The 51,925-nt window shown below is 62.9% G+C and carries 69 protein-coding genes (2 of these 69 cut by a window edge); 18 read left to right on the forward strand and 51 right to left on the reverse strand.

Features of this window, described 5'->3' with window-relative positions; translation table 11 throughout:
* The 7 genes from shn_RS13825 to shn_RS13850 form a co-directional block, all read right to left on the reverse strand.
* Positions 1-278 carry the start of a Mu transposase C-terminal domain-containing protein gene (locus shn_RS13825; protein ID WP_064330926.1) on the reverse strand. The gene continues 1,993 nt to the left of window position 1, outside the view, so the window shows 278 of its 2,271 coding nt (coding positions 1-278); the start codon lies at positions 276-278; the stop codon falls past the left edge of the window.
* Entirely contained in the window at positions 275-742 is a 468-nt protein-coding gene (locus tag shn_RS13830; protein WP_064330927.1) for a hypothetical protein, read from the reverse strand. Before shn_RS13830 ends, shn_RS13825 begins: the two co-directional genes overlap by 4 nt.
* A gap of 2 nt (positions 743-744) precedes the next feature.
* On the reverse strand, positions 745-1,728 hold the full coding sequence (locus tag shn_RS13835) for a ParB N-terminal domain-containing protein (RefSeq protein ID WP_064330928.1): 984 nt from the start codon (positions 1,726-1,728) through the stop codon (positions 745-747).
* A 125-nt stretch (positions 1,729-1,853) separates the two neighbouring features.
* A complete protein-coding gene (locus shn_RS13840) occupies positions 1,854-2,480 on the reverse strand; it encodes a hypothetical protein (RefSeq protein WP_064330929.1) in 627 nt (208 codons plus the stop codon).
* Positions 2,477-2,629 carry a hypothetical protein gene (locus shn_RS36420; RefSeq protein ID WP_168168910.1) on the reverse strand — a complete coding sequence of 51 codons (153 nt, stop codon included), beginning with the start codon at positions 2,627-2,629 and terminating at the stop codon, positions 2,477-2,479. Before shn_RS36420 ends, shn_RS13840 begins: the two co-directional genes overlap by 4 nt.
* The gene (locus tag shn_RS13845) at positions 2,626-2,934 is read right to left on the reverse strand and encodes a hypothetical protein (RefSeq protein WP_064330930.1); all 309 of its coding nucleotides are present in this window, start codon (positions 2,932-2,934) and stop codon (positions 2,626-2,628) included. Before shn_RS13845 ends, shn_RS36420 begins: the two co-directional genes overlap by 4 nt.
* Entirely contained in the window at positions 2,931-3,233 is a 303-nt protein-coding gene (locus shn_RS13850; RefSeq protein ID WP_064330931.1) for a helix-turn-helix domain-containing protein, read from the reverse strand. The genes shn_RS13845 and shn_RS13850 overlap by 4 nt, the downstream gene beginning before the upstream one ends.
* Positions 3,234-3,386: 153 nt before the next feature.
* Between shn_RS13850 and shn_RS13855 the strand changes: the two genes are divergently transcribed.
* Both shn_RS13855 and shn_RS13860 read left to right on the forward strand, forming a co-directional pair.
* Positions 3,387-3,914, forward strand: a complete 528-nt coding sequence (locus tag shn_RS13855) for a helix-turn-helix transcriptional regulator (protein WP_145925930.1) — start codon at positions 3,387-3,389, stop codon at positions 3,912-3,914.
* A gap of 128 nt (positions 3,915-4,042) precedes the next feature.
* The gene (locus tag shn_RS13860) at positions 4,043-4,390 is read left to right on the forward strand and encodes a hypothetical protein (RefSeq protein ID WP_064330932.1); all 348 of its coding nucleotides are present in this window, start codon (positions 4,043-4,045) and stop codon (positions 4,388-4,390) included.
* 1,209 nt (positions 4,391-5,599) lie between these two features.
* Here the strand turns inward: shn_RS13860 and shn_RS13870 are convergent.
* The 10 genes from shn_RS13870 to shn_RS13905 form a co-directional block, all read right to left on the reverse strand.
* Positions 5,600-5,827, reverse strand: coding sequence for a hypothetical protein (locus tag shn_RS13870; RefSeq protein ID WP_064330934.1), 228 nt, complete (start codon positions 5,825-5,827; stop codon positions 5,600-5,602).
* A 235-nt stretch (positions 5,828-6,062) separates the two neighbouring features.
* A complete protein-coding gene (locus shn_RS35030) occupies positions 6,063-6,308 on the reverse strand; it encodes a GcrA family cell cycle regulator (protein ID WP_084438006.1) in 246 nt (81 codons plus the stop codon).
* Positions 6,263-6,400, reverse strand: coding sequence for a hypothetical protein (locus shn_RS36425; RefSeq protein WP_168168911.1), 138 nt, complete (start codon positions 6,398-6,400; stop codon positions 6,263-6,265). The genes shn_RS35030 and shn_RS36425 overlap by 46 nt, the downstream gene beginning before the upstream one ends.
* Entirely contained in the window at positions 6,397-6,690 is a 294-nt protein-coding gene (locus shn_RS13875) for a hypothetical protein (protein ID WP_064330935.1), read from the reverse strand. Before shn_RS13875 ends, shn_RS36425 begins: the two co-directional genes overlap by 4 nt.
* Complete coding sequence (locus shn_RS13880; RefSeq protein WP_064330936.1) at positions 6,687-6,968, reverse strand: hypothetical protein; 282 nt, start codon at positions 6,966-6,968, stop codon at positions 6,687-6,689. Before shn_RS13880 ends, shn_RS13875 begins: the two co-directional genes overlap by 4 nt.
* Positions 6,965-7,696, reverse strand: a complete 732-nt coding sequence (locus tag shn_RS13885; RefSeq protein WP_064330937.1) for a hypothetical protein — start codon at positions 7,694-7,696, stop codon at positions 6,965-6,967. The genes shn_RS13880 and shn_RS13885 overlap by 4 nt, the downstream gene beginning before the upstream one ends.
* Before the next feature lie 34 nt (positions 7,697-7,730).
* On the reverse strand, positions 7,731-7,997 hold the full coding sequence (locus shn_RS13890) for a hypothetical protein (RefSeq protein ID WP_064330938.1): 267 nt from the start codon (positions 7,995-7,997) through the stop codon (positions 7,731-7,733).
* On the reverse strand, positions 7,998-8,363 hold the full coding sequence (locus shn_RS13895; RefSeq protein ID WP_064330939.1) for a hypothetical protein: 366 nt from the start codon (positions 8,361-8,363) through the stop codon (positions 7,998-8,000). It lies immediately after the preceding gene.
* Complete coding sequence (locus tag shn_RS13900) at positions 8,360-8,707, reverse strand: hypothetical protein (RefSeq protein WP_064330940.1); 348 nt, start codon at positions 8,705-8,707, stop codon at positions 8,360-8,362. The genes shn_RS13895 and shn_RS13900 overlap by 4 nt, the downstream gene beginning before the upstream one ends.
* Positions 8,707-9,006: a hypothetical protein gene (locus shn_RS13905; RefSeq protein ID WP_064330941.1), complete on the reverse strand. Its 300-nt coding sequence runs from the start codon at positions 9,004-9,006 to the stop codon at positions 8,707-8,709. Before shn_RS13905 ends, shn_RS13900 begins: the two co-directional genes overlap by 1 nt.
* Positions 9,007-9,786: 780 nt before the next feature.
* Between shn_RS13905 and shn_RS13915 the strand changes: the two genes are divergently transcribed.
* On the forward strand, positions 9,787-10,389 hold the full coding sequence (locus shn_RS13915) for a hypothetical protein (protein WP_145925931.1): 603 nt from the start codon (positions 9,787-9,789) through the stop codon (positions 10,387-10,389).
* An 88-nt stretch (positions 10,390-10,477) separates the two neighbouring features.
* Here shn_RS13915 and shn_RS13920 read toward each other — a convergent pair whose 3' ends face one another.
* The 15 genes from shn_RS13920 to shn_RS37600 all read right to left on the reverse strand — a co-directional run bounded on the left by shn_RS13920 (position 10,478) and on the right by shn_RS37600 (position 20,313).
* Positions 10,478-10,921, reverse strand: coding sequence for a hypothetical protein (locus shn_RS13920; protein WP_064330944.1), 444 nt, complete (start codon positions 10,919-10,921; stop codon positions 10,478-10,480).
* A gap of 48 nt (positions 10,922-10,969) precedes the next feature.
* Entirely contained in the window at positions 10,970-11,344 is a 375-nt protein-coding gene (locus shn_RS13925; protein WP_064330945.1) for a hypothetical protein, read from the reverse strand.
* A gap of 203 nt (positions 11,345-11,547) precedes the next feature.
* Positions 11,548-12,507 carry a hypothetical protein gene (locus shn_RS13930; protein ID WP_245337293.1) on the reverse strand — a complete coding sequence of 320 codons (960 nt, stop codon included), beginning with the start codon at positions 12,505-12,507 and terminating at the stop codon, positions 11,548-11,550.
* The gene (locus shn_RS13935) at positions 12,504-13,082 is read right to left on the reverse strand and encodes a hypothetical protein (protein WP_245337294.1); all 579 of its coding nucleotides are present in this window, start codon (positions 13,080-13,082) and stop codon (positions 12,504-12,506) included. Before shn_RS13935 ends, shn_RS13930 begins: the two co-directional genes overlap by 4 nt.
* A gap of 97 nt (positions 13,083-13,179) precedes the next feature.
* On the reverse strand, positions 13,180-13,524 hold the full coding sequence (locus tag shn_RS13940; protein WP_064330946.1) for a hypothetical protein: 345 nt from the start codon (positions 13,522-13,524) through the stop codon (positions 13,180-13,182).
* A 108-nt stretch (positions 13,525-13,632) separates the two neighbouring features.
* Positions 13,633-16,131, reverse strand: coding sequence for a hypothetical protein (locus tag shn_RS13945; protein ID WP_084438008.1), 2,499 nt, complete (start codon positions 16,129-16,131; stop codon positions 13,633-13,635).
* Between the two features lie 33 nt (positions 16,132-16,164).
* On the reverse strand, positions 16,165-16,479 hold the full coding sequence (locus tag shn_RS13950) for a hypothetical protein (RefSeq protein WP_145925932.1): 315 nt from the start codon (positions 16,477-16,479) through the stop codon (positions 16,165-16,167).
* A complete protein-coding gene (locus shn_RS13955; protein ID WP_064330948.1) occupies positions 16,476-16,727 on the reverse strand; it encodes a hypothetical protein in 252 nt (83 codons plus the stop codon). The genes shn_RS13950 and shn_RS13955 overlap by 4 nt, the downstream gene beginning before the upstream one ends.
* A 103-nt stretch (positions 16,728-16,830) precedes the next feature.
* The gene (locus tag shn_RS13960) at positions 16,831-17,115 is read right to left on the reverse strand and encodes a hypothetical protein (RefSeq protein ID WP_064330949.1); all 285 of its coding nucleotides are present in this window, start codon (positions 17,113-17,115) and stop codon (positions 16,831-16,833) included.
* Positions 17,108-18,160 (reverse strand): winged helix-turn-helix domain-containing protein, encoded by a 1,053-nt coding sequence (locus shn_RS13965; protein WP_064330950.1) that lies wholly within the window; start codon positions 18,158-18,160, stop codon positions 17,108-17,110. Before shn_RS13965 ends, shn_RS13960 begins: the two co-directional genes overlap by 8 nt.
* Positions 18,161-18,248: 88 nt before the next feature.
* Positions 18,249-18,431: a hypothetical protein gene (locus shn_RS13970; RefSeq protein WP_064330951.1), complete on the reverse strand. Its 183-nt coding sequence runs from the start codon at positions 18,429-18,431 to the stop codon at positions 18,249-18,251.
* Positions 18,421-18,867, reverse strand: a complete 447-nt coding sequence (locus shn_RS13975) for a hypothetical protein (RefSeq protein ID WP_064330952.1) — start codon at positions 18,865-18,867, stop codon at positions 18,421-18,423. The genes shn_RS13970 and shn_RS13975 overlap by 11 nt, the downstream gene beginning before the upstream one ends.
* A complete protein-coding gene (locus shn_RS13980) occupies positions 18,864-19,268 on the reverse strand; it encodes a hypothetical protein (RefSeq protein WP_064330953.1) in 405 nt (134 codons plus the stop codon). Before shn_RS13980 ends, shn_RS13975 begins: the two co-directional genes overlap by 4 nt.
* Before the next feature lie 248 nt (positions 19,269-19,516).
* Positions 19,517-19,792, reverse strand: a complete 276-nt coding sequence (locus tag shn_RS35835) for a hypothetical protein (RefSeq protein WP_145925933.1) — start codon at positions 19,790-19,792, stop codon at positions 19,517-19,519.
* A gap of 47 nt (positions 19,793-19,839) precedes the next feature.
* Positions 19,840-20,313 (reverse strand): recombinase family protein, encoded by a 474-nt coding sequence (locus tag shn_RS37600; RefSeq protein WP_084438010.1) that lies wholly within the window; start codon positions 20,311-20,313, stop codon positions 19,840-19,842.
* Between the two features lie 431 nt (positions 20,314-20,744).
* Between shn_RS37600 and shn_RS13990 the strand changes: the two genes are divergently transcribed.
* Complete coding sequence (locus tag shn_RS13990) at positions 20,745-21,062, forward strand: helix-turn-helix domain-containing protein (protein ID WP_245337295.1); 318 nt, start codon at positions 20,745-20,747, stop codon at positions 21,060-21,062.
* Between the two features lie 100 nt (positions 21,063-21,162).
* On the opposite strand, the gene shn_RS13995 is transcribed toward shn_RS13990, so the two are convergent.
* The 3 genes from shn_RS13995 to shn_RS14010 all read right to left on the reverse strand — a co-directional run bounded on the left by shn_RS13995 (position 21,163) and on the right by shn_RS14010 (position 23,045).
* Entirely contained in the window at positions 21,163-21,489 is a 327-nt protein-coding gene (locus tag shn_RS13995; protein ID WP_064330955.1) for a hypothetical protein, read from the reverse strand.
* A 142-nt stretch (positions 21,490-21,631) separates the two neighbouring features.
* A protein-coding gene (locus shn_RS14000) for an IS3 family transposase (RefSeq protein WP_145925934.1) occupies positions 21,632-22,800 on the reverse strand; the annotation gives its coding sequence in 2 pieces (ribosomal slippage) (positions 21,632-22,530 and positions 22,530-22,800; 1,170 coding nt in all).
* 50 nt (positions 22,801-22,850) lie between these two features.
* A complete protein-coding gene (locus shn_RS14010) occupies positions 22,851-23,045 on the reverse strand; it encodes a hypothetical protein (RefSeq protein ID WP_064330958.1) in 195 nt (64 codons plus the stop codon).
* Positions 23,046-23,667: 622 nt separating this feature from the next.
* Here shn_RS14010 and istA point away from each other — a divergent pair.
* Positions 23,668-25,200 carry an IS21 family transposase gene (istA, locus tag shn_RS14015; RefSeq protein ID WP_145925847.1) on the forward strand — a complete coding sequence of 511 codons (1,533 nt, stop codon included), beginning with the start codon at positions 23,668-23,670 and terminating at the stop codon, positions 25,198-25,200.
* Positions 25,190-25,984, forward strand: a complete 795-nt coding sequence (istB, locus tag shn_RS14020) for an IS21-like element helper ATPase IstB (protein WP_064328778.1) — start codon at positions 25,190-25,192, stop codon at positions 25,982-25,984. The genes istA and istB overlap by 11 nt, the downstream gene beginning before the upstream one ends.
* Here the strand turns inward: istB and shn_RS14025 are convergent, their stop codons facing one another.
* The 3 genes from shn_RS14025 to shn_RS14040 form a co-directional block, all read right to left on the reverse strand.
* Positions 25,985-26,473 (reverse strand): helix-turn-helix domain-containing protein, encoded by a 489-nt coding sequence (locus shn_RS14025; protein ID WP_145925935.1) that lies wholly within the window; start codon positions 26,471-26,473, stop codon positions 25,985-25,987. It abuts the gene before it with no gap.
* 677 nt (positions 26,474-27,150) lie between these two features.
* Positions 27,151-28,689, reverse strand: a complete 1,539-nt coding sequence (locus shn_RS35035; RefSeq protein ID WP_168168913.1) for an AAA family ATPase — start codon at positions 28,687-28,689, stop codon at positions 27,151-27,153.
* A gap of 165 nt (positions 28,690-28,854) precedes the next feature.
* Positions 28,855-29,154 (reverse strand): DUF6634 family protein, encoded by a 300-nt coding sequence (locus shn_RS14040; protein ID WP_145925936.1) that lies wholly within the window; start codon positions 29,152-29,154, stop codon positions 28,855-28,857.
* Between the two features lie 1,493 nt (positions 29,155-30,647).
* Here shn_RS14040 and shn_RS14050 point away from each other — a divergent pair.
* From shn_RS14050 to shn_RS14060, 3 genes are read left to right on the forward strand one after another with little or no spacing between them, the layout of a single operon-like run.
* The gene (locus shn_RS14050) at positions 30,648-33,338 is read left to right on the forward strand and encodes an ABC transporter transmembrane domain-containing protein (RefSeq protein ID WP_064332605.1); all 2,691 of its coding nucleotides are present in this window, start codon (positions 30,648-30,650) and stop codon (positions 33,336-33,338) included.
* Positions 33,339-33,384: 46 nt separating this feature from the next.
* Positions 33,385-33,852 carry a cyclic nucleotide-binding domain-containing protein gene (locus tag shn_RS14055; protein ID WP_064330963.1) on the forward strand — a complete coding sequence of 156 codons (468 nt, stop codon included), beginning with the start codon at positions 33,385-33,387 and terminating at the stop codon, positions 33,850-33,852.
* Between the two features lie 43 nt (positions 33,853-33,895).
* A complete protein-coding gene (locus shn_RS14060) occupies positions 33,896-35,203 on the forward strand; it encodes an adenylate/guanylate cyclase domain-containing protein (RefSeq protein ID WP_084438014.1) in 1,308 nt (435 codons plus the stop codon).
* Between the two features lie 256 nt (positions 35,204-35,459).
* Here shn_RS14060 and shn_RS14065 read toward each other — a convergent pair whose 3' ends face one another.
* Positions 35,460-36,338: a glycosyltransferase family 4 protein gene (locus shn_RS14065; RefSeq protein ID WP_145925937.1), complete on the reverse strand. Its 879-nt coding sequence runs from the start codon at positions 36,336-36,338 to the stop codon at positions 35,460-35,462.
* Between the two features lie 554 nt (positions 36,339-36,892).
* Here shn_RS14065 and shn_RS14070 point away from each other — a divergent pair.
* Positions 36,893-37,909, forward strand: coding sequence for a LacI family DNA-binding transcriptional regulator (locus shn_RS14070; RefSeq protein ID WP_064330966.1), 1,017 nt, complete (start codon positions 36,893-36,895; stop codon positions 37,907-37,909).
* A gap of 2 nt (positions 37,910-37,911) precedes the next feature.
* On the opposite strand, the gene shn_RS14075 is transcribed toward shn_RS14070, so the two are convergent.
* The 4 genes from shn_RS14075 to shn_RS14090 form a co-directional block, all read right to left on the reverse strand.
* Positions 37,912-38,955: a Gfo/Idh/MocA family protein gene (locus tag shn_RS14075; protein ID WP_064330967.1), complete on the reverse strand. Its 1,044-nt coding sequence runs from the start codon at positions 38,953-38,955 to the stop codon at positions 37,912-37,914.
* Positions 38,956-38,962: 7 nt separating this feature from the next.
* Positions 38,963-39,748 carry a ThuA domain-containing protein gene (locus tag shn_RS14080; protein ID WP_064330968.1) on the reverse strand — a complete coding sequence of 262 codons (786 nt, stop codon included), beginning with the start codon at positions 39,746-39,748 and terminating at the stop codon, positions 38,963-38,965.
* A gap of 108 nt (positions 39,749-39,856) precedes the next feature.
* A complete protein-coding gene (locus tag shn_RS14085; protein WP_064330969.1) occupies positions 39,857-40,198 on the reverse strand; it encodes an SMR family transporter in 342 nt (113 codons plus the stop codon).
* 41 nt (positions 40,199-40,239) lie between these two features.
* Positions 40,240-40,800, reverse strand: coding sequence for a TetR/AcrR family transcriptional regulator (locus shn_RS14090; RefSeq protein WP_064330970.1), 561 nt, complete (start codon positions 40,798-40,800; stop codon positions 40,240-40,242).
* A gap of 137 nt (positions 40,801-40,937) precedes the next feature.
* On the opposite strand from shn_RS14090, the gene shn_RS14095 reads away from it, so the two are divergent.
* Both shn_RS14095 and shn_RS14100 read left to right on the forward strand, forming a co-directional pair.
* Positions 40,938-41,354, forward strand: coding sequence for a group II truncated hemoglobin (locus shn_RS14095; RefSeq protein WP_064330971.1), 417 nt, complete (start codon positions 40,938-40,940; stop codon positions 41,352-41,354).
* A gap of 4 nt (positions 41,355-41,358) precedes the next feature.
* Positions 41,359-41,724 carry a DUF423 domain-containing protein gene (locus tag shn_RS14100; protein WP_064330972.1) on the forward strand — a complete coding sequence of 122 codons (366 nt, stop codon included), beginning with the start codon at positions 41,359-41,361 and terminating at the stop codon, positions 41,722-41,724.
* Between the two features lie 2 nt (positions 41,725-41,726).
* On the opposite strand, the gene shn_RS14105 is transcribed toward shn_RS14100, so the two are convergent.
* From shn_RS14105 to shn_RS14130, 6 genes are all read right to left on the reverse strand, one after another.
* Positions 41,727-42,101: a VOC family protein gene (locus shn_RS14105; protein ID WP_064330973.1), complete on the reverse strand. Its 375-nt coding sequence runs from the start codon at positions 42,099-42,101 to the stop codon at positions 41,727-41,729.
* Complete coding sequence (locus shn_RS14110; RefSeq protein WP_064330974.1) at positions 42,098-42,412, reverse strand: antibiotic biosynthesis monooxygenase; 315 nt, start codon at positions 42,410-42,412, stop codon at positions 42,098-42,100. Before shn_RS14110 ends, shn_RS14105 begins: the two co-directional genes overlap by 4 nt.
* A 15-nt stretch (positions 42,413-42,427) precedes the next feature.
* On the reverse strand, positions 42,428-42,697 hold the full coding sequence (locus shn_RS14115) for a hypothetical protein (RefSeq protein WP_064330975.1): 270 nt from the start codon (positions 42,695-42,697) through the stop codon (positions 42,428-42,430).
* A complete protein-coding gene (locus shn_RS14120; protein WP_064332606.1) occupies positions 42,694-43,089 on the reverse strand; it encodes a DUF2325 domain-containing protein in 396 nt (131 codons plus the stop codon). Before shn_RS14120 ends, shn_RS14115 begins: the two co-directional genes overlap by 4 nt.
* Before the next feature lie 407 nt (positions 43,090-43,496).
* On the reverse strand, positions 43,497-44,393 hold the full coding sequence (locus shn_RS14125; RefSeq protein ID WP_064332607.1) for an energy transducer TonB: 897 nt from the start codon (positions 44,391-44,393) through the stop codon (positions 43,497-43,499).
* Positions 44,394-44,453: 60 nt separating this feature from the next.
* A complete protein-coding gene (locus shn_RS14130) occupies positions 44,454-44,885 on the reverse strand; it encodes a hypothetical protein (RefSeq protein ID WP_064330976.1) in 432 nt (143 codons plus the stop codon).
* Between the two features lie 231 nt (positions 44,886-45,116).
* Here shn_RS14130 and shn_RS14135 point away from each other — a divergent pair, with 231 nt between their 5' ends.
* The 6 genes from shn_RS14135 (at position 45,117) to shn_RS14160 (ending at position 50,102) form a co-directional block, all read left to right on the forward strand.
* Positions 45,117-46,163 (forward strand): hemin-degrading factor, encoded by a 1,047-nt coding sequence (locus shn_RS14135; RefSeq protein WP_064330977.1) that lies wholly within the window; start codon positions 45,117-45,119, stop codon positions 46,161-46,163.
* Positions 46,164-46,237: 74 nt separating this feature from the next.
* On the forward strand, positions 46,238-47,179 hold the full coding sequence (locus shn_RS14140) for a hemin ABC transporter substrate-binding protein (protein WP_064330978.1): 942 nt from the start codon (positions 46,238-46,240) through the stop codon (positions 47,177-47,179).
* Complete coding sequence (locus shn_RS14145) at positions 47,166-48,287, forward strand: iron ABC transporter permease (protein ID WP_064330979.1); 1,122 nt, start codon at positions 47,166-47,168, stop codon at positions 48,285-48,287. The genes shn_RS14140 and shn_RS14145 overlap by 14 nt, the downstream gene beginning before the upstream one ends.
* 7 nt (positions 48,288-48,294) lie before the next feature.
* Entirely contained in the window at positions 48,295-49,083 is a 789-nt protein-coding gene (locus tag shn_RS14150; protein ID WP_064330980.1) for a heme ABC transporter ATP-binding protein, read from the forward strand.
* Positions 49,084-49,209: 126 nt separating this feature from the next.
* Positions 49,210-49,608, forward strand: coding sequence for a DUF883 family protein (locus shn_RS14155; RefSeq protein WP_064330981.1), 399 nt, complete (start codon positions 49,210-49,212; stop codon positions 49,606-49,608).
* Positions 49,609-49,670: 62 nt separating this feature from the next.
* Positions 49,671-50,102, forward strand: a complete 432-nt coding sequence (locus shn_RS14160) for a hypothetical protein (protein WP_064330982.1) — start codon at positions 49,671-49,673, stop codon at positions 50,100-50,102.
* Between the two features lie 31 nt (positions 50,103-50,133).
* Here shn_RS14160 and shn_RS14165 read toward each other — a convergent pair whose 3' ends face one another.
* Together shn_RS14165 and shn_RS14170 are read right to left on the reverse strand one after the other, a co-directional pair.
* A complete protein-coding gene (locus shn_RS14165; protein ID WP_064330983.1) occupies positions 50,134-51,639 on the reverse strand; it encodes a sensor histidine kinase in 1,506 nt (501 codons plus the stop codon).
* Positions 51,640-51,762: 123 nt separating this feature from the next.
* Positions 51,763-51,925, reverse strand: partial view of an RNA polymerase sigma factor gene (locus shn_RS14170; protein WP_024270843.1) — the 3' end only. The gene runs 392 nt beyond the window's last position; only the last 163 of its 555 coding nucleotides appear in the window; the start codon falls outside the window, past its right edge; it ends in the stop codon at positions 51,763-51,765.

Here is a 51,925-nt window from a genome sequence, read left to right on the forward strand (position 1 = left end):
TCGACTTCTTCGCGCATCTCCTGCGCGACGAGCTGCAAGGCCTTCGTCTGCCGCCCATGGATGACGTCCTGCATGACATCAGGAAGAAGAGATACGTGAAATTCTTTCCCTCCGCCGACGGCCGAGCGCTCCCGGCAAAGATTGCCGGGTAGTGACGCCCACCCCTTTTCTGAAGCGAGAGCATTGACCCCACGCTTGCTTGAGGGAAATCCTTTAACGCCGCGATCCTGTGCGATGGCGGCGAGCTCTCGGGCGCTGAACCACTCGTTAGAAATCATCGTTTTGCCTTCCTGCGCGCGGCAAGCACCTGCTTGCGCGCCTGCATTTCTTCGATGTGATCTTCCAGGAGGCGCTCTTCGATCAGCTCGGCATATTCGTCTTCGATGACCGTCAGGCCGAACTCACCCGGCACAAAGCCAAGCAGGTCTTTCGCACCCGTCGCATGGACAAGGGCGATGAATGCATCGAGCGGGATACGGTGCCCCTCCGATCCTTCGGAGGTCCACTTGTAGAGCGTTGTCGCCTCGACCTTGCGACCAAGGAAATCACTGATCTGTTGCGCCACGTCCTCGCGGCTGAGACCCTTGTCCTCGCGGGCATCCCGCAGGGCATGGGAAATGAGCCGCGCAATCTTGCTATCCAACCGCCCACGCCCGATCACGTCGGCGCTGTAGCCGATCGCCACCTTCGGGGGCTCCCAGCTGAACAGGTCTTTCGTGAGGGGATCGCGGCGGCGGGACATGGTCAGATACGTCCCCGACGCTTGAGGGAGGCGATGACGCGCTCTTCATGCTGCTGAATGACGGTATCCAGTTCATCGTCCTTCAGATCGCCGAAGAACTTGGAGAGCGTGGCAATACCCTTCTGAAGCTCGGCAAGCCGGGCGGCGTCGGACTGCGCGCTGGCGATCGACGACGCGACGGGCTGGGGCAGAGCTTCCAGCGCCTTCCGGGCGACCTCGGCCTTCCGTTCAACCGCCGTTTTCGCGATGCCGGTCTTCAGCATCTCCACGGCATCGGCCACCGTCGATGCAACCGGCGGCTCGGCCAGCACCATATCCAGCACCTTCACCTGATCGGCGGGCGACTGCTCGGACAGCTCTTTCAGGCCGGACTGATGATTGGCAAGCCGGGTTCCGGAAGCGCGTTCGCGGCTCTCGGGCGTTAGGTCCATCCAGATTTTAACGGCATCTGCGATTCTCGTGCGCGACAGGCCAATCTTCTGCGCGGCCACTTCCACGAAGCCGAAGACCTCGGATGCGCCCGGATCAGAATCCCAATTTGGGATTCTGATTTTCTCCGACTTGCGGTCGCCGCCATTCCGAGCCTCAGGATAGAGGCGCTCATGAACCTGCTTCAGTTCATAGAGGTGCTGGCAACGATCAAGTTTGTTCAACTCGACACGGCCGAGGTTCTCCATAACCTCTTCCAGTCTCGCCCCATCATCGGTCGAGGCCGTCGAAATGGTCGATGGGATGGCCTCCCATTGCAGCATGCGGAAGGCTTCAAGGCGCTTGCGGCCGGCGATCAGGCGGAAACGGTTGCCGACGACGCGAACACGGATCGGGTGCTGAAGGCCGGTGGCGGCGATGATAGAGGCGAGCGCCCTAGCCTCATCCTCATCATAGGAACGGGCTCGATCGTCGGGAATGTCGATCTCCGCGAGCGGGATATCGCGCACACCATTGGTGCGGAGATCGGGAGCGTTAGAAAATTCGGGATTGAACATGGTGTCCTGTGCGTATGTGTCTGCTGGACTGCTGCGGAGCCGCCGCGTCGGGGGCATTGAGACGGCGGCTCCGCGAGACCGCGACGGACGCAAGACCGGATCGACGCGGCAAGGGGGAACCGCGTTCAGGCGGCGTTGGAAGGATCGAGGGACGCCGCCATCTGCCGGAGCCGCGCCGCCACATTCGCGGTCGCCTGGGCGCGCACGTTCACGTTGATCCGCGCAACCTCCTCCTCGACCATCTGGCGCGTCACCAGCGCAAGAGCCGGGTCGGGCCGTTCGTCGTCAGGCTCCGGCGGCGCGATGCCAGCCTCTATAAGGCTGGAGAAGACAGTGCCGCCGAAGGTTGCGGGCGTCAGCTTTTCAAACGCAGTCTCCGCGATGGGTGACGGTCGCGCATCTTCCGACACTGGACGGGAAACTTCTTCGTCGGCTGGCTGGCGCGGCGCCCGGCCCCGTCTCGGCTTGACCGGGGCGACTTCCGCCTGAGGATCATCGGCTGGCGCTGCCGTATCCAGCGGCTCCGGGCGTTCGATCAAGCCGGCCTGAACACCGGCAAGCCAGCGCTTCACCACCGCGCGAGGGGGCGCGGAAATGCCCGCAAAAGTCAGGTCCTGCACGAAGTCACTGTAAGCCTGCACGCCATTATAGGCAGGATCGTGGGATGCATCCCAAAGTCGGGTCGCAGCCTTGACCGCCTTCGGCGGGAGCGTGGAGAAGAACGGGATATTCTCGCGATGCGTCATGGTCATTGCGCGGCTCTCCAGATGAGAATGAGGACGGTGGCGGTGCCGGCGAAATAGATGACGCCGAGCACGAAGGCCGTGATGGCCCAGAAGGCGAAGAAATCGCGGATGGAGAAGGCGACGAGGGCGCGATAGACGGCGGCAAGCGCGGTCATGTCGCACCGGCCGAAGGCAACTGCCCGGTCTCGCGGGCCATCGACAGATAGCCCGCCTTGTAAGCCCGCCAGAGCGAGAAGCCATCCAGGCCGAGGCGAGACACCTCGTCGACCTTGCCCCACCATGCATCAAACGAGCGCTCCGCCTCGGCGATCACCTCGGCCTCCGTGCGATATCCCTCGACGAGATTGCGAATGTCCGCGTCGGTGGCCCCATCTAACCAGTGCGCGACGGATCGGCCGGGCCGCTTGTAGGTGGCGCGGATGTCAAGCGATCGGAGTTTTTCGGACAGCGCGGACGTCATGCCGCCACCCGCATGTCAGACGGGGCACCCGATTTTTGACTTTCTAACGCCTCGGATTTTGCGGTATGGAAGATGCGGTTAGGTTGTATGGGGTAACGGTCGGGCCAGACGACTTCGACAGCATCACCCAGGAAGTCAGCGATCAGCAGTTCGTTCTGACGGTTCCAACGGGTCCAGATGCCGCGAAAGGTGTTGGGGTTACGGCCGTTCTCAACGGCGAAGTCGCTGAATTTGACGCCTCGGCGGCGAAACTCGGCGAGGATCGAGTGGCGGTCCCACTTGGGCTTGGCCTTTGCCATATGACTAACTCCTACAGGAAGCGGGTGGTAGCGCACCCGCTTTTTGCTCAGGGATTTGCAACATTTGCGGTTCGCCGAAGCGGGCCGCACAAATAGGGATAGACCACATTCGCGTATTAAGCAATACGCGAATGTGGTCTATCGAGTGTTCGCTTGGGAAAGCCTGAAAATGAGCCCAAAACGGCGCTTGGTGCGCGGCTGAGATTGGTGAGGCGGCAGTTCGGCGACCCTGATCGGGAGGAATTCGCAGGCACCCTACGAATCAGTAAGAACACGCTGGCTTATTATGAGCGCGGAGAGCGGACGCCGGATGCCAATGTTCTAGCAAGCTACCGAGACAGATTCGGTGTAAACATGAACTGGTTGATCACCGGTGAGGGTGACATTTTCGCCGACCTGTCAAAAGCTCCACAGATGGAAACTAAGCCGCTCGACGAGATGCTGATGCGCACGCTGGCGCAGATCGCCATCCGCGCCCATCAGCAGGCGCAACTGATCCTGCGCCACGAGGATATCGCGGTTGAAGCGGCGAGCCTCTACAATGAGCTGACGGAAAAGGCCGACGATATCGCCGATGCCGAGGAAGTCGGGCAGCTATTGCCCTGGCTGGAGGGCCGGCTGGTCAAACGCCTCGCCAAACTCAAGGCAGATCCGGCGAACACGACGAGCAAACGCGCCTGATTTGGGTAGTCAGGGGTCTGATCCTGCCATTCATTTGCGCATTACGGTCATCACCCATGGCGTGCAATGTAGCGCTCAGCTATATTTGCGGTTAAGGTAACCTCGCATGGTAAACGCTTGAGGGACCTATGGAAAAGTTACACAAGGTATTTAAGGTTTGCGGCTTCTGCACGGTGTTGATCACCGCCGGTTCCGGCACAGCTCACGCCCTGGAAGTTACGCTTGGCAAAGGGGGCGACACGGTCTTCGTTTGGCGCGATGGCGACGCAATGAGCGAAGGCTTTAAGTTGATCCAGGCTGGCGTGCATAAGTCCAACCCTATGATGGTTATCGAGTTGCTCTCTTGCGCAGTTGAGGCCGGCACGAAGGCAATCATCACAGACAGCGGCTTTGCCACCCAGACCATCCTCGTGATCGACGGCGACAACGCGGGTTGCAGAGGGGACGTGGTCACGGAGGACATAAATCGAAAGTGACGCGCGAGCTTTCAGCGTTGGATCGAGTGCTTTCCAGCAGGTTTCTAACGTTGAACCTCCACCAATCCCTTCCCACTTCAGGTTTGATGTCTCGTAGCCTACGCCGAGCCAGAAGCCCCGAGAACAAGGGCATTCAATCAAGTGAGAACAGATTGGCTGAAGTGGGCAACGATTTCCCACTTCAGCCATCATACGTTTTCTGGTCGATCACTGATATAGCGGACGATACCAGCAAAATCAGTCGAGTGACGCCGTTCCCGCGCCTCAGCAATTTCGGTCCTCCACCCGCAAACCCCACATATATGAGGCTTTCCAGCGCGTTCATGTCCTTCTGCAGCGATATGGATAGGTTTTGCTGGAATAACGCACCGTTCTGCATATGGAATGCAGCGTTTCGCCCCGATTTCCAGGGGTCTTGTGCAGGCTGTCCAGCCGCCCGCCGGAACCTCAAGAGGCGCTTTCCCCTTTAATTACGGTATCTTACCTGCACTCTAACCGGTCGCCCCTGATGTCCAGAAGGTAGTACCCCCCTACACGGCTTCCGAGAACCCCCTCCTGGGGCTGATGTCGACAACGCCCCCTCGCGCGCACGCGCGTACTGGTCCCGAAACTCATATCCCCCTCCAGATATCTATACCCCCTGACAAAACCGACATAACCGACAAAACTATTCAAGCCATTGATATTGCTTTCATAATCAGGATTTTCCGTTCTTGACAAAACCCTGACGAAACCTGACAAAACCCCCTTTCGGCCTGCCGTAGCGGGTCCGCGCCTTGAGGTTTTGCCTCAAACTGAGCCGAAACTTCCCGCCTCGCGCGCACGCGCACGCGCGTACTGGTCCGAAAACCCTCTTCCTCTCGCGTAGTGACCTCACCTAAATCGGTGCGCCTATCTACCGGGATATCGGCAGTTTCCCCGCAGGCAGGCTGTCCCGCCCGGCAGCGGCGCATTCCAATTAGGGGAAATCCCGCGCGCGTGGTGATGTACGGAAAATTGGACGCCTCGCGCGTGCGCGTACCTCTCCGAGGAACATCGGACATCGAAGCGGTGCCAGCCCCTGCACCTCCCGCGCCCGCGTGACGATGTACAGAAAATCGGTCCGGGGTGTTTTCGCGCCCGCATGTGACTGGCAGAAAATCGGGCTGGCGCTCCCTCGCGCGTGCGCGCGTACTGGTCGCAAAACTACCTCAGCCATTGGCGGAAGTGTCAGCGGGTGAGCCTGACGCGGTTGCCGCCCGTATACTCCACGTGCCTGTCATAGATGAGGCTGTCGAGCGCGTTGACAATCTGCTGTTCGGTGAAGCCGGCCGCCACCAGGGGCGGGCCGACGAGGTAAAGGTCGACCGGATTGTCTGGGGCGCAGCCTACGGCGATCAGTTCGGCCAGGACGGCTTGCTTGCAATTCTGGTGGGGTGTCTTCGGCTGGTCGGGCATTGGCATCCCTCGAAATGTGGCTGTGGGCCATATTTAGGGCAGCCTGTGCGAGTCCCCAAAAGGTGGGGCGCGGAAACCCGTCCGCAACTGAAGCTTTCTGAAGTCCAGCCCGTCGAGAAAAAATGCCTGAGCCTCAACATTTCTCAACATCGGGCTCCACTTCGGATTCAGGCGCCAAACCCCGTGGTTTCCAGCGGATGCACCGTCATAATCGTAGCAAAAACCCGAAGTGGATTCAGGTGGGGGAAGCCGGCCGAACGCGGTAGGCGAGCCGGCAATGCCTGGTGCAGTACGGCTTGGCCGTCGCCGTCCTCTCTCCGCAGAACAGATGCAGCTCGGAAGGGTTGGCATCGTTCACCGGCCATCGGCAGGCGTGGCGCTCCAGATCGGCCAGGCGGCGCGGCACCGGGGCGGCCGGCATAGCATGGACCGCACTCATGTGCGCCTCCGGGTCTTCGGGTCGATCTGGTCGACGATCCATAATCCGGCGTCGGCCACAAGCTCGCCAGCCCCGGCAATGACTTTGGCGGCTTTCAGGAGGCCGATTGCAATGAGGAGGGCAGCGAGCTTCATCGGCCTGCACCTCCCCGAAAATCGTATATCAGCGGCGGCCGCGGTGTGTCGGCGTATTCGTCGGCCCGCCTCGATGCTGCCGGCGAGGCTTCAATCAGGCGCAGCGCCTTTGCCACGCCGTCGCCCGACCATTGGCGCGTTGGCAACTCCTCCTCGTAGCCGGACCAGTCGGCATCGCCGTTTTCCTCAAGGTCGCAATCACCGTCCATCAAGTCGAGAAGACCAATCATCTCCTCGATGTGGCGCTCCAGCTCTGCGCGGCGGAAATGTTCGATGGCGAGACTTCTCATTGGCTCGATCTCCGCATTTCCTTGGCTTCCCGCTCGTTGCGCAAGGCAACGTAAAAGGCCTCACGCACCTTGTCGCTCATCGACGTGACCATGCTGGCGAGGAAGAAGAGGCGATCGGCATCTTCCGCATTGATGACAAAGCCGTCGCTCGGCGCCACGTTCTCGAAATGGTGACGGATGGAATTCGTCAACACGTCAGTCATGCTAACGGCATCGCAGATCAAACCCTCCAGGTCGTGAAACCCTGTGTCCGGTTCGATGGGGCTAAGGGTCGTCATACCGAGTCCTCCCCGCCCTCAAGGTCGCTCCACATGGATTTTGCGAGCCATAGGCTGGCGTCTAGGCGCTCTTCATTGCCGAGAGCAGCATATGCGCCAGTGACCCTGACCTTTATGGCGAGACCGGCCGGGGTTCTTGCGCGCGTCTCCGAGAGGCTGCGGGCAATCCGCCGCAACGTCCATTCCGAGGCATGGTAACTAGACAGCGCTGCCGCTAACCCGCTTGATTGAAGCGCAGTCTCCGTCGCGGCCTCAAAGCCCTTGGCGATCCGGTGCAGGCTTTTGATATGTGCGGGCATCTTCCCGTCTCTGAAATTGCGCTCCAGCTCATAGGACGTGATGACGAGATACCGGCCGCCATCCGGTGCCCTCATGTCCTCGTATCGCGGCGAGGCTGGATCACGGTAGATTTCGCCGTACCTCGGGCCGGCCAGCCGGTCATATTGCGTCTGGCTGATTTCAGGCGGCAAGACCGGTGCGATGGCTCGGAATACCGCCTGCAGTTCAGAAACGCGCTCAGCGGCTTCCGCGAAATCGGCGTGCGCGGCATCGAACTGTTTCCCAAGCGCCAGGACGTCCGGGTTCTCCTCGGGACCGTTTGCCGCGACAGCAGGTGCGGCGGCAAGAGCGGACGCCGCAGCGGCGCCGCCGACGCGGGACAGGAAGAAGCGGCGGGAAGGGTTTGCGGGCATAGCTTCGCCGGCAACCGGAACGGTTTCGTTCGGCATGGTGGTTTCTCCGATTTTCTGATGAGGTTGGCGCTTATGCGTCCGGGCGCGGATCGCCGATGGTGAGCACGAACTGGTGCTTGTCGTCGATCACGCTACGCCAAGACCGATCGGGGTGAATTTCGGCCATAGCCTCCTTGAGCGCGTCCGCATGATATCGGGCCCGCTCTGCCGCCGTGGCGACGGCGAGGAACTGGTCAACGGAAGGAGTTTCCGGTTCTGCGGCAGCTACCGCCATGGCGGCCGGCGGAATGGATACTGCAGCAATACCGCCAAGGAAGGTGCGACGGGTCGTGGTCATCTATGCGGCCTCCTGATTGCTGGCGAGCGCCAGGGCTTCGATTTCGGGGATGATGGCGGCAGGGTTGCCGCTGAACTGGTGAGCGCGGGCCTTGATGAGCAGGTCGGCGAAACAGGTGGGGCGCATCGGCGCGATGGCCTGCGCCAGATCCTCCAGCTTCTCGTAAAGCGCATTGACGTGGTGGACGGTGCGGCCGGTGACGGCGAACCGATGCGCGGACCAGGCCGAAGAGCCGTAGACCAAGCCGGCATCGGCCGCGGTGCGGTCGGCCTCATGCTGGAGCGCAGCAAGCTGAGACTGCGCGGCGCGATAGTCGACCATGAGGGCGGCGAAGGTGGCGCCGAGGCGTGCGAGTGCTTCCGTCATGCGGATGCCCTTCCTGCCGTGTCCTGCCACCGAACAACATCGGCAAGAGACGACAAGAGGCCGGCCGTTACCTCGGCGTCGAGGGTGCCGTGGTTCTCGTCTGCGAGAGCGGCAAGGAAGCTGGCCTTGGTTTTCGCTTCGTACCTCCATTTCGGCACAAACGCGGCAATCGCCACCTCCGCATCGCGAACACGCTCCCCAGCTTCGATCTGGGCCGCGAACGCGGCGGCGTGTTCCGCCGTCTCGCGCTCGGTCGCATCTGTGCGCGTCATGGCCTCGGTGAGTTCGTCCATGCGCTGCCAATAGGTGGCGAGCAGGAGATAAATCGACGTGGGCTTTTCCATTACGCTACCTCCAGTTTTGCGAGTTCCGCCGACAAGGCGGCGCGCTCGGCACCGATGCGCATGCCGAAGGGCTTGCAGTCGAGGGTGAGGATTTCGGCCTTCAGGGCGTCGATGCGGGCAACCACGGCGGCATCCAGCTTCGCCTTGGCGACCTGGGCCTTGGCATGCTTCCATTCCGCCTTGAGGCAATCACCGAAGCGGACGAGCGTGCCGCGCAGGTAGGGATTGCTGGCGACGTAGGCCACGGCGCGGCGATAATGCGCCCAGGCGGCTTTCATGATCTGCGAGAGGTTAAACATCGTTCCGTCCTTGGCTTCCTAGCGTTGAGCACTAGTTAACTATGTTCGCTAACCTAGTTATGAAAACTAGGCTTGTCAATAGCGATCTAGGTACGCTACCTAGTTAGGTATCGACAGAACGGAGAAACGCTATGCTTACAACGGGAAATCAGCTTAAGGCGGCCCGCGCCTTAGCTAGCATTGAACAGAAGGATTTGGCCGAGTTGGTCGGCGTCAATGTCAACACGATCAGGAATATGGAGAGCGCCGGGAGCGGTCCTATCGCCGGACGATCCTCAAATGTGCAGAGCGTGCAGAGGGCAATGGAAGGGCTCGGGATCGAATTCCTCAATCACGGGAACCCCGGCGTGCGCTTGGTGCGGAGTGATGGTGCGAGCGAAAAAACGTAAAAGCCCCAGGAGAGGCACCGACACCCCCCAAAATAGCCGAGACGCAACTCCGAATTGGCAGAATGCAATCGCGCATTGGTCTCGACTCTTCCGTCCAAGCAATGCAAGCTGGTATTCCGAAGCCCGGGGGAGGACAGCATGAATTGGTCGAATGACAACTGCCCGATTTGCGATGACGCCGCACGGGAAGCGGTGCCTAGAATGGACGATACGCCTGAGATTATTTGCGACCGATGCGGCCGCTATCGGATTACTGGCACAGCCATGGCGACGATCCGCGGAAAGGACGCCGGGCACCGCGCGTCTATCCTTGAAAGGGCCCGCGCCATAGCTGCCGAGGACGGAAGCGGTATCCCAACAATCACCTCTTCGATGTAGGGGGCTTAACCACATGGCGCCATTACCTCCAGCCTTGATCCGCAGAATCCAAAAGTATCGCCTCGAGATGGACGTGGAGGATCTACAAAGCGCCTACCGGGCGTCTCTTGCAGGGCTGAAGCATAGCGAAGCGGAAATCGAGGCAAGGGTACGAGACGAACTCGGCCTAGGGCCGGATGACGAATGGCCGCACGGAGACGACGCGGATCCTGAAGATCCGGTTGGGAGTGTCTACGAACGCGCGGGAGAGCTTGACGCCCAAGCAAAGCGCGGTGCGCCGATGGTAAGGACGGCGTTCTTGATTGCTCTGTTTCATGCGTGGGAACGTCACTGTAACACGACAATGAAGACCATGACGTACGTGACGACGGACGTGAATTCCGTCCTTCAGCGCGACGGGCATGGCTCATCCTGCGATGATGTAGAGTACCTGCAACTTGCGGCGAACTGCGCCAAGCATGGCCCTGGGAAATCCTGCCGCGCGCTATTCAGAAAGCGCCCTGACCTTTTCCCAACGGCAACATCGGAAACCAACGCTAGCCATTCGACACTTTCGATTGAGGATGCAACATTAACGGACTTCTTCGAGACCATTCTATCCATAACGAGGCCTTAGGGGCGCTTCGCCCGCAACTCCATCGCCGACTGAATGGCTGCTGCTACACCAACATTTACCAACAGGCGGGGGCCGACCGGACCCGGTTCTATCGCCCTTCCGGCTTGGCCTCGAAGATATTCTGAAAGACGACAGGCGCGCCATCCGGCCCGGCATGCGTCAGGTCGATCTTGTCGCCGTACTTCTTCGGCCGGAGCTTCGCGGCCATCCACTTGCGAGCATCGATGCGAAGCTGCGACCGGCGGATTGCTTCGCCGTTCTCCATCCAGCCGATGGTTTCGCCCTCGGCGTTCTTCTTCTCCATCCAGTCGTTCGTCCCATCGTCGGCGATGGTCAGGATGTCATCGAATATCGCGTCGGCCTGGACTTCCCGGGCTCGGGCATACTGGTCGCGGAAATCCTCGTTTCCGCTGAGCCAGCGAAACACCGCGGACCTGGAGGGCATACCCTTGTCATCGCAAATCGACCGTAGGCTTTCCCCATCGGCAATGCGCTCGCAAATCGTGTTCGCAATCTCGTCGGTGTAGGTCATTGCCTGTCCTTCACTGCTCCGGAGTGAATGTGCGCGAGACGGCGGGCATCACGACGCAAGGGCGTAAATGGCATACGCGGGCGCCGCGATTAGCAGGACGCCGAAATAGATGCGCGGCGCCCGCCCGGGCAACTGGCCCGACCTAAGCGCATGTAAAACCCCCACCAAACAAACTGCCATGAAGTTACCAAAGAGGATCTGCCCTATCAGCCAGACTGACGGAAGCGCCTCGCGAAGCCAGTCGTCTAGATAGTAAAGTGCGAACATGGCGCCGCTCGTGGACAGGATCAGGATACAAAGCGGCCACCCGCCATCAATCCCGAGGCGCTTGTCTCGCTGAGTTGCCCGATATCCGGCCCAGACGCCCGCGAATGTGATCAGGGCGGCAAGCAAGGCGGCGGTGTAGTAGTGGTAACTGGCCATTCCAGAAGCCTACACGCATTCGGACGAGGGCGGAAGAAACCTTGAATGCCTGGACAGCACTTGACGGTAGGGCGGAAGCTCGACGTTTGGCGTCGGGGTTTTCGGCCCGCGGCAAGGATGCGACGAACGACTTGTCCACTGCATCCGCCTCGCGCGCGGGCGCGTATCTCTCCCGGATGGCCAGATAGCTTCCGGCAATGTGGTTACAGGGGATCTGCTTCCGTCGCGCGGGGCTCAAGGTTTTCAAGCAAGACCTGCTCCCGCAAGAGCTTGCCGTTGCGCAATGTCCGCGTGTAGCGCAGAAACGCCTTCACCGGCTTCAAAAGCAATTGCTCCTTGAATGCCTGATCCGCCACGTATTTGGTCACAAGGTCGTCGGTTGCGGCTCCCTTGAGGACGCCCTCTCCATCAACCTCAAGCTCAAAATCATGCGAGTCTGGAAGCACGCCGAGCAAAACGCCATCCCGGACGACGTTATCCTCTTGGACCTCCACCGCCGTAAAGCGGTCGGAGAGGCGATTGACCTCTTCCAGCCCGAGCGCAAGCCTTTGCTCCGACCCAACGATTTTTGCCGTCGCGCCGGCATCCTTCAGAACCTTGGCAAACTTCTGAACGGCGCTGACGAGGCGAGGCTCCGCCGCATCGATTGCCGAATTGAAGTCGTCGTCAGACGCGGTGTTCAGGCTGGCCAGAAATTCAGTGGCCCGCTCGACGGCGACTTTGAGCGGTGTGTTGAACATGTCGTTCTGGGGCGGTGACAGCTCTTCAAGGATGAATCCCATGGAGCCGCGAACGATATCCCGAATATACAGCTTCGAGCGCTCTGCACCCTTTATTTTCCCCTTGGCCGCGATGTGGTGCTCACCGAGGGCCGCCATAGAGGCGGCAATGATTTTCTGATAGGTGGCCAGAGCATCGGTGGAGAAATCCAGCCGAATGTCACCCTGGCCAACAACGGGCAGACCGTCGAATATCAGCGCTACGCTCGCGCTCGTCGCGGCGCTCACCCGCAAATCTTCAATCTGGCGAGTGATTTCCGCAAGGCGCTGCTCCCACATGAGCCTTGCCGTTCCCCACGGGTTGTCAGGCAGCGTGTCGAGTTGTCGCTGCGTGTACATTCTGTCGGCCTCAAGCGCCTCTATGGACAAAAGGTTCGGCATCATTGCGCCCCTAACCAGGCGAGAGCTTCGGCATCTTGCGCGGGGTCTAGCACAACAGCGACAAACCCCTTCCATGCAAATGTGTCGCGCTGATGGGAAAACAAACTATACCAGTACATCACGCCTTTTAGGAGATCGAGGAGCGGGACCTCCTGCACCAACGTTGCGTAGGTATCCAGTTGGAAGCGCTCTTTATTTCGAGGCGTGTTCTGGATTTCCTCTGCCCAGAACTGAATTCCTCCGTTTCGCCAAGAAGCGGGGTCCTGCAGATATCGTGTCGGGATATCGAGAAGCGAGAACACATCGATATCCCGCGGTTCTCGCCGGCTGTGCGCTTCCACATTTTCCACAAAGCTGCCGTCCAGAAACTGAAGCCCAGCGGTGTAACCGCCAGCCGATATCACACCTCGATAGGCAATGAGATTATTCAGGAGCCGCCTTCTATGCGGCGTCGTGCCGAACCTTTGAACAAGTTCCATCATGGTAATGGTGTAGGGCGAGCGATCCGCATCGGCCCCATTTTCGCTTGCAAGCGGCGGCAACATGCCGTTCGAATTAAAAGGCGGTAACGGCATCATCCCCCCGGAGCCCGTGCAAACACCAGCATGACGCTCCCGGGTAAATTTTCCACTTACACAAGGTTGTATCGCAAGCGCTGGCTGGTTTGAGGGGGAATCAGTTCAGCCGACCGGGTGCAGCGCCCTCCGCTGGGCCTTCCAGCAGCTTCCCGATGAAATCCGTTCCCTTGCTGAGGTAGATCACGCCCTGGGCTAAGACCTCGACGCTCGGGGCTTCGCCGTTGACGACATCAGCAAGCGCCGAATGCCAAAGACGCCGCGCCAGGGCAATGTAGGCGTAGGCGTCGACCGGGCTTCGGCAGTCCTTCCCGTCGAGAATATTGAAGAATGCCTTGATCCTCTCGGCGGTCTCCTCGTCCCTGTGCTCGTCGTCGGCGGCAATGAATATCCGCTCGATAACGGCGGCGGCGGAGAGGTGGTTTGCTTCGGTCTGTGCCGACATGGGCGGTGCCTTTCGTTCGATGCGGAAGCGGGCCGATAGATTTCCTTTGATTGTTTTCAAAGCTGGCCCGCTCGCGCGTATGATGTGGAATAAATCGGTGATCGGCCTTCACCGCCCGATTGATGTTGCTCCGCTGAGGAGGAGCGCGCGCGCCACCTGCTCCACGCCCGGCGAGAACCGCGGCCCGGCCTGCCGATCGATAAGGGCCTGGACGACGGCCTGTCGGTTGCTGGCGAGGATATCGGCAAGGTCAGCGTTCTTCACCGCCCTACGCGTCTCGGCCGCTTTCCCGAACACCTTGTCGATGCCTTTCAGGGCCGCACCGCGAATACCGCCGAGCGTGCCGCCCGACTGCCAGGCCTCTCGGATCCCGAATGACGGATCGCCGCCGCCGCCAAGCTCTCGCATGCTTTCCGTTCGTCCAGCGGTGAAGCTGTTGCCGGTGGCGAATTCGCGTGTCTGCGCATATTTCAGTTCGCCGTCCAGAACCCGGAAAAGCTGATCAGCCTTATCCTCCCCGAACATGGTGGCCAGCCTCTCGCGGTTCCAACTGCCTTCGCCTTTGAGAAGCTGATTGAGCTTGGCAACATTGTTGGAATTGTTGCCGAGGATGCGGGCAATATCGGCTCGGGTGCCTTGCCGCATCCGTGCCGTGCCGCCAGACGGCCCGATAAACGTTCCCTGGGGGATGACACCCTCCGCCACCTCATCGGCCACCTGCGACGGCCAAGGTGCGGTCCTGCCGGTATCGAGGACAGTTTGACCGCGCTGCAAAGCTTCGCGCTGCCTGGCAAGCTCTCGGTACGCTCCGTCGATTTCCTTGATCCCTGGCACCGCGTCGGCCAACAGGTCATCGACCTGCTTGCGGACTTCGGACAGAGCTGCAATCGCCTTGGAGTTCGTTTCCGTCTCCATCATGCCGTCGATGGCCTGCCGCGTCTGGAAGAGCGTCCCAGGGTTCGGATCGAGCGCGTCGGTCCCGGTGATGTTGAGCATCGACCGGACCTTCTTCATGGCCGTCTGCGCATCGCCGCGAAGATTGACAGCGTGGCTCTCCAAGCCATCCGCGATGCGGCGGGTGTCGACAGCACGGGCACCACGGAAAGCGTCACGGTAACGCTCACCAATGACCCTCTGCCCCTGCACAATGGCGTCGTCGATGGAAGACGGGGCTACGGCCCTGCCGAGCGTGTCGTCAATCGTGGAGGCCAGGCGGCTGTTTGCCCCGGCGTGACGAGCGTCGAGCGCGCGGCGGACGGTGGCGTTCCCCTCGCCCGGAAGGTTAGCCAGAGCGGCCATTCTGCCCTGAAGGTTCGGGCCAAGGTCGCCGATCATGGCATCCGGCCCCAGATCATCCAGCATGGATCGCATCGCCGCCGGATCGATCCCGTCGCGCGTAGCGGCCTGCTGAAGCATTTCGAGCGCATAGGGCGTCGTCCCTGCTGCCTTCGCCGCCGCGCGCCTGCGAAGGGCGTCTGCGACGGACTGGACGCCCTTGCCGAGCATGTCGCCCACAAAAGGCCCTGCGGCACCCGCACCCCCACCCCAGAGCGCGGCCCACTTCATCGCATCGCCATCCCAGTCGGTGCGTACACCACTATCGGCCGCCGAAAGACCAGCGCCCGAGACGCCGCTGAGAAGTGTCCTTACGCCGAAACCGGCAGAGCCACCCCCGAAAGCCGCAGGGAACGCCGCTACGGCCGGCAGGGTGCCGCCAATGGCCCCGGCGATGTTCCCGGCCGTCGTCACATACGGATGCTCTTCCTGGGCCATCCTCGTCAGATCCTGAGCCTGGCTCAGGTTATCCTCGTAGGACCGGCCATTGATGAGCGAGGAGAGACCGGCAGCGGCCCGCTCGGTGCCGGCCTTGATGTACGGGCCAGCGACGGGGATACCGTCGATGGTGCTCGCCAGTGCCGCGCCAACGGTCCCGCTGGCGCCCTGCATGCGTTCCCGCTGGTCTCCTGCAAGCTGATCCTGCTCGAAACGACGGCGGCGAGCGCGGGCCATGGCGATTGCCCGCTTCTGCTCCAGCGTTGCCCCCGCAGGATAATCGCCAGAGTCGGAACTGGTGGCTCCAGCGTCCATCTGGGCCGCAATCTCGTCAACGGTCGCGTCCTGCTCCTCTGGCGAGAGGTCGAAGAAACCATCATCGACCTCCACCTTGCGGCCATCGATCATAATCTTGCGCCGGCCACGCTGTCCGCCAGCCTCCGCCTGCTTCAAGCGCTCCTCTGCCGCCATCAGAGCGAGGCCCTGCTCATAGGTGAAGTGCTGGCCGGAACGAGCCTGTCGGCGGCGCTCCAGTTCACGCCGAGCAAGTTCGCGGCGGGCTTCTTCTCGCTGGTCGCTCCCCTTCGGAATGAGGTCGTCGAAAGAGACGCCACCGGATGGTGAGTGGCCGGGGATCAGGTCATCGAACATGCCCTGACCCGAGCCGACACGCCCCCCTTTGGCGTTGACGCCCTCTCCGCCCATTTCCGGCACCGACATGACCCTCGATTGATCGCCAAGATGTTGGCGGAGCGCAGAAAGCGCGCCGTCCGCCGTTTCACCAGTCACCCGGTATTTTCTGCCGTCTGGAGCCGTAATCTGGAACGTCGCCATGGTTGTTCACCTGTCCTTGAAATCGATGGGCACTCAGTAGAGGCCCTTGATCGGGTTTTGCTCGGGCGCGGGTCGAAGCAAGCCAAACAGGCCGCCGGGCCGTACCGGGAAGCCGGCGGCGAGACGCTGCTCATCCTCCAGCCGATTTGCCGCGAAGTTTCCGGCCGCCGCGTTCGCCACGCGGACGACACCCTGGGTCCAGGACCCGACCGGGGAGAAATCGACACCCTGGGAAATCATCGCGTCCGCCATCCTGCGGCGGCTCGCAATCTGCTCGGGCGTCATCCGTTCGCCGTTACCGCCCCATGTGAATGCGCCGAGCGGCGGGAGTGGAGGGAGGCCGTTCATGCTCTCACCTGCCGGTCATATCCCGCCTTGGTGAAGTCGCCGGGATAAAAGATGCCGGTGAAGGGGCGGCCCGTCGCAGCCAGCTTCTCGGCCGCCGCCTGGAGCACAAATTCGTTCGGCGTCATGCCGGCGCGGTTGGCGGCGTCGAAAAGGGCGTCACGATAACTCGTCATGACGCTTGCACCGCGAAGCATGACAGGGGCACGGCCTTCGCGCTTCGCCGTCTTGGTCGTTTGGTGTTCGCTCATAGTGTGGTCTCCTTTCACGCGGAGAATCGCACGAATGGATTCGGCGCGGCACCCCTTCGGCAACGCGCGGAAACCCACGGAAACTTTGCAGGCACCGGCCGGCTCAGATTTTCGTGCCGGTCTCGACAAAGTGCCGTCGAACGAGAGGGCTTTCCCGGTCGCCGGCGCGCAGCAGCTCCAGCGCTTCGGGGTCGTCTTGCAGGATCATGTTCAAGGCCGGTAACGAGATGACGAGCGGCCCTCCCGCCATCGCCACCCGGCCAATGCCGAAGCGCCTGCACCATGTCCTGATGGTGCGGTCCGACTTCCCCGCGAAATCACATGCATCGCGTATCCCGATACGCTCCGCCGGACGGATGAAAACAGGAGCGACTATCGGCTCATCCATGGCTGGCCTTTCTCCGCAACGTTGCTACCGTTTGCGGGCTAACCCCAACGCGGCGCGCAATCTCTCGGCTCGACAGATCGGGATGTGTGTCCAACATGGACAGCACGTCAGCGCGCTTCTGGCTGGTGGTGCGGTGTCCAGATTGAGCGCCCGGGTCACGGTAACCCGGCTCTTGGTGGACCGGGGTGCCTGACTGACCCGATTTCGTCGGGGTAGTCGCCGACTGCGCGCGGAGGATTTGAACGTCAGCGAAAAGCCGGGACCATTCCGCGTCCTCGAATTCCCTCTCATCGATCCACTGCTGCTGCCACGAATAGGATTTGTAATGGAACCGCGCGTCCAGATCCTCCCATGAGGCGACGGGCTGATTGCGCATCACATCGCGCAGCAGCTCGACGCGCAGCTCGATCGGCAGATCAAAATAATATTCGTGATGGTCGTAGAAGTTGGCCCGATCCTTTTCGAGCTTGTCCCAGGAGCGCAATTCCTCGAAGGCTTCTGCGACCGTCTGAGGGAACGGGAACGCCCCCTTGATGGCCGTTACAGCGGCCGGATCAACATCCGTCAGCCGGAAATAGGTGCCGTGCACTCCGGCAAACTCATCCGCAAAATACCTTCGCGTGCCGCAGACATCGACATAGGATCTCCGCTTTGTCACGAACGGCTTTCCTGCCTGGAGCAGGAGGCTTTCGCGGCCGGTCGGATCGAAGATGGCCTTGATGGTGCCGAATTGCTTCAGAAGCTCTGCGCGGCGTGCCGCATAGCGGTCCTGCCGCTCCGCATTCTCGTGCGCCTTCCTAGCCTTGTATCCCGGTTCCTTCTCCTCCATCCAGTCTTCGAACCCGTCGAAAAAGCTGGCCGGCTTGGAAGCGGGCTTGGCGTCCAAACTGGACACGGCGGCTGCGTAAGTCATTCCGGCCTTCGCCGCCATTGCCTCGGCCATACGCCTAGCGTTGTCGCGCTCGCCATCGCTGGCGCCGCGAACGACATGGGCGTGGATCTTGCGGAATTTCTCAATGTCCAAATTGGACGCATGCACATTCATCGGTTCAGCCTCCAGATGACCAGGCCATAGGCCGGGAGGATGCAGACAGCGAAAACGGTGAGGCAGGTGAAGAGATACGCGCCGAGCGTCATGGTGCACCGACAGTCTTCGGGGTGGGCGCCTGCCGGGCGAGGGCGATGGCCTGGCAGGCTTGAAGACCGGTGAGGCCGAAGCGCTCTTTCAGCGCGGGAATGACGTGCGGGATCGGCTTGGGCTGAGACGCGAGCCATGCGGCGGCCTCGGCTACGGTAGGGGCGAAGTCATTCGTCATGGCCCGCCTCCTCGTCGAAGAGATAGGCCCGTCCGATCTGATTGAACGCGATGCGGCCGGCGGCGCGAAGGTCGCTTTCAGCGCACCCGGCGCGCGTGGCACCCCACCCCAGGACGTTCATCGCCTGGCCGTAGCTCATCGGTCCATAGGTGCGGAGCGCATCAGCATATCGCTCCATGTCCCCCTCCAGGCGCTCCATGATGGTGCGAACCGGGTTGGGGTGGCGCGGGGCCGGCGCGGGCCTCACATCGGACGAAATCCGTACGATGTCGGGGGTTTTGTCAGGTTCTGTCAGGTTTTGTCGAAAAGGAGAAGTTGCGATTACCTCTTTAATTTCAGACACTTGGGAGGTTTTGTCAGTTTTATCGGTTTTGTCAGGGGTATAGAGAGATACATCCTCGTATTCCCCCTTGAGTACATTCCTCCAGAAGCTCATGTCCGTTCTCCATGCGTCTGAGGATTGACCGCGTAAACCCGCTTGGGGCGTCCTCCGCGCGGCCCTGTCGGAACACTGATCGCGCGAAGGATGTCCGCCTCTTCCAATTCCTTCAGGCCGGGGTCGATCTGCTCGGATGTTGCAAGGCCGATACGTCCGGCACGCATCACGTCCCGGGCGGTGAATTGTCGCCACTGCTTTTCCTTGATGAGCGATACCAGCTTGCGGGCCGTCATCACCTTTTCGGACTTGTCGACGCTGGCATATGTCCGCATCGCCATCGGCAACAGATACTCCTCGATGAAGAGCGCTGCCCGGGCGAAATGCTGGGTGGTGATTTCCTTCGGCTCAGCGCCGGACTTTCTCGGGAAGGTAGAGCTGCCGTTATCGAACTCATCCATTGGACTGGCGTTTCGTTTCCTGGGCATGATTGTTCTCCTTGGATGCAATCGGTGGTCCGCCTCCCGTTGTCGCCGCGACTTCTCGCGTCGGTCGCGACAGCCTTCATGACCAGGATGGGCGGGCACTTACTAAGCCGCCCTTCAGATCGGTATTTTGATCTCGCGGCATCGTTCGTTCTCCTTTGCTAGAAGTCTATCGGGTTGGTGGCACGCGTCGCTCCCGCCGGCTTTCCAACGAGTTCGCGTCGTCACTTCGTTTTGAGGATGGCCACGCATTGGCTTTTTAGAACGAGAAGGAGTGCCATCACCTCCATGTCGGTGATCGGCACTTCAGACAAATCGGCGTGAACTACGCGCGCACGCCTTCTGATTTGATCTCGACGGAAAGGCTTAATCGCTGGAGCGCCTACGATCTTTCTCCGACATCCGCGACGCGCTGAGACAGGCGTCGTCTCGATGGCATTGGAGACCGTCTCTGCTCCGCCTTCTTTGGGCAAGGTGTCCCCATCGTCGGTAACAGTCATGTCATCCACTCCTGTTTAGCCCCCGATTGGTGCGACGTGCAGGCGCGCTACCGTTGACGTGAGCGTCGACGGCGGTATTCGTCGAATATCTGCATAAATGCCGTGATGAACCAGTCCTCGCGACGAGGGGGTTTCAGAACGATCTCCAGCTCGATACCCTGCGCAGAGAGCGACGCCACAAGGGCGAGATGCCTCTTTACGTTTCGGTGAAGCCTGACTTTGTCAGCTATCACAATTTTCTGAAACGCTGGGGGGGTGTGCTCGGCTGCGCTCAGCAAGGCGCTCAGCCCTGGCCTTCCGGTCTGCTCGTTGTCGATGAAAGTATCGGTGACAACCCACCCTCTCGCCTGAACAAACCTTTGGCACTGGGTTATCTGGTGACGGATAGCCGATTCTGACTTCCGAGCGGTGCTACAATAGATGGTGACTCGCGTTCCCCGGACACCCTCTCGATCTGAAGCAGCCACGGAGTGATTGTTGTCGGTTCCGTCCATCACGGCCAACCTCCACTTTCCAACCATTCGAGAGGTGCCAATCTTATATATTATTAGAGAAAAATCAAGTACAGCTCGCACTGGTGCCGCAAAATGCGAATCCTATAATAGTATAAAAGTTGACAATTCAAAGTATTAATAGGATTCTAGATCGAGTTCTTCAGGATATTATTGCAGCACAGGATTGAGTCTATCAAAAATGACCGAATCTGGTTGATAATTCGTCTCCATGCGGTTCCTGATTCCTTTGTTTAAGCTTTCGAATAGAAGGTCGGTGCCGCCTACCAGAGTCTTCACCTTAACGTGAACAGTGAACGGTTCGTCGCCTCCCGGATTGCAGATTGCGCATTTTCGGCTGGTTATCAATCAGGAGTGGTTTTGTGCGCAGAAAGATCGCATACTGATCGCAATGCTCATAATATGGGCAAATAACCCTGCTTGTACACCGCATGGTAGAATTGGAACTGGTCTATGAGTCCTGCTTTCCTGTGGCATTGTTGACAACGGTCGAAGGATTCGGGCTTGCTCCTGTTATGGACACGATTCTTTCCCTCATGAAATTGATGAGAGCTGCTCGCACGCTTACGGGCGCGAGCCAGGACGAATTAGCCCAAGAAGCGGGCGTTAGCAGACAAATCATAGTGAGGATTGAAGCAGCCGACGAAACCGTCACGGTCGACGCCGTTGAAAAGGTTCGAGCGGCTCTTGAGCGGAAGGCGGTGATATTCATTCCTTCGACTGCTGAGCGCGGGCCTGGTGTAGCGCTCTCGAAGTGAGAATCGAGGTATCCGTGAATACTCTGGCGATTGCCAGCATCGGCATGAAGACTACGCCGCTCATACTCAGCCGCCTTGATTGAACTTACCGAATTCAACATTAAAGCGCCGCGACGACACTCTGGCGCTCCCTTTCCAGTTTGTCGAAATGAGCCTGAAGTTCCGCTGAGAGCGGTCCTTCAGGCTCTGGAAGGTGTGCCAGATGGCGCCAGCGCTCGTCGATGCCGGCAAGAGAAACCTGATCGGTCCAGCCAAGTCGCGCTTGCGCCCAGAACAGATTTTCTAGTTCGGGTGACAAGGGCTTGTCTTCCTGCAGACGCTTGGCGATCCAGAGAGTCACATCGACAATTTCGAGGCCGCCGCTCGCGTCTCCTGGGGTAAAGGGGGGAGGCACTTCCGGCATCCAGGAATAGTCGAAGGAAGGCATTCCCGGTCCCATATCAGCTTTGTGGCCGCGCAGTTTCTCATACCAAGAAGCCAACTCGCCCTGTGCACCGTTGAATTCGTTCTGGCGATCGACGGTAATCCGGTAGACTGGCCTGACCCCATAGGGTGGTCCGGTTTCAGTCTTAATGCATGAGCGGCTTTAGGGCCATCGCCTGGGCAGATGGTGGTGCTGACCCTCGTGCTGGCGCAGGCCAGATGATGGCCTCCGGCGCTGGCGGCTTGTAGCCGAGCGATGAGTGCGGACGCTCGGTGTTGTAGTAGCGGCGCCATGCCTCGATGATGACCTTGGCCTCGGCGAGGCTGTAGAAGATCTCGCCGTTGAGCAGTTCGTCGCGAAGCTTCGAGTTGAAGCTCTCGCAATAGCCGTTCTCCCAAGGGCTGCCCGGCTCGATGAAGGCGGTCTTTGCGCCGACGGCCACGATCCATTCCCGCACGACCTTGGCGATGAACTCCGGGCCATTGTCGGAACGAACATGGCCCGGCACACCGCGCAGGATGAACAGGTCCGACAGAACGTCGATGACGTCGGTCGAATTGAGCTTGCGACCGATCCGGATCGCCAGGCACTCCCGGGTGAACTCGTCGATGATGTTGAGCATACGGAACTTTCTGCCATCGTGGGTCCGGCCCTCGACGAAATCATAGGACCAGACATGGTTGGGATGCTCCGGCCGAAGCCGGATGCACGATCCGTCATTCAGCCAGAGCCGGCCTTTCTTCGGTTGCTTCTGGGGAACCTTCAGCCCCTCCCGCCGCCAGATGCGCTCGACGCGTTTGGCGTTGACCGTCCATCCCTCCGACCGCAGCATCGCCGTGATCCTGCGATAGCCATAGCGGCCATACCGGAAAGCGAGCCGGATGATGTCGGCGGTCAATGCCTCTTCATCGGGCCGGCCGTGCGGCTTCTTGCGCTGGGTCGAACGGTGCTGGCCGAGAACCCTGCAGGCAAAGCGCTCCGAGACGGAGAACTTCGCCATGACATGATCGACACAGCGCCGACGACGGGCGGGGCTCAGAAGTTTCCTGAGGCAGCCTCTTTGAGGATCAGCTTCTCGAGCGTCAGGTCCGACACAGCCTTGCGCAGCCGGTCATTCTCTTTCTCGAGCTCTTTCAGGCGCTTCACCTGACCGCCCTTCAGGCCGCCGAACTCCTTGCGCCAGCGATAATACGTGAACTGCGTCACGTCGATCGTGCGAACCGCCTCGCCAACCGATTTTCCTTGCGAAAGCAGAACATCGACCTGGCGTAGCTTCGCGACGATCTCTTCGGGCTTGTGCTTCTTCTGGGGCATTCCAAAGTCCTCTCCAACGGCAAATAGCCTACTTCAGGGAGGACCACTTTTCAGGCGGCAGACCACCCGAGTTCGTTGGCATGAATGCGATCTACGCCTAGCTCGCGGCGAAGTTCAGCTAGAAATGGGGCGGCGACAACATCGAGGTTCTTATGAGAGCGCAGCACCCCGTAGTAGAGCGTTGGCTGGTTGGGGTCGAATAGCTCAAGTCCCGTGTTTCCGCTCTCGTCGACATAGAAATACATTGCGTTCCCAATTCTATAAAATCATAGATTGTATTATCAGTCAGACATGCTCGGCACTTGGTCAAGCTTCGGGGCGATCGATACAAGCTCCAATGGATCGAGATCGAGGCCCCCGGTCAGAGTTATGGCCGAACCACCGAGGCTCGCCCTCGTGGCTGAAGGACCAGTTTAAGTTTAGGCAAAAAGGGGTCAGCGGCGTTCGCTACAATACTGACGGAAAGCCGGCCGTTGCGACGCTGTCGACGAAGCTGGGCTACCACGAACCTTTGACGGACGGACGAAGAACGTGGACTCAATTTCTGAAGGTTTCTGGGGTAATCGATATTTGCGTAGCTACGACTCTCGATTGAATTTTCGTTGGCTATTTAACATTACGCCGTTACTAAGAGTCGGGGTAACCATGCAAATTGTGGCGAGCAGCTAACCTGCTGCCTCTGGGGGGGATTATGGCGCCATCAGTTGGACAGTTCGTGCGCGTTCGCGCGCGCCGCTGGCTGGTGGAGAGTGGACTGTTGGTTTCCACGCAGAACTGAGCCGGTTAGGCGCATAATTTCCATTGAGAATTGAGCCATGTGAACCTTCCCCCAACGCGGAGAGCGACGGGGGCAACGGAGTGATCCACATGGGACTTTTAAATATCATTCGTCGGATGGCGCTGCGTGAGAAGCAGTCGATCCGCGAGATCAGCCGGCGAACAGGGCTGTCGCGGAACACGATCGCGAAGTATCTGAACGCTGGTACAATCGAACCAACATTCACCGTACCGGAACGACCGAGCAAGCTTGATCCGTTTGCCGACAAGCTGGCGGCCTGGCTGAAGACCGAGGCCGGGAAGTCGCGCAAACAGCGACGAACACTGAAGCAGGTTCATGCCGACCTGGTGGCTCTCGGCTTTACCGGCTCCTATGGTCGGGTTGCCGCCTTCGCCCGTGATTGGCGAGCGGAACGACAACGTGAGCAGCAGACGACGGGCCGCGGCATATTTGTTCCGCTGTCTTTCCGCCCAGGCGAAGCATTCCAATTCGATTGGAGTGAGGACTATGCCGTCATTGGCGGCGAGCGCACAAAGCTGCAGGTCGCGCATATCAAGCTATCGCACAGTCGCGCGTTTTTGGTCAGGGCGTATCTGCTGCAGACGCACGAGATGCTGTTTGACGCCCATTGGCACGGCTTCCGTGTGTTCGGCGGCGTCCCTGCTCGCGGCATTTACGATAACATGAAAACCGCGGTCGATCGCGTCGGTCGTGGCAAGGAGCGACAGGTCAATATCCGTTTCCTCGCGATGACGAACCACTACGTCTTTGCGCCTGAGTTTTGCAATCCTGCCGCGGGCTGGGAGAAGGGCCAGGTCGAGAAGAATGTCCAGGATGCCCGGCCGCGACTGTGGCAACAGATGCCGGACTTTCCTGATCTGGCGGCATTGAATGCCTGGCTGGAACAGCATTGCCAGGACCTGTGGCGCGACACAGCACACGGCACCTTGCCCGGCACGATCGCGGACGTCTGGTCCGCGGAACAGCCAGCATTGATGGCGCTCCCCGCTGCGTTTGACGGCTTCGTCGAGCAGGGCAAACGTGTCTCTCCGACATGCCTGATCACCTTCGAGCGGAACCGCTATAGCGTGCCTGCATCGTTTGCGAACCGGCCTGTCAGCTTGCGAATCTATCCCGAGCGACTGGTCGTTGCGGCCGAGGGTAATGTCCTATGCGAACATCCGAGGGTGATTGAGCGCAGCCACGACAAACCGCCGCGGACGATTTACGACTGGCGACACTACCTTGCCGTCATTCAGCGCAAGCCCGGTGCCTTGCGCAATGGTGCGCCTTTCCTGGAATTGCCGCTGGCCTTTCGACAGTTGCAGGACCAGATGCTGCGTCGCCTGGGCGGCGATCGTGAGATGGCCGATATCCTTGCTCTGGTGCTTCATCACGACGAACAGGTCGTCGTCAGGGCTGTGGAGCTGGCTCTGGATCAAGGCGTCGCGACCAAGACGCATGTGCTGAACCTGCTGCATCGTCTGATCGATGGGAAGACGACTGACGGCCCCGACATCGACACGCCACAGGCGCTGACCTTGTTGCGTGAACCCAAGGCCAACGTCGAACGCTACGATGGCTTGCGTGTCCGGATCGTGGGAGGTCGCCATGCGTCATGATCCCGCAAGTGCCGCCGTCGTCATCATGCTGCGGAGCCTGAAGATGTATGGCATGGCCCAAGCCGTCACAGACCTGATTGAGCAAGGGGCTCCAGCTTTTGATGCGGCCGTGCCGATCCTGTCCCAGTTGCTGAAAGCCGAGATGGCCGAACGTGAGGTTCGCTCGATTGCCTATCACATGAAGGCTGCTCGCTTCCCAGCCTATAAGGACATCTCCGGGTTCGACTTCGCCGCCAGCGAAATCAACGAAGCGACGGTGCGCCAACTGCACCGATGCGAGTTCATGGACGGGGCGCAGAATATCGTGCTCGTCGGTGGGCCGGGCACAGGAAAAACACATGTCGCGACTGCCCTTGGGGTCCAGGCGATCGAGCATCACCGCCGGAAGGTCCGCTTCTTCTCGACCATCGAATTGGTCAATGCGCTCGAGCAGGAGAAGGCAAAGGGCAAGGCAGGTCAGATCGCCGAGACGCTGGTCCGTCTCGATCTGCTGATCCTCGATGAACTAGGATACCTTCCGTTCAGTGCTTCCGGCGGAGCGCTGCTCTTCCACCTGTTGAGCAAGCTCTATGAGCGCACCAGCGTCGTCATCACCACCAACCTCAGCTTCAGCGAATGGGCAACCGTCTTCGGCGACGCCAAGATGACGACAGCTTTGCTCGATCGCCTGACCCACCGTTGCCACATCCTGGAAACCGGTAACGACAGCTTCCGCTTCAAGGCCAGCTCGGCCGCAGCAGCACAGAAGAGAGGAGAAAAGGCCAATCCCTTGACCAAACCCTGATCAGAAAACCATACTCAGAGGTGGCTCACTTCTCGGTGGAAAAACCGGCTCAGTTCTGCGTGGAAACCAACAATTTGTGCCCTGATAGCTCACTCGGTGTGGCGGGTTCCAACTTTTCGGCACGCGAACGATGTAGACGAAGCCACCTGCCGCGATTGCAACCGCCCGCATTTGCACGCCTACTATCCGCGGCTCGATCGCGGCTCGGACGATCTGCTCGAGACGCTGAAGCGTGGCGTCCGGGTCGCCTGCGATGGGAAACACACCGGAAGCTACGCCTTGGGCTTCATCGATTCCAACGACTAACTGGCCGCCCGCCGAGTTGGCGAAGGAGGATAGGTCCTTCAAGAACTCCTTCTTGTCGGCGTCGGAGTTGCCGTACATGTCGCGTTTGAATTCGACATGCATCCCTTCCGTCTGTCCGTCAGCGACGAGTTGCTGGACGTCGGCCTCCTGAACCTGCTCCAAGCCTGGTCTGAAAATAGACACTGTATCCTCCACACGACTAAACGCGGCGCGGGAGAACCTTTGGTGAAGCTGGCGTGAAAATCAACTCCAAATTGCTTAGCTTGCCCCCTGGGGAGCACTCGGAATGCTTCCCGGAGAGCACCATTTCTTTCGTTGTTGAAGCGGAGCGAAATGTGTTGCACTTCAACGAGGCGCGCGAAGTTTTACGTCTTCTGTCGGAGCAAGTGTCCAGATCCTGAGGATCCGAGCCTTTGCTGCGTCGCCGCAGGGGCAGTAACCTGAGCCGAATGCTCGCTCCAAAGCTCTACTTGTCCGCGTCCTTGGAAGCCCGCTTCTTCAGCGTCTCGCGGCGCTTCCCCTGGGACACGACCCTGCGCCCGACTTGAGCCGGTTCGAAACCCTCCTTTGACAGTGCCTCGCCAAACGTTTCGTGGTCGTCGGCCGTATTTCTCAGGCTCCCAACGTCGACGGATTTGGGCGTCTCGTCCTTACCACTGCGTGGCATGTCAGACTCCCTTTCAAACGGTCGCTAACGAGTGGGGTCTCGTCCAGCTATAGCATTTCCATCACGGCGTAGGCCGCAGCTAGAACTGGCGGAGCGGCGGGCCGCCGAGCGGCTTGGGGTGCACATCGGCCGCAACGAGCATACGGTCGCCTCGAACAAGAGGTCGTGTAATCTCAGGCGGCCTTGGGGAGGTTCATTGTTGCCGCCTTGCACGCTCGCGCGCCTCCCGCAATCCCTCGACGAAACGTTCCAGCCTCCGGATCGAACCACCCGTCCAAACGCTCGCCAAGACATCCAGCTCGAATCCTTCAAGCGGCGTCGCCCAGCGCGGATCGTGACCCGCCTCAATGTAAAGCCGCTCCAGGATGCGCGTGGCGAAGAGGGGTAACTGATCGGCTCCCGGATCGGGAAAACTTAGGATTCGGCACCTGTCCCGCAATGCCGCCGGAATCGGCCCCAGCGAGTTCGCCGTCATCAGCCAGGACACGTGCGACAGATCGCAATGGGCCTGAAGGTAGGGATCATGCCAGCGACTCGATGTCTCGGGTTCAAACAGTCCGATCAACACGTCGTGCACGTTGCCGTTGTGGCGGCTGGTGCCGATCTTCTCGATCTCATCGAGAATGACCACCGGTCCCGCGCATTCGTGTCGGCGCACTACCATGATTGCAAGGCTAGGTTCGCCCGATGACCACCTCCGGGCGGTTCCGGCGATGGCGCTGTCACTCAAGCCTCCACAAGAGATGAGCTCATAGGGAGTGCCGAGTTCCTCCGTCAATCGCCTGGCGAACCGCGTCTTGCCACTTCCGGGTGCCCCGAGCAGCATGATCGGCCTCAGGTGGACATTCGGCCGGCCGCTGAGGCCTTCGAGCGCATCGTCAACAACCGCCACCGCATGGGGAAATTCCGCGATCAGCCGCGAACGAACTCCGGTCAGCTCAGGCATGCCGGAAAGCGGTAACGGACGCTGTTTGAACTTCGCGAACTCCTTCGCTACTCGCTTCCCATCGGCCGTCGTGTCATTCCCGATGCCACTGATAACGACCACTCCGTCGGTCGGTGGCGGTTTGTGTTCCCATGGCTTCTCTTCCCAGGTTGCGACTGCCGGATCAGCAGACGATGAATCCTGGGGTTCCGGCTCGTCGACCATCGATGACGTGATCGCATTTCTGAAGTGAACTCCGTACGCTCGGACTTCCGGCTCGAACCAATCCGCATACCTCTGAACAGATACGCCTGCTCGCTGGCGCCGGTCTAGTTCACGGGATTGCATCGCCCAACTGAGCGAACGCGAAAGCAGGTCGCGGCCCCTCCCTGAACTTATATCCCCAGAGGCGAGATGCGCGATTTCACCGGCGATCAGGGCCGTCGCTTGGCCGTTCCCAAAGAAGGCCCGATAGAAGCGGCACCGCAAGCGGCACTCGTCGACCGGTAATCCCTGGGCATCATCGATCTGGTCGAGGGCAGCCTCCACCGCAAGCACGCCGTCCTCACTCGGCTCCACGGTTAGCTCATCCAGGCTGGTAGCGAGGAGTTCGAGTCCAGTCCGTTTGCGCTTTTTGACGCGACCGGACAGTCGGCTGGAATACTCGCGGATGTCTTCAGCTAGGTCTTCGCGGAAGAACGTCATCCCCCGGAGCAGTTCCTCAGCGGTTGGCAAATGCAGCCCGGCGGTTGCCGCCTTCTGGCGGCGTTGAAAGTGGCGGTCTAGTGATGGCGGTTTATCTGTCACAGGACACCCCCTTTCCCCTTGGTCGAGCACCGCTGCGGAGCAGCCGCAGCGGCGCATGGATATGTCGTTCGGTGGGATGTCCGATCGCGAGAACGGCGCTCGCCTCCGAAGACGCGTCGCCGGTGGCGAAACCTACCGCAAGAGAGGACTGTCGATTGTCGCGCTTCATGCGCTTCCAATTCGGGCCGGATGCCCGAGACGGTACCAACGGTTGAGCGTACGCGCGATGCCGACCTCCGTGTCCATGTACATGAGCTGACTGGTCATGATTTGACGACCGTCGCCCAGAGATGGATGTCCAAAGACGTATCCTGAGAGGCAGGCCGTCCTGCGCGAATACATCTGATGGGCTTCGAGGATGGGAGCGGTGTGGAGTGACAGTGACCGGGTTATCCCGGCCTCAACCGAGCGCAAATCGGCGGACAGTCTCAGCGCATCTTCTGCGCTCAAGTAGGCGAACTTCATGGGAATAAACCTCTTCTGGCGATCCGTGGCCTGCAGGGGGTACCGGAGCGAATTCATCAAGGAGCCGTGCGTTTTCCAGCATCGCAGAAGGAACTCTCTAAGCTGGCTTGTCGGATATCGTGGGCGAGCCGCGCGACTGTGTTGGCGTCGACGAATGTGGGTGGCATAAGCTGTATCCTGATCAGAAATGGTCATGGATGCGAGGCGCGAGAAATAGCTCCACGATCGTTGTGGTTGCATTTTTGGCGAAGGATTCGAGCAGCGAGGCGAACGGCTGGCGCTAACCAGCTACCCATCACTTACGTGAGTTAAGGATCGTCGTGTTAAACCGATGGCTAACCACGATCGGCGTGTGTTTGGCCTTTCATCCCCGCGACCTCGTTTGACGTCGCGCGGTCGCCGAAGTGTCGGCGTGAACGTCCCATTGGTTCAAGGACTTGATTGCGTCCGCAGCCGGTCGTCCGAGCAGATACCAATGGTTTGCGGATCGCGCCAATGTCCCACGCACAGAGAGCAAATGCAGTGGTGTCGTGCACTCAAGTGCACCGAAGGAATCGTGCTGAAAGAAGAGACCCCTTGGCTGCTTGATCTCTCCTACCAGCATCGGCACGGATCGCTCCGCGATGAACCAGTTTTCAACCAGCGGAGCCACGAGCGACTCGATGCTGGGAAGGCGTTCATTTTCGCAGATCGTGAACAAGTCCTCTGAAAGCCCATGGGCACGCCGGCCATGCCTCAGGATGGCTAGGTACGATGAGTTGAAGTCACTCTCTCCAAACCTCAACAGGTCCATCTGCTTCGCCTCTTCCGAAAAATCAATACTACGTATTTCGTGAGCATACAGTCCTTATTCAGCATCAGAATGATCACTAATGGGATAATTTGTCAGAATCGCGTCCTTGTCAACTCTTTTGCGTTGGATCTGGCCAATCGAACGCCGCGCTCATGGTCCAGTATCCGCTCCCAATGGAGCGTTCACTAGGCTTCATAAGCCCGATCACCGAGTCCTGGAGCCTCAGGGGCCACTTTGGATGCTCTTGGAGCGGAGCCTGCGGTCGCAATTTAAGAGCAAATTCCAGTACTTATGCGGGTTCGCAGTTCTGTCCTCTTCGGTGCGCCATATAATTATTGGAATAGTTTATTTATCAAACTTCGCTTGAGCGGCATCTCTCCGCCGTTGCTCGATCTGCGGTCTGGATTTGCCGACAAAGAGCATCTTCCTGACACCATTTGTCAGGGCTGAAGAACAATGAGCTGAACCGGTCCTAATCCGTCGATCTCTTCTGCATCTTCGCGCACGGCGGGACATGTTTCGCCAGCCGCTCCTCCGTCTGGCGCTCGCGCGATTGATTGGACGGGATTTCTGACGAGTGATGTCAGACTGGCCGACTTTTCGGACGGGTTTGCGTTCGATAAGGTGTGTCCGCAATCTTCCCGATCCCGGTCCCGGCTCCCTCCGGAACGCTGCGGCGATCATGACGATGGTGCCGAGCATGGACCAACGACTGCTACGCTACATCTGGACGCATACGCGGCCGCAGCAGTTCTGGCTTCTGGCGGTGGTGTTGGTCTCGATGGTTCCGTATTTCCTGGCCTTCGACCTGCCGCGCCAGATCATCAACGGCCCGATCCAGGGCGGCGGTTTCGAGGTGGAGGGCGCGACGCAGCCCTTCATGCGCATCGTCGTGACGCTTCCCTTCCTCGGTTCCACGGTGCTCTTCCCCGGCATCGACGTCGGCCGCAGTTCCATGCTGTTGGGACTGAGCCTCATCTTCCTCGGGCTGGTGATCGTCAATGGGCTCTTCAAGCTCTACATAAGCACCTACAAGGGACGCCTGGGCGAGAGGCTCCTGCGCCGGATCCGCTACGAGCTGGTCGACCGGTTGCTGCGCTTCCCGCCGGCGAACCTCCGGCGGATGAAGCCGGCCGAGATCGCGTCGATGGTGAAGGACGAGGTCGAGCCGCTCGGCGGTTTCTCGGGCGATGCCTTCGTGCAGCCGGCGCTGCTCGGCGCGCAGGCGCTGGCGGCACTGATCTTCATCCTGGTGCAGAATGTCTGGCTGGGCATGATCGCCGCGGTGATGGCGACGATCCAGATCGGCATCATCCCCCGGATGCGCCAGCGCCTCATCACGCTCGGCCGGCAGCGCCAGCTGACCGCGCGCCAGCTCTCCGGCCGGGTCAGCGAGCTTGCCGAAGGGGTCGGCGCCATCCGGGCCTTCGACACCTCGAACTACGAACGGGCCGACGTCTCCCACCGGCTGGGCCGGATTTTCCAGATCCGGTACGACCTCTACCAGTGGAAGTTCATGGTGAAATTCATCAACAACTTCCTCGCACAGCTCACGCCCTTCTTCTTCTATCTGATCGGCGGCTGGCTGGCGATCCGCGGCTCACTCGACGTCGGCCAGCTGGTCGCGGTCATCGCCGCCTATCGCGACCTGCCGGGACCGCTGAAGGAACTGATCGACTGGGACCAGGCCCGCCAGGACGTGCAGGTGAAATACGAACAGGTCGTCGACCAGTTCCGCTCCGACGCCCTGCTCTCCCCCGAGGCCCAGGCGCTGACGCGCAGCGCCGACCGGCCGGTGCTGCCGCTGGAGATCCGTGATCTGACCATCAACGACGATGCGGGAACGGCGCTGCTGGCGCATGCGACGCTGCACGTCGGCGATGGCGAGACCATCGCGCTGGTCAACGAGAACGGCGTCGATGCCGAAACGGTAACCGCGGCGATCGGACGGATGTTCTGGCCCGATGGCGGCCGGATCATCGCCGGCGGACAGAACCTTCTCGACCTGCCGGATGCGGTGAGCGGCCGGGCCATCACCTATATCGCCGAGGAAAGCTATTTCTTTCAGGGCACGCTGCGCGACAACCTGCTCTACGGGCTGAAACACGCCCCGGGCGAAGGCGACGCGACGGAAGACCGGGCCTGGCAGGTCAAGGAGGCCCGCGCAGCGGGCAATGTCGACTACGACATCCATGCCGACTGGGTGGACTATGGCCTGGTCAACCGGGGCGGCGGCGATCTGATGGACCCGGTCATCGAGGTGCTGACGGCAGTGCAGCTGCGCGGCGACGTGATCCAGTTCGCGCTGCAGTCGCCGCTCGACCCCGCCCGGAAACCGGAGCTCGCCGCCCGGCTGGTGGAGCTTCGCGCGGCCCTGCGCGCACGCCTTGCCGAAGAGGGCAAGAGCGGGCTGGTCCTGCCCTTCGACCCCGATGCCTACAACAGCGAGGCGACGATCCTCGAGAACCTGCTCTTCGGCGTGATCGCCAGCGATGCGGACGCGCGCCGCCTGATCGCCGATACCGCGACGCTGCGCGGCATCGTCGACGACAGCGGCACCGCCGCCATCCTCTTCGATCTGGGGCGCGAAGCGGCGCGCAACATCACCGAGATTTTCGGCGACCTGCCGGCCGATCACGCGCTGTTCAACGACATGCCCTTCACCGCCGAGGACGTGGCGCGCTTGCGCACCACGCTGGCGCGGGTCGGCGAGGCCGGCTTTGCCGAAAGCGCATTCGAGCACCAGCGCGAGCTGATCCAGCTGAGCTTCCACTATGTCGAGCCGCGCTACCGCTTCGAGCTTCTGACGCCCGCGATCATGGCGCAGATCGTCGAGACCCGCCACCGGCTGCGCGAGGAGCTGCCCTCGGTGCCGGAACTGGGGGTCGAACCCTACGATCCCCTGCGCTACACCGGCTCGGCCAGCCTTCTCGACAACATCGTCTTCGGCAAGATCGGCCGAAGCAGCCACGACGCCCAGGCCCAGATTCGCGCGACCGTGACGGCGCTGCTCGAAGAGCACGGGCTGATCCGCGAGATCATCGCGCTCGGGCTCGACTACGATGCGGGGACAGGCGGGCGGCGGCTGTCCTTCCAGCAGCGCCAGAAATTCAATCTGGCCCGCGGTCTGCTGCGCCGGTCGGATCTCTACGTGTTCAACCGGCCATTGTCCGGGGTCGACCGGCGCGGCCAGGCCGCCATCATCGCCAACGTGCTGGACCTGCTGCGCGATGGCGCCGAGCGCCGCAGCATCGTCTGGGCGCTGTCCAGCCCAGGCCTGGCCGCACTGTTTAGACGCGTGGTGGTGTTCGGGGATGGAAAGCTTGCCGACGACGCACCGTTCGCAGCACTCTCCGCGAAATATCCGATGCTGCAGGAGGCCGGGCAATGACCATGCCCGTCGCCATCTGCCCCGCCATCCCGAAGGAGGCTTGCCCATGTCGCTGAATGACGAGGTTCGGGCGCTGCGCGACGTCGCCCTGTTCGCCCGGGTGGAGCCTGCCAAGCTGCGCCAGCTGGCCTTCAGCAGCGAGCGGATACGCTACGGCGCGGGCGAGGCGCTCTTCCACAAGGGCGACGAGGGCGACAGCGCCTATGTCGTGCTGAGCGGGCGGGCCGAAGTCCTCGTCGCCAGCGCGGCCGGCGAGATCAAGGTCGCCGATCTGGGCGTCAGCGCCTTGGTGGGCGAACTGGCGGCCTTCGGCGAGGGGATCCGCACCGCGACGGTGCGTGCCGCCGAGCCGCTGGAGGTGCTGCGGATCGGACGCGGCACGCTGGTGCAGCTATTGCTCGACAATCCGACCATCGCGATCGAGATCATCCGGGAACTGGCGCGGCGGCTCGGCGCGACCACCGCCGACATGATCGAGGCGCGCAGCGCACTGGCGGCGCTGCGCCCGGACTGAGGATCGCCCGCCGCGGGTCCGCCGGCCCGGCAAAGGAGTTTCCATGGCGCCCCTCTCCCGCACCATTGACCCGGCCCCGCGGAAATACCCCGCATCGGTTCGCCTTAAGGCGCGCTCGGCACGCGGGCGCGCTTGCGCACCGGCGATGCAGGATGCCGCCGGGGTCGAGACCTGGCTTCTGGAGGACGCGGGGCGCATCGACAGCCTGATGGCGCTGTTCGAGGCGTTCGTCTGGCAACTGGTGGCCGCAGGCCTGCCGCTCGACCGCGCCAGCCTGCATGTGGGCACGCTGCACCCACAGCTTTATGGTTTTGCCTGGAACTGGAACATTGCCGACGGGCTTTGCGACGAGATCCAGGTCGGCGAGGACGTGTTGCGCGACGAGGCCTTCCTGCGCAGCCCGCTGGCGGAGGTCTTCCGCACCGGCGGACCGCTTCGGCTCGACCCGGCCGATCCGGCGACGGCGGAGCGCTTCACCCTCGTCGACGACCTGCGCGCGCTCGGCATCACGGACTATCTCGCATTGCCGCTCGGCGGCAGCGGCTATCACAACGTGGCCACCATCGCCACGCGGACGGAGGGCGGCTTCTCGCCCGACGCTTATCGTCTGCTGCAACGGTTGCTGCGCCTTCTGGCCCTGCATGTGGAGCGCCACATCGCGCTGTGCATCGCCGCCAATGTCCTCGACACCTATCTCGGCGCCGAGGCAGGACGGCAGGTGTTCGAGGGAACCATCCGGCGCGGCGAAGGACGACGGATCGAGGCGGTGATCTGGATGTCGGACCTGCGCGGCTTCACCGATCTTTCCGACCGGCTGGACGCGAAGGACATGCTGTCGGTCCTGAACGCCTATTTCTCGGCCATGGCCGGGACCGTCGTCGACCATGGCGGCGAGGTGCTGAAGTTCATCGGCGACGGGCTGCTCGCCGTCTTTCCGCTGGACCGTGCCTATCCGGAAGGCAGCGCGGCGCAAGCTGCCGTTGCCGCCGCGCAGGCGGCCGGTGCGGCGGTCGCCGGGATCGATCGGGCGCCGCCGCCGGAGCTGGAGAGCGTCGCGGGCTGGCGTCCGCTCCGCTCGGGCATCGGGCTTCATATCGGCGAGGTGTTCTTCGGCAATATGGGCGCGCCGGAGCGGCTGGACTTCACGGTGATCGGCAAGGCCGTCAATGCGGCCAGCCGGGTGGAGGGGCTGACCAAGCCGCTCGGACGCCCGATCCTCATGACCGCCGCCGTGGCCCGGGCGCTGGACGATCCGCCCGAGAGCCTCGGGTTTCATGTCTTGCGCGGCGTGGCCGAGCCGGTCGAGCTTTTCACGCCGCACGACCGGACCGAGATCGGGCCGGGTAGCTGATCCGCTCGCCCGCAGGGCTGTTCCGCCGGCATGGTCTGCGAGCCGGAGGTCGTTATCCGGCCAGCGCGGTTTCCTGCGCGATTGCTCCTTCAAGCCCCGTCGATCCGTAGAACCAGACCGGACAACCAGATCCCCTGGGCAGGGACGCTTCGCGAAGCATTGTCGACATTGGCTCCGACGCAGGGCACCGGCACCTGAAAGCCGGGCTGGCAACCAGGAACCATCGTCGCCAATGTCGCGCCCGCGGGTCTTACGGCTATGCAGGCGGGCTCGGGCTCGCAAGGCCGAGGGCGCTTCGCAGCGTCGCCTCGCTCTGCCGGGCGAAACGATTGGCGGCAAGGCGGCCGCGGGCTTCGTCGCGCGGTGGCAGCGGACCGGCCAGGCGCTCGGCGATACCGTCCGCTGTCGCCGACACATGCGGGATGTTCTCGACGATGCACAGGCGATGGGCAACGGAACCGTAGCGCACGACGGCCGGGATGCCGAGCTGCGCCGCCCGTCCGAGCACCCCTGAGGCGTGATCGCCAAAAGGCGGGTAGAAGCACCAGATCGCATCGCTCGCGGCATAGGCGCCGAGCAGTTCGGCATCCGACACGCTGCGGTTCACCGCAACGCCGCCCGCCTCGCGGAAAGCCGCCGCATAGGCGTCGACCATCGGCTCTATCCTGCCGCAGGAAATGAACTGGAAACGTGTCCTGAGGGCGGCGACGCGCACATAGCTGTCCGTAAAGAGGTCAAAACCCTTGCGGCGGTTCTGCGTACCGATCGCCGTCAGAACCAGCCGCTCGCCCGGATGCCGCTCGCTGCGCAGCAGTTCCACCGCCTCGCGCTCCTCATCCGTCAGGTCCCAGAGCTGGAAATCGTAGATCCAGCCCTTCGCGATCGCGGAAAAGGCCGGGAACACGCTGAAGGGAAGGATGGTCAAGGTGTGGATGGCGCGAAAACGCTTCAGCCAGCCGAGGACCGCCCGTTTCCAGCGACAGGCGCGGCGGGACGAGACCGATAGCGGCATCGGCCGCAGCAGCAGGCCCACCGTCCGCCGCCCGGTCAGCGCCCGCAGCAGAGCGGCTGCGACATAGAGCAGGAAGGCCTCCTCCACCATCAGGAACAGGACGGGGGCGCGGGAAAAGAGCACATCGCGCAAACCTGCCCGGCGCGCACCGAACAGGCGCTCCAGGACGCGCAGATAACACGGCCGCCGGCCGGCCTCTCCCCTGGAATAGACAAACGGCGCGCCCGCCCGTCCAGCAACCCGCTGCCGCCGCGTCCGCCAGAGCCATCCCCGCGCCGGTGTGCCACGATTGTGAGGCTGCAGATCCAGTCGCGCAGACGAACCCGTTGCAGCCGGCAAGTCCAAGCCCGCCTGCATGACATTCCCCCGAAAACCATCACCAGATGCTGTCCGGGCTGCCCCCGCCCGGGAGGAAAATGCAATAAGGTCAGGCTCATCACCTGACCGCAACTTCACAAAGACCAATTCTCCGGACGCAACCGTGCGCCGGCACAACCTTATCGTTAATTTTTTCACTATAGCGTGCTATTTCAGGAATTCAAGCTGATTTTACAACCGGAGCGGACTGCCGGGCGCGTGGCTTCTTTCGCAAGCGCGACCTGCCGGTTGGCTTGCCGCCCTGGGCCGGACGGTTCATAAATGCCCCCGCAACAAACCGGCCGCGCCAGGGACGCAGGATGAACCTCAAGGAATTTGCGGCCCGCATCGGCCTTTCGCAGACCACCGTCAGCCGGGCGATGAGCGGCTATCCGGAGGTGCGGCCCGAAACGCGGCGGCGCGTGCTGGAAGCGGCGGAAAAGCTCGGCTACCGGCCGAACATCAGCGCGCAGCGGCTGGCGACCGGGCGGGCCGGCGCGATCGGCATCGTCTTCCAGGGCGGCGGGCGCTTCGGGCCGCATTCCAGCGAGTTCATGGGCGGGCTCTCCACCCGATTGCAGGAGGACGGCATCGACATTCTCGTCTCGACTGTCGAGACGGAAGCGGACGAGGCGGCCGCCTATCGCCGGCTTGCCGCCAGCAAGCGGGTGGACGCGGTGATCGTGCACACACCGGCCTGCACGGATGCCCGCATCGCGCTCCTGCAGGCGCTGGAGCTGCCCTTCATCGTGCACGGACGTAGCACGGCGGAAAGGCCCTTCGCCTTTCTCGACATCGACAATTTCGGGGCGATCGAGACGGCGACCGGCTATCTTGCCGATCTCGGCCACCGGCGCATCGCGCTCATCAATGGCGACACGGTCAGCACCTACGCCTCGGACCGCAACAGCGGCTACCGCACGACGCTGGAGGCCCGCGGACTGGCCGTCGACCCGGCCCTCATCGGCCACGGCGAATTTACCGACGAGACCGGCTTCCGGCTGATGCAGGCCTTCCTCGCCCTCCCCGCCCCGCCGACGGCGGTCATCGCCGGTTCGATGATGTCGGCGCTCGGCGCCATGCGGGCGATCCGCATCGCGGGGCTTTCCTTGGGCGAGGACGTCTCGCTTATCGCGCATGACGACGTCTTCCCCTATCTCAGCCCCGACAACCTCGTGCCGTCGGTCACCACGACGCAATCGCCGATCCGCGCGGCGGGCGAGCGGATCGGCGACATGGTCCTGCGGCTGTTGCAGGGCGAGGCGCCCGAGGCCTTGCAGGAGATCTGGCCCGTCGACTTCCGCATTCGCGGATCGACCGGTCCTGCCCCGGCCTGAGATCAGACCGCCAGCTCGCGGCGTTCCTTCTCGGTCTCGATCGCAAGGTCGAGAACCTTCTGCAGCTCGGCCGCATGGCGGAAGCCGGGCTCGACCCGTTCGCCCCTCGCCACGGCGGCGGCGAAGCGCTCGTAGTTCGTCGGCACCGTGCCGGGATCGAGTTCCCGCCAGACCGCCTGCTCGACATCCTCGCCGAGGCAGCCGCGCAGACGGGATCCTTCGGGCGTATGGATGACCTCCAGGGCGCCCCTGTCGCCATGCATGCGCAGGCGCAGCTCATTGAGATGGCCGGTCGCCCAGCGGCTCGCATGGATGACGCCGAGCGCGCCGTTGGAAAAATCGACGGTCATGGTGAAACTGTCATTGGCGTCGAGGTCGTATTCGCCGATGCGGTTGTCCGGCGCCTTGTCGAAGGCCCGCAGCCGCGCGAAGACATGCTCCACCCCGCTCGCCGCGCCATAACTGGCAAAGTCGAGGATGTGGATGCCGACATCGCCGAGCACGCCGTTCGAGCCGTGCCGGGTGGAAAGCCGCCAGAGCCACTGGCTTTCCGTCGCCCAGTTGCCCCAGGCCTTGGAGACGAGCCAGCTTTGCAGGTAGGAGGCCTCGACATGGCGCACATGGCCGAGTTCGCCGGCCAGCACCATCGCGCGCGCCTTCTGCAGGGGCGCCACGTTGCGGTAGGTGAGATTCACCATGGTGACAAGGCCGGAGGCCTCGGCGGCGCGCGCCATCTCATCCGCCTTGGCGTAGTTTTCCGCCAGCGGCTTCTCGCACATGACATGCTTGCCCGCCGCCAGCAGCGCCAGGGTGGTGGGATGATGGGCGCGGTCGGGCGTCACGTTGGTGGCGGCGTCGAAGCCGTTCCAGGCAATGGCGTCCTCCAGCGAGGTGAAGACGTTGGGAATGCCGTGCGTGTCGGCAAAGGCCTTGGCGCGCGAAGGGTCCACGTCGACTGCGCCGACCAGGTCGACGCCGTCGATCGCGGCAAAGTGCTGGGCATGGGTGTTGGCCATGCCACCGGTTCCAAGAACGAGCAGGCGCATGGTTTCCTCAGCGATATCCGGCTTCGCCGGCTTCGTGCAGTTTCGGGCCGCGCTCGACGATCGGCTCCAGCGCCGCTTCGACCGGCACGTTCGGTGCGTCATGGATCGCCGTGTAGGTGCCCTGCGGGTTGAAGGCCCATTTCACGCCATTGGCGAGCACCTTCTGCACGGTGGCATCGTGATAGGTCGGATAGGTCTCGTGACCCGGGCGGAAATAGAAGATGTTGCCGGCGCCGCGGCGCCAGGTCATGCCGGACCGGAAAACCTCGCCGCCGGCGAACCAGGAGATGAACACCGTCTCCAGCGGTTCCGGCACGGAGAACTGCTCGCCGTACATCTCCTCGTTTTCCAGCACGAAGTTCTCGCCGAGGCCCTCGGCGATCGGGTGGCGCGGATTGATGACCCAGAGGCGCTCGCGCTCGCCGGCCTCGCGCCATTTCAGGGCGCAGGGCGTGCCCATCAGCCGCTTGAAGATCTTCGAGAAATGGCCGGAATGGAGGACGAGCAGGCCCATGCCTTCCCAGACCCGCTTCGCCACGCGCTCGACCACCTCGTCGCTGACGGCACCGTGGTCCTTGTGACCCCACCAGACGAGCACGTCCGTCTCGGCAAGCCGCGCCGCGGTGAGGCCGTGCTCGGGCTCCTGCAGCGTCGCGGTGGCGGCGCTGATCGACGGGTCGCGGTTCAGCGCCTCGGCAATCGTGGTGTGCATGCCGTCCGGATAGATCGAGCGCACGATCTCGTTCGTCTGCTCGTGGATGTTCTCACCCCATACGATGGTGCGTATTGCCATGTGCCGTTCCTCTGAAGCCGAGAATTGAAACCGCTTTCAATTCGCCGGAATCGATAGAGACAGACCCGATTCTTGGCAAGCGGGGGCCTTCACGATTCCGATCGCCTTTCAGTGGAATGTCGATTTGGAGAAAAGGTTCAACACAAGCACGCCGGCAATGATGAGACCGAGGCCGACAATGGCGGCGAGATCGAGCTTCTGGCCGAAGACGAAATAGCCGACGGCCGAGATCAGCACGATGCCGAGTCCGCTCCAGATGGCATAGGCGATGCCAACAGGCACATAACGCAGGCTCCAGGACAGGAAGAAGAAGGCGATGGCATAGCAGACCACCATCATGGCCGTCGGCACGGCCCGCGTGAAATGCTGCGCAGCCTGCATGGCCGAGGTGCCCAGCACTTCGAAGACGATGGCGACGACGAGGACGGCGTAGACGGCGGTGAGGTTCATGGCGTTTCTCTGGCGCCCCCGGGCGCAATGTGTAGCGGGGATCAGGAGCGCGTCAGCGCCAGCAGCCGGTCCAGCATGGCGGCGCGGGCCTCGGCATCCATGGTGGGCGAGCCGAGAAGATCGGCAAGCCAGAGTCCATCGACGGCATAGCGCACCAGCATGGCATCGAGCGCGGAATCCGTGCCGACATTTTCCGCAAGGTATCGCTCCACCCATTGTCGCCAGCGCTCGCGCAGATGCGGCTCCGAAATGAGGGCGATGGTCAGCACCTTCCACTTCTCGCCGTCGGCAATCCCCTCCGGCAGGAAGAAGACCGAGATATAGGCACGGGTGAAGCGCCCCTTCGGCTCGGGGTCGTCGCACATCCTGTCGCCGATTGCCCGGTCGAGCTTCTCCGTCAGGTCGGCGAACAGGCCGTCGAGCAGCGACAGCTTGTTCGGAAAATGGTGCAGGAGCCCCCCCTTGCTGACACCCGCCGCCTGCGAGACCGCGTCGAGCGTCACGCTCGCGGGACCCTTCTCCAGCGACAGCTTCGCCGCGACCTCCAGCAATTGCTGGCGGACGGCTTCCGGGTGTTTCTTGCGGTGGTGCGCCTTGCTCATAGCAAAACATACCGTCTGGACGGTTTCTTGTCAATCGGGCCGAGAATCCCCAAAGACCGCGCGCTTCGTCGCAGGCAAGGGGCCGGCATTGCCTGCCGCGGATGCGGGCGCTAAGACCGGAAAAACGGGAAGAACCGATGACGGACACGACCGACAACAGGGAACGCCAAGGCGAGACGATCACCCTCTACGAGGCGATCGGCGGCGATGCGGCCGTCAGGGCGCTGACGCACCGCTTCTACGTGCTGATGGACACATTGCCGGAAGCCGCGCGCTGCCGCGCGATCCATCCGCCGGATCTTTCCGGCAGCGAGGAAAAGCTCTACGAGTACCTGACGGGCTGGCTCGGCGGGCCGCCGCTCTATACGGAAAAGCGCGGCCACCCCATGCTGCGCCGCCGCCATTTCGTCGCGCCGATCGGCCCGGCCGAGCGCGACGAATGGCTGCTCTGTTTCATCCGCGCGCTGGAGGAGACCGTGCCGAGCGAGGGGCTGCGCACCGTCATCCTGGAGCCCGTCACGCGGCTCGCCCACCACATGCAGAACCAGGAATAGTCCGATGTCGTTTTCGCTTCGCTCCGCGAGCCTTCTCGTTGCCGGCCTGATGGGGCTGACGGGTGTCGTCACCGCCGCCGCGGCCTCGCATGGCAGCGATCCGCGCCTGATGGCCGGCGCCTCCGCCATGTGCCTTGCCCATGCGCCTGCGCTGGTGGCGCTTCATGCCGCCTGGCCGGGCCTGCGCACGGCGGGGCTCGCATCCCTGCTGCTTGCCCTCGGCACCGCGCTCTTTGCCGGCGATCTCGTGCTGCGCCATTTCGCCGGGCACGGGCTCTTCCCGATGTCGGCCCCGACGGGCGGCGTCACCATGATGGCGGGGTGGCTGGCGGTGGCGCTCGGCGCCTTCCTGCCGCGCAGGGAACGCTGAGGTCAGCGCTTCGGAATGCGGCCGAAGCGGAGAAGATTGCCGTGCGGATCGTGGACATAGAACTCTTCCATGTCCCATGGCTGCACTTCCATCGGCGACAGTGTCGGCACGCCCCGGTCGCTGAACTCGCGGTGGAGGTCACCGATGCCGCCGCCACGCAGATAGACGGAGGTGCGCTCGCAGAGCGTCCGGTCGTCGGTCCGCCGGAAATGCAGTTCCATGCCGGGGCAGCGGCGGATGATGAGGTAATCATCCGCCCGGTACACGACCTCGCCGAAGCCCAGCAGCGTCGTGTAGAAATCCTGCGTCTCGTCGATATCGAGCGACGGCAGGACCGGCAGCACCTCGATGCGGTCGGGGTCGTCAGCCGCGCTCATGCGCCTTCGACGACGCTGAAGCCCTCGAATTTCGGCGGGCCGAGATAGATGCCCTTGTCGGCGGCGGCGTTCTTGTGCGCCTGCCGGAAGTTCTCCGACTTGGTCCAGGCGATGAAATCGTCCCTGCTCGCCCAGATCGAATGGGAGGCGAACAGGGTGAAGCCCTCCTCCGCATTGGTGTCGCCCCTGAGGAGATGGAAGGACTGGAAGCCCGGCATCTCGTTGAGGCTGGAATCCCGCCCCTTCCAGATGGCCTCGAAGGCCTCTTCGTGGCCGATGGCGATCTTGAAGCGGTTCATGGCGAAGAACATGGAAGACCTATCCTGTCAGAGCGAATCCCGCCGCAGGCGACGCGGCTGCGGGAAGGCTACGACATTGTCGTTGCGCGCTTCAAGGGCAGGCGCGCCCTCGAAGCTTGCAGCGCGCGCCGGCGGGCGGGCGCTTGCCAACGGGAATTCCGTGACATTCTCGCTTTCCAGCATGTCCGCACGGCGCGTCAGCAGGGCATAGAGTTCCGGCACGAGGCCGTCGCCGTTCTGGGCGGCCAGCTTGTGCAGGCCGATCATCATGAAGGCTTCGGGTCTTTCGTCATTCACTGGGTGGTGTCTCCCTGGCTCATGCTCTGCAGGGCCCGCTCGAAGGAGGACTTGCTGCCGTTGCGCAGCGGCACGAAGGCCTTTTCCCACTTCTTGCAGCCCGTCTTCACGCGGATGCAGGCATCATGGCTGATACAGTCGATGGGGCAGAAGACGCAGTCGACCGAGGGCAGGACGTTGTCGATGCGCGAGACCGCCTCGCGCAGGCCGCCATCGTGATGGATGAGGTTGGCGCCGTAGGAGCTGGCGATCTGGCGCAAATGCGCCACCTGGCAATCCCGGCCGCCGACATAGAGGAAGCTGCGCCCTTCGAGCCCCGCCTTGCCATCCGCCTTGTCGGCCGCGTCCGTCTGCTGGCGGGCCTGCTGCTGCTGCCTGTGCTTCTCGCGCATCGCCTTCCTCTCCGCTTCGCCCGTCCGGCGCTTGACCTTGGTGACTTCCACGCTGCGGGGCGCCTGCGGCGCCCGTACCTCGACCCGCGGGGCCGCCGGCGGCACGGCTGCTGCCGTGACCGTCTCCTGCGGTGCCGCGATCTGCCTCCTGAGTGCGGCGACCTGGCGCTCCAGGTCCGCAATACGCCGGTCGCGTTCGGCGATCATCGATTTCAAGACCGCTTCCGCGCGGCCTGCAGTCACGTAGTTCATGCACGCTTCCCCTTTGGCACTCCGCATGGGCGGAGCCTCAGTTCGGAGGCAACCTACAAAACATGAGTTTCAGAGTAAAGTATAAACATGACTAGGAAAGTCATATTTTTCCGCAAAAAATTCCCGCCGGGCGATGCGCGGCGGGAAAACGCGTCTCAGTTGAAGACGATCGGCACGTTGAAGGCCCAGGACGATTTGCCGGCGGCCTCCGGGATCTTGGCGAAGGGCGCGGCGCGCTGCACCGAATCGACCGCCGCCTTGTCGAGCGCGGCGACGCCCGAACTGCGTGCGACGCGAATGCCGCTCGCCGCCCCGCTGGCGCTGACGGTGAAGCTCACCACCACGCTGCCGCGGTCGCCGCCCGAGACGCGCCGCTTGGCGCGGTTGATCTTGTTGCGCACCTTGCCCGGATAGTTGGTGACGGCAGCATTGCCGGCTGCCGACGAATTGCCCTTCTTCTGGCCGCCGACCGCCGCGGTCTTCACGTCCGCCGAGCCGTCGACCTCGCCGCGTGTCGCGTTCTGCTTGGCCTTGCCCTTCTCGCCAGCCTTGCGGATCGGCTTTTCCTGCGGCTTCTTGCGCTCGACCTTCTTGACCGGCTCTTCCTTCTTCACCTCCGGAACCGGCTTGATCTCTTCATCCGGCTGGATTTCCGGCTTGATTTCGGGCACCGGAATCGCGGCGATCTCCACCTCCGCGGAAGGCACGACGAGTTCTGCGACCGGTTCGGAGACGATCGGGTCCGTCGGCGTCATCACCTCTGTCACTTCGGGCTCGATTTCGGTCGGCTGGATTTCCGCCACGTCCTGCGGCACCGGCTCGGTGACATCGGGCTGGATCGTCTCGGGCGTGATCGTGTCTTCGGGATTGCCGGATTCCACAGCCTCGAAGGCGCCGTTGCCGAGCATCGCCACTTCCGCGACGACGCCGCCGGCGATCAGCGCCTGCTCCTCCTCCGGCGCCGGCGCCATGGTGAGGATCGCGGCCGCGGTGGCATGCGCCAGCAGGGAAAGGGTGCCCGCGCCGAGCCAGAGCCACTTGCTTCCAGACATGATATCACCCGTCATTCCGTTTCATGCATCGCGGCGCCTCATGTGCCGCGTATCCGATGCTCAGCCTTCCAGGCCCGCCGTTGCCTTGCTGCGCGTCACGATGCCGTCCATGCAGCGGCCCTTCTCGATGCGCTCGCCTTCGCAGACCGGCGCATCGTTGATCAGAAGGTTCTTCACCGTCTCGCACTTGATGCCCGGCACGTCGAACTGGCGCACCTTGGACTTGCCCGCCGGCAGGTCGCGGAAATCGAGCAGGGCCAGGCGTTCGACCGTGCCCTTGTCGTTGAAGATGACGAATTCGAAGGAGACCTTCGAGACGTCCTGCGCAAAACCGTTGGCGGCGACGAAGGTGAAGAGGCAGCCCTTCTGCGAGCCGGCAAGCGCATTCAGCTCCACGTCCAGCCCCTTGGGCGCTGCGGCCTCTTGGGCTGCGGCACCGGTCAGGGCGGCAGCAGAAAGCATCACGGAAAGAAGAAGGGTGCGTACGGTCATGGGCTCGCCTGTCTCGATGTCGGTTCGCTGCGGCCGAGCGACGGCCGCGGTCAGTCTAGCCGGTGAGCGCCAGAATTAACATGACTTTACCGCACCGGTATTGCGTGCATAGATAAATATGAGTAATGAAGTCAAGATAGTAAACGCAAAATCCGCGTCAAACCCCTGTTCCGCCAACAAAATTTACCGGGACGGGACCGGACGACCGGAAACTCGATCAAGGCCGAGCCCATGACCAACACGACCCGCCCGACCCCCGCCGAAATCCGCGCCTTCCGCGCCGAGAACCCGAAGATGCGCGAGCGCGACATCGCCGCGCAGCTCGGCATTTCGGAAGCCGCGCTCGTCGCGGCCGAGGTGGGGCTGACGGCGGTGCGCATCGACGGCGACGCCAACCGCTTCCTCGAGCGTTCGGAAGCGCTCGGCGAGGTCATGGCGCTGACCCGCAACGAGAGCGTGGTGCACGAGAAGATCGGCGTCTTCGAGAAGATCAATACCGGCAAGCATGCCTCGATCGTGCTCGGCGAGAACATCGACCTGCGCATCTTCCCCGGCACCTGGGCCCACGGCTTTGCCGTGACCAAGACGGACGGAGAGCAGGTGCGCCGCAGCCTGCAGTTCTTCGACAAGGCCGGTGTCGCCGTGCACAAGGTGCACCTGCGCCCCGCCTCCAATCTCGAAGCCTACGAGGCCATCGTCGCCGACTTCCGCCTGGAAGACCAGTCGCAGGACTTCGTCGAGGTCGTGTCGGAGAAGGTCGAGGAAACCGGTCCGGTGGACGTCGCGGCGCTGCGCGAGAACTGGGCGGCGATGACCGATACCCACCAGTTCTTCGGCATGCTGAAGAAGCTGAAGATCGGCCGCCAGGACGCCGTGCGCAGCGTCGGCGAGGATTTCGCCCGGCAGGTCGCCGCCGATGCCGTCGGCCACCTGATGCACGCGGCCGCCGAGCGCGACGCCGACATCATGTGCTTCGTCGGCAACCATGGCACGATCCAGATCCACACCGGCCCGGTCAAGAACATCCAGCCGATGGGACCCTGGCTCAACGTCATGGACCCGACCTTCCACATGCACCTGCGCATGGACCACATTGCCGAGTGCTGGGTGGTGCGCAAGCCGACCGTCGACGGCCATGTCACCTCGCTGGAAGCCTATGACGCCAGCGGCGAGATGATCATCCAGTTCTTCGGCAAGCGCAAGGAAGGCATGACGGAGCGCGCCGACTGGCGCGAGATCCTCGACGGCCTGCCGCGCCCCGACAGCGCCGCGGCCTGAGGCCGCCGCAGAGACAGACGAATGGCGCGTTTCCGCATTGGGAAGGCGCCGGTTATCCGCGAAGGACCACGATCATGAGCAAGAGCTTCGATTTCCGCCGCGCCCGTCCGTGGGAAGTGGCCCTCACCGTATTCGCCCTCTCCGCCCCCCTGCTCCTGCCGTTCGCGGCGCCGGGCCAGAGCGGCTTCATCCGCAAGGCCGTCGCCCAGGAGATGCAGCAGGTCGACAGCTCCAAGCTGGTGGCGATCGGCGGTGCGGTGACGGAGATCGTCTACGCGCTCGGCGAAGGCGACCGCCTCGTCGCCCGCGACTCGACCAGCACCTTCCCCGAGGACGCGCTGAAGCTTCCCGATGTCGGCTATATGCGCCAGCTCTCGCCGGAAGGCGTCATCGCCGTCAACCCGACGGCGATCCTCGCCGTCGAAGGCAGCGGCCCGCCGGATGCGCTCGCCGTGCTGAAGAGCGCCGGCATTCCCTTCGAGATCGTGCCGGAAGGCTATGACCGCGCGGCAATCCTCAAGAAGATCGACGTCGTCGGAAAGTTCCTCGGCGTGACGGACAAGGCGAAGGAACTGGAGACGACGGTCGCCGCCGACCTCGACGCGGCCATTGCCGATGCCGCCAAGCGGCCGGAAAGCGAGCGCAAGCGCGTGCTGTTCATCCTCAGCTTCCAGAACGGCAGGGTCATGGCGGCCGGCAGCCACACGGCAGCCGACGGCATCATCGGCCTTGCCGGCGCGATCAACGCGACGGAAGGCACTTTCGAGGGCTACAAGCCGCTCACCGACGAAGCGATCATCAAGGCCAGGCCCGATGTCGTCATGGTCATGACGCGTCCCGGCGCCGGCAGCAGCGACGAGGAAATCCTCGCCCATCCGGCGATCTCGGTGACGCCGGCCGCCGCCAGCAAGGCGGTCCTCCGCATGAACAGCCTGCACCTGCTCGGCTTCGGCCCGCGCACCGCCTCGGCCATCCGCGACCTCAACAAAGAACTCTATGGCAATGTCTCTCAATGATGCCGTGCGCGGCGACGGTGCACGCGGTTCCTTCCTGATGCGCTCCGTCCGCGCCCGGGCGGCCGGCGACCGGACGGCGATCGCGCGCCTGACGCTCGCCGCCCTCGTCGTCGTCTCGGCCGTCGCGCTCGCCCTGTCGATCGCCACCGGCGCCTCGGATGCCTCCGCCCTCAACGTCATCGGCGCGCTCTTCAGCGGCGCCGAGGACACGGCGCTCAGCATGCGCGACCGCATCATCGTCTTCGACATCCGCATGCCCCGCGCCCTGCTCGGCTTCCTCATCGGCGCGGCGCTCGCCATGTCCGGCGCGGTCATGCAGGGCCTCTTCCGCAACCCGCTCGCCGATCCCGCCCTCGTCGGCATCTCCTCCGGCTCGGCGCTCGGCGCGGTGCTGATGATCGTGCTCGGCGCCAGCCTGCCGGCGGGCGTGATGATCGCGCTCGGCGCCTTCGCCCTGCCGCTCGCCGCCTTCGCCGGCGGTCTGCTGACCACGCTGCTGCTCTACCGCATCGCCACGCGCGGCGGGCAGACCTCCGTCGCCACCATGCTGCTCGCCGGCATCGCGATCTCCGCGCTCGCCGCCGCCATCACCGGCATCCTCATCTACATGGCCGACGACAAGCAGTTGCGCGACATCACCTTCTGGAGCCTCGGCTCGCTTTCCGGCATGACCTGGGCGAAGCTCCTTGCCGCCGGGCCGATCATCCTGCTCGCGCTTCTCGTCGTGCCGTTCCTGTCGCGCGGGCTCAATGCGATCACCCTCGGCGAGGCGGCGGCGTTCCACATGGGCGTCAAGGTGCAGCGGCTGAAATACATCGCCGTCGTCTCCGTCGCCGGCGCGGTCGGCGCCTCGGTCGCCGTCAGCGGCGGCATCGGTTTCGTCGGCATCGTCGTGCCGCATCTCCTGCGCATCGTCATCGGGCCGGACCACCGCTACCTGCTGCCGGCCTCCGCCCTCTTCGGCGGCGTGCTGATGCTCGGCGCGGACATGCTGGCCCGCACCATCGTCGCGCCCGCCGAGCTGCCGATCGGCATCATCACGGCGCTGGCCGGCGCCCCGTTCTTCCTCTGGGTGCTGCTGCGCGACCGCACGCGCAACGGCTGGTGAGAGACCCATGATCACCGCAAGAAACCTCACAGTCAGCCTGTCGGGCAAGACCATCGTGCACGGTGTGTCGCTGGAGGCCAGGGCCGGCGAGCTGACCGCCATCGTCGGCCCGAACGGCTCCGGCAAGACGACCATGATGAAGGCGATCGCCGGTGAACTGCCGAGCAAGGGCGAGATCGCCATCAACGGCCACGCGCTCGCCGCGCTGGAACCCTGGCAGCTCGCCGTCAAGCGCGCGGTGCTGCCGCAGGCCGCCACCATCGCCTTCCCCTTCACCGTGCGCGAGATCGTCCGCCTCGGCCTCACCGTCGGCCCGAACCGCCATGCCGAGCGCATCGACGCGATCACCGCGGAGGCGCTCGCCGCCGTCGATCTCGCGGGCTTTGCCGGCCGCTTCTACCAGGAGCTTTCCGGCGGCGAGCAGCAGCGCGTGCAGCTCGCCCGCGTGCTCTCGCAGATCTGGGAACCGGTGCTCGACGGCGAGCCCTGCTTCCTGATGCTCGACGAGCCGGTCTCCGCCCTCGACATCCGCCACCAGTTGACGATCATGACCCTCGCCCGGCGCTATTGCGCCGGCGGCGGCGGCGTGATCGCGGTCATGCACGACCTCAACCTCACCGCCATGTTCGCCGACCACATGGTGATGATGAAGAGCGGCCGCATCGAGCACGCCGGCCCGCCCGCCAAGGTGATGACCGACGATGCGATGGAGGCGGTGTTCGGCTGCCGCATGCGCATCAACGGCGTGCCCGCCACCGGCGTGCCCTTCGTGCTGCCGCACACCGCTTCGGCCTGATTTTCCAGCGCCTTACGGAACCTTTTGCCCCCATCGCCGTTGTTTGCCCCGGAAGACCGTTCCGCCAAGGGGGTGGAGCGCTGTTCGGCCCGCACATCTGCGGGCGACCGCAAAAGGAGAAACGGCATGGCCAACGGACTGTTTTCATCGCGCAGCAAGAGCCTTCGCAGCGGGCTTCAAGAGGAAGCCCAGGCGGTCGAGGAGCAGATCGCGGACCTGCGCGCGGAGATCGCCTCCCTCGCCAAGCTGCTCGCCGACGACGCATCGAGCGGGGCCAGCGGCATCCGCAAGAAGGCCCGCGCCGCAAAGGCGCAGGCGAGCGAGGCCGCACACGGCCTGAAGGACCGCGCGGAAGGCGACATCCGCGACATGATCGCTGCCGGCGAGGACATCCTTGCCGAGTTCCAGGAGCGCTATCGCCATTCCGGCCGCCGCGCCCGCAAGGCGGTGAAGGAGCATCCGCTCGCAACGCTCGGCGTAGCGGCTGCCGCAGGCTTCCTGCTCGCCGCCCTCCTGCGGCGCTGATCCCTTCCTTCCCCATCCCGGGACGCCGGCCGGCGTCCCTTCCTATGCGGAGCGTTAAAGGCATGCTTTCACTGGGGGCCATTCTCCTGCAAAACCTCGTCACCCGCGTCACCGACCGGGTGGACGAGACCATGGACGTCGCCAAGCGCAATGCGATCGCCGGCGCTGCGATCGGCCTCCTGCTGGTCACCGCCTACGGCCTTGGCGTCGTCGCCACCGCCGTGCTGCTGTCGCAGCACTACGGCACCGTGCCGGCGCTCTTCGGCCTTGCCGGCGGTTTCCTGCTGCTTGCCCTCATCGTGCTGGCCGTCGTCGCCATGCGCAACAAGCGGGAGCGCGAACTGCGCCGCATCCGCCGCCAGCAACTGGCCGCACGCCGCGACCTGATGGCGGCGGCCGCCACCGTCGCCATGAAGAAGCCCTTCGCCGCGACCGCCGTCGCGCTCGCGCTCGGCTTCCTGCTCGCGCCGAAATCCCGCCGCGGCGACGACTGATCTTCCCGATCTTCGCGAAAAGGCATGCCGCTCAGAGCGGCATGCGGATGACCGCCGTCACGCCCTTGGGCAGGTATTCGACATGCACGTTGCTGCCGAGGACCTTGTCGAGGCTGCGCTCGATCAGCACCGAGCCGAAACCGCGCCGGCCGTCCTGCCTGACCGGCGGTCCGCCGACCTCGTGCCAGGTCATGTTGAGCACGCGCTGCTCGTCTTCCTTCACCACGCGGGCGGCGATCACCACCTTGCCCGAGCGCACCGACAGCGCGCCATATTTGCGGGCATTGGTGGCCAGCTCGTGCAGGACGAGGCCGAGGCCGACCGCCTGGTCCGGCCCCAGCTCCACCTCGTCCTTGTGGATCTCGATCTGGCTGTCGAAGTCGATCGCATAGGGCATGATCTGCTTCTGCAGCAGCATCTTCAGGTGGATGACGCCCCATTCGTGATCACTGAGCAGGCTATGCGCCTCGGAGAGCGATTGCAGCCGGCCGGCGAAGGCATCCATGAACTCGACCGGATCGCTGGTCTGGCGAAGGGTCTGGCGGGCGAGCGACTGCAGCATGGCCAGCGTGTTCTTGACCCGGTGGTTGAGCTCGCGCAGCAGAAGCCGAGTGCGTTCGGAGGCAAGCTGCCCGTCCGTGACGTCGACATTGATGCCGAGGAAGATCGTCGGCCTCCCGTCCGCATCCCATTCGTGCACGCGCCCGCGCCCGAGCAGCCAGCGGCCGGATTTCGCGGCCCGGAAAAGGCCGTCATATTCCTTGCCGGAAGCGAGCGCATCGCGCAGGCGGCCGATGGTGGCCTTGCGGTCGGCCGGATGCACCGCGGCGAAGAACCTGCGCGCCCGCATGGGCCTGGCCGGCTTGACGCCGAGCATGCGATAGAAGGTCTCGTTGCCGGAGACCATACCCGTCGACAGGTCCCACAGCCAGCTTGCGACATTGGCCGCATCGAGCGCGAGGGCATGGCGCTTCTCGTCACGCGAAAGCGCCTCGGCGGCCAACAGGCGCCGCCGGGCCTCGTCCTTCAGCTTGATGAGCGAGGCGGCAAGCGAGGCAAGCTGTCTCAGCCGCGGCAGAAGGTCCAGGGCGACACGCGCGTGCGGCTCGACATCGAAGACGCAGACCGTGCCGATCGGCTGGCCCTCCACGATGATCGGCGCGCCTGCATAAAAGCGCAGGTGCGGTGCGCCGGTAACGCTCGGCAGGCAGGCAAAACGTTCATCCTCACGGGCATCGGCGACGATGAGCGGCTCGTCCGCGCTTTCGGCGATCATGCGCGCGCAGAAGGAGGCATCCGACGGCGCGCGGATATCCGGCGTACCCTCGCGCGCAAGGAACCACTGGTCGGTGCGTCCGAGAATGGTGACGAGGGAAATCGGCGTGGAGAAGACCCCCGCCGCAAGACCGGCAATATCGTCGAAATCGGAATCCGGGCCGAGGAAGACCGGCATCGCGGCGTCGAGCGCCGCCAGACGGTCTGGCGCCTCCAGAACCGCTATGACATCGGACGATACTGTCAGAACATTGTCCTTCATACGTCTCAGGTATGCGATTCCGCGTCCGGTTTCACCCTCGGCTTTCGCCTGCGACGCGCTTCGCCCCTTTCCCCCTCAGCTATCGTCGCCCGCGTGGTCGCAGGCGGCGCGTGTTTCCGTACCCTATGATGCAAAGGCGCGCGAGGTGATCGGCGCCGAGACCGCATCCGGGCCATAGTCGCTTTCGCCGCTCACCTGCAAGAGCTCCTGCAGGCGCTGGCGGGCGCGGTTGACGCGGCTCTTGATCGTGCCGAGCGCGCAGCCGCAGATTTCCGCCGCCTCTTCG

Origin of the sequence: Shinella sp. HZN7 (assembly GCF_001652565.1) — a bacterium.
Classification (GTDB): Bacteria; Pseudomonadota; Alphaproteobacteria; order Rhizobiales; family Rhizobiaceae; genus Shinella; species Shinella granuli.

Excerpts from the sequence above, each read along its gene's own strand:
- shn_RS13895 (WP_064330939.1), bottom strand. The coding sequence starts at position 8,363 with ATGACGGAAGCACTCGCACGCCTCGGCGCCACCTTCGCCGCCCTCATG.
- shn_RS13935 (WP_245337294.1), bottom strand. The coding sequence starts at position 13,082 with ATGATGCCGTTACCGCCTTTTAATTCGAACGGCATGTTGCCGCCGCTT.
- shn_RS13845 (WP_064330930.1), bottom strand. The coding sequence starts at position 2,934 with ATGACGTCCGCGCTGTCCGAAAAACTCCGATCGCTTGACATCCGCGCC.
- shn_RS14165 (WP_064330983.1), bottom strand. The coding sequence starts at position 51,639 with ATGAAGGACAATGTTCTGACAGTATCGTCCGATGTCATAGCGGTTCTG.
- shn_RS13850 (WP_064330931.1), bottom strand. The coding sequence starts at position 3,233 with ATGGCAAAGGCCAAGCCCAAGTGGGACCGCCACTCGATCCTCGCCGAG.
- shn_RS14135 (WP_064330977.1), top strand. The coding sequence starts at position 45,117 with ATGACCAACACGACCCGCCCGACCCCCGCCGAAATCCGCGCCTTCCGC.
- shn_RS14060 (WP_084438014.1), top strand. The coding sequence starts at position 33,896 with ATGGCGCCCCTCTCCCGCACCATTGACCCGGCCCCGCGGAAATACCCC.
- shn_RS13920 (WP_064330944.1), bottom strand. The coding sequence starts at position 10,921 with ATGACCTACACCGACGAGATTGCGAACACGATTTGCGAGCGCATTGCC.
- shn_RS13975 (WP_064330952.1), bottom strand. The coding sequence starts at position 18,867 with ATGAGCTTCTGGAGGAATGTACTCAAGGGGGAATACGAGGATGTATCT.
- shn_RS36420 (WP_168168910.1), bottom strand. The coding sequence starts at position 2,629 with ATGACCGCGCTTGCCGCCGTCTATCGCGCCCTCGTCGCCTTCTCCATC.
- shn_RS14125 (WP_064332607.1), bottom strand. The coding sequence starts at position 44,393 with ATGTCTGGAAGCAAGTGGCTCTGGCTCGGCGCGGGCACCCTTTCCCTG.
- shn_RS13980 (WP_064330953.1), bottom strand. The coding sequence starts at position 19,268 with ATGGATGAGTTCGATAACGGCAGCTCTACCTTCCCGAGAAAGTCCGGC.
- shn_RS13905 (WP_064330941.1), bottom strand. The coding sequence starts at position 9,006 with ATGTTTAACCTCTCGCAGATCATGAAAGCCGCCTGGGCGCATTATCGC.
- shn_RS13950 (WP_145925932.1), bottom strand. The coding sequence starts at position 16,479 with ATGAACGGCCTCCCTCCACTCCCGCCGCTCGGCGCATTCACATGGGGC.
- shn_RS13840 (WP_064330929.1), bottom strand. The coding sequence starts at position 2,480 with ATGACCATGACGCATCGCGAGAATATCCCGTTCTTCTCCACGCTCCCG.
- shn_RS13925 (WP_064330945.1), bottom strand. The coding sequence starts at position 11,344 with ATGGCCAGTTACCACTACTACACCGCCGCCTTGCTTGCCGCCCTGATC.
- shn_RS14100 (WP_064330972.1), top strand. The coding sequence starts at position 41,359 with ATGTCGTTTTCGCTTCGCTCCGCGAGCCTTCTCGTTGCCGGCCTGATG.
- shn_RS14155 (WP_064330981.1), top strand. The coding sequence starts at position 49,210 with ATGGCCAACGGACTGTTTTCATCGCGCAGCAAGAGCCTTCGCAGCGGG.
- shn_RS13885 (WP_064330937.1), bottom strand. The coding sequence starts at position 7,696 with ATGCCGAACGAAACCGTTCCGGTTGCCGGCGAAGCTATGCCCGCAAAC.
- shn_RS14075 (WP_064330967.1), bottom strand. The coding sequence starts at position 38,955 with ATGCGCCTGCTCGTTCTTGGAACCGGTGGCATGGCCAACACCCATGCC.
- shn_RS14110 (WP_064330974.1), bottom strand. The coding sequence starts at position 42,412 with ATGTTCTTCGCCATGAACCGCTTCAAGATCGCCATCGGCCACGAAGAG.
- shn_RS35030 (WP_084438006.1), bottom strand. The coding sequence starts at position 6,308 with ATGGATCGTCGACCAGATCGACCCGAAGACCCGGAGGCGCACATGAGT.
- shn_RS13945 (WP_084438008.1), bottom strand. The coding sequence starts at position 16,131 with ATGGCGACGTTCCAGATTACGGCTCCAGACGGCAGAAAATACCGGGTG.
- shn_RS13880 (WP_064330936.1), bottom strand. The coding sequence starts at position 6,968 with ATGACGACCCTTAGCCCCATCGAACCGGACACAGGGTTTCACGACCTG.
- shn_RS14040 (WP_145925936.1), bottom strand. The coding sequence starts at position 29,154 with ATGAAGTTCGCCTACTTGAGCGCAGAAGATGCGCTGAGACTGTCCGCC.
- istA (WP_145925847.1), top strand. The coding sequence starts at position 23,668 with ATGGGACTTTTAAATATCATTCGTCGGATGGCGCTGCGTGAGAAGCAG.
- shn_RS14120 (WP_064332606.1), bottom strand. The coding sequence starts at position 43,089 with ATGCGCGAGAAGCACAGGCAGCAGCAGCAGGCCCGCCAGCAGACGGAC.
- shn_RS13995 (WP_064330955.1), bottom strand. The coding sequence starts at position 21,489 with ATGCCTTCCTTCGACTATTCCTGGATGCCGGAAGTGCCTCCCCCCTTT.
- shn_RS14140 (WP_064330978.1), top strand. The coding sequence starts at position 46,238 with ATGAGCAAGAGCTTCGATTTCCGCCGCGCCCGTCCGTGGGAAGTGGCC.
- shn_RS13860 (WP_064330932.1), top strand. The coding sequence starts at position 4,043 with ATGGAAAAGTTACACAAGGTATTTAAGGTTTGCGGCTTCTGCACGGTG.
- shn_RS14055 (WP_064330963.1), top strand. The coding sequence starts at position 33,385 with ATGTCGCTGAATGACGAGGTTCGGGCGCTGCGCGACGTCGCCCTGTTC.
- shn_RS13915 (WP_145925931.1), top strand. The coding sequence starts at position 9,787 with ATGGCGCCATTACCTCCAGCCTTGATCCGCAGAATCCAAAAGTATCGC.
- shn_RS14085 (WP_064330969.1), bottom strand. The coding sequence starts at position 40,198 with ATGAACCTCACCGCCGTCTACGCCGTCCTCGTCGTCGCCATCGTCTTC.
- shn_RS14080 (WP_064330968.1), bottom strand. The coding sequence starts at position 39,748 with ATGGCAATACGCACCATCGTATGGGGTGAGAACATCCACGAGCAGACG.
- shn_RS13900 (WP_064330940.1), bottom strand. The coding sequence starts at position 8,707 with ATGGAAAAGCCCACGTCGATTTATCTCCTGCTCGCCACCTATTGGCAG.
- shn_RS14105 (WP_064330973.1), bottom strand. The coding sequence starts at position 42,101 with ATGAGCGCGGCTGACGACCCCGACCGCATCGAGGTGCTGCCGGTCCTG.
- shn_RS13960 (WP_064330949.1), bottom strand. The coding sequence starts at position 17,115 with ATGGATGAGCCGATAGTCGCTCCTGTTTTCATCCGTCCGGCGGAGCGT.
- shn_RS14160 (WP_064330982.1), top strand. The coding sequence starts at position 49,671 with ATGCTTTCACTGGGGGCCATTCTCCTGCAAAACCTCGTCACCCGCGTC.
- shn_RS13965 (WP_064330950.1), bottom strand. The coding sequence starts at position 18,160 with ATGAATGTGCATGCGTCCAATTTGGACATTGAGAAATTCCGCAAGATC.
- shn_RS37600 (WP_084438010.1), bottom strand. The coding sequence starts at position 20,313 with ATGGTTGGAAAGTGGAGGTTGGCCGTGATGGACGGAACCGACAACAAT.
- shn_RS14145 (WP_064330979.1), top strand. The coding sequence starts at position 47,166 with ATGTCTCTCAATGATGCCGTGCGCGGCGACGGTGCACGCGGTTCCTTC.
- shn_RS14010 (WP_064330958.1), bottom strand. The coding sequence starts at position 23,045 with ATGTATTTCTATGTCGACGAGAGCGGAAACACGGGACTTGAGCTATTC.
- shn_RS13830 (WP_064330927.1), bottom strand. The coding sequence starts at position 742 with ATGTCCCGCCGCCGCGATCCCCTCACGAAAGACCTGTTCAGCTGGGAG.
- istB (WP_064328778.1), top strand. The coding sequence starts at position 25,190 with ATGCGTCATGATCCCGCAAGTGCCGCCGTCGTCATCATGCTGCGGAGC.
- shn_RS13875 (WP_064330935.1), bottom strand. The coding sequence starts at position 6,690 with ATGAGAAGTCTCGCCATCGAACATTTCCGCCGCGCAGAGCTGGAGCGC.
- shn_RS14070 (WP_064330966.1), top strand. The coding sequence starts at position 36,893 with ATGAACCTCAAGGAATTTGCGGCCCGCATCGGCCTTTCGCAGACCACC.
- shn_RS14130 (WP_064330976.1), bottom strand. The coding sequence starts at position 44,885 with ATGACCGTACGCACCCTTCTTCTTTCCGTGATGCTTTCTGCTGCCGCC.
- shn_RS36425 (WP_168168911.1), bottom strand. The coding sequence starts at position 6,400 with ATGAAGCTCGCTGCCCTCCTCATTGCAATCGGCCTCCTGAAAGCCGCC.
- shn_RS14095 (WP_064330971.1), top strand. The coding sequence starts at position 40,938 with ATGACGGACACGACCGACAACAGGGAACGCCAAGGCGAGACGATCACC.
- shn_RS13835 (WP_064330928.1), bottom strand. The coding sequence starts at position 1,728 with ATGTTCAATCCCGAATTTTCTAACGCTCCCGATCTCCGCACCAATGGT.
- shn_RS13930 (WP_245337293.1), bottom strand. The coding sequence starts at position 12,507 with ATGATGCCGAACCTTTTGTCCATAGAGGCGCTTGAGGCCGACAGAATG.
- shn_RS13940 (WP_064330946.1), bottom strand. The coding sequence starts at position 13,524 with ATGTCGGCACAGACCGAAGCAAACCACCTCTCCGCCGCCGCCGTTATC.
- shn_RS13870 (WP_064330934.1), bottom strand. The coding sequence starts at position 5,827 with ATGCCCGACCAGCCGAAGACACCCCACCAGAATTGCAAGCAAGCCGTC.
- shn_RS13970 (WP_064330951.1), bottom strand. The coding sequence starts at position 18,431 with ATGACGAATGACTTCGCCCCTACCGTAGCCGAGGCCGCCGCATGGCTC.
- shn_RS14090 (WP_064330970.1), bottom strand. The coding sequence starts at position 40,800 with ATGAGCAAGGCGCACCACCGCAAGAAACACCCGGAAGCCGTCCGCCAG.
- shn_RS13955 (WP_064330948.1), bottom strand. The coding sequence starts at position 16,727 with ATGAGCGAACACCAAACGACCAAGACGGCGAAGCGCGAAGGCCGTGCC.
- shn_RS14050 (WP_064332605.1), top strand. The coding sequence starts at position 30,648 with ATGGACCAACGACTGCTACGCTACATCTGGACGCATACGCGGCCGCAG.
- shn_RS14150 (WP_064330980.1), top strand. The coding sequence starts at position 48,295 with ATGATCACCGCAAGAAACCTCACAGTCAGCCTGTCGGGCAAGACCATC.
- shn_RS35835 (WP_145925933.1), bottom strand. The coding sequence starts at position 19,792 with ATGACTGTTACCGACGATGGGGACACCTTGCCCAAAGAAGGCGGAGCA.
- shn_RS13890 (WP_064330938.1), bottom strand. The coding sequence starts at position 7,997 with ATGACCACGACCCGTCGCACCTTCCTTGGCGGTATTGCTGCAGTATCC.